The sequence below is a fragment of the Stutzerimonas sp. LR2 genome, assembly GCF_055755175.1.
Map to the genome: position 1 here is coordinate 1 of NZ_JBVTRR010000002.1, position 55,055 is coordinate 55,055.

The 55,055-nt window shown below is 62.9% G+C and carries 54 protein-coding genes and 1 pseudogene (1 of these 55 running past the window's edge); 26 read left to right on the forward strand and 29 right to left on the reverse strand.

Annotated features, from left to right (window positions below; translation table 11 throughout):
• Positions 1-84: 84 nt before the first annotated feature.
• Positions 85-321: pseudogene (locus ACVRRC_RS06280) on the reverse strand (Y-family DNA polymerase); the annotation flags it as partial.
• A complete protein-coding gene (locus tag ACVRRC_RS06285; protein WP_322319433.1) occupies positions 321-752 on the reverse strand; it encodes a translesion error-prone DNA polymerase V autoproteolytic subunit in 432 nt (143 codons plus the stop codon). The pseudogene ACVRRC_RS06280 and the gene ACVRRC_RS06285, both read right to left, overlap by 1 nt.
• Positions 753-841: 89 nt before the next feature.
• Between ACVRRC_RS06285 and ACVRRC_RS06290 the strand changes: the two genes are divergently transcribed.
• On the forward strand, positions 842-1,042 hold the full coding sequence (locus tag ACVRRC_RS06290; RefSeq protein WP_322319434.1) for a hypothetical protein: 201 nt from the start codon (positions 842-844) through the stop codon (positions 1,040-1,042).
• Positions 1,043-1,242: 200 nt separating this feature from the next.
• Here ACVRRC_RS06290 and ACVRRC_RS06295 read toward each other — a convergent pair whose 3' ends face one another.
• The gene (locus ACVRRC_RS06295; protein ID WP_472996765.1) at positions 1,243-1,791 is read right to left on the reverse strand and encodes a hypothetical protein; all 549 of its coding nucleotides are present in this window, start codon (positions 1,789-1,791) and stop codon (positions 1,243-1,245) included.
• A 310-nt stretch (positions 1,792-2,101) separates the two neighbouring features.
• On the opposite strand from ACVRRC_RS06295, the gene ACVRRC_RS06300 reads away from it, so the two are divergent.
• Together ACVRRC_RS06300 and ACVRRC_RS06305 are read left to right on the forward strand one after the other, a co-directional pair.
• On the forward strand, positions 2,102-3,889 hold the full coding sequence (locus tag ACVRRC_RS06300) for an ATP-dependent nuclease (protein ID WP_472996766.1): 1,788 nt from the start codon (positions 2,102-2,104) through the stop codon (positions 3,887-3,889).
• Entirely contained in the window at positions 3,886-5,145 is a 1,260-nt protein-coding gene (locus ACVRRC_RS06305; protein ID WP_472996767.1) for an ATP-binding domain-containing protein, read from the forward strand. The genes ACVRRC_RS06300 and ACVRRC_RS06305 overlap by 4 nt, the downstream gene beginning before the upstream one ends.
• A 106-nt stretch (positions 5,146-5,251) precedes the next feature.
• On the opposite strand, the gene ACVRRC_RS06310 is transcribed toward ACVRRC_RS06305, so the two are convergent.
• Both ACVRRC_RS06310 and ACVRRC_RS06315 read right to left on the reverse strand, forming a co-directional pair.
• Positions 5,252-6,028 carry a hypothetical protein gene (locus ACVRRC_RS06310; protein WP_472996768.1) on the reverse strand — a complete coding sequence of 259 codons (777 nt, stop codon included), beginning with the start codon at positions 6,026-6,028 and terminating at the stop codon, positions 5,252-5,254.
• A gap of 42 nt (positions 6,029-6,070) precedes the next feature.
• A complete protein-coding gene (locus ACVRRC_RS06315) occupies positions 6,071-7,183 on the reverse strand; it encodes a tyrosine-type recombinase/integrase (protein ID WP_472996769.1) in 1,113 nt (370 codons plus the stop codon).
• A gap of 50 nt (positions 7,184-7,233) precedes the next feature.
• Between ACVRRC_RS06315 and ACVRRC_RS06320 the strand changes: the two genes are divergently transcribed.
• The 4 genes from ACVRRC_RS06320 (at position 7,234) to ACVRRC_RS06335 (ending at position 14,787) form a co-directional block, all read left to right on the forward strand.
• A complete protein-coding gene (locus ACVRRC_RS06320) occupies positions 7,234-7,878 on the forward strand; it encodes an MBL fold metallo-hydrolase (protein WP_472996770.1) in 645 nt (214 codons plus the stop codon).
• Positions 7,879-8,016: 138 nt separating this feature from the next.
• Positions 8,017-8,670 (forward strand): YiaD family glycine zipper/OmpA-like lipoprotein, encoded by a 654-nt coding sequence (locus ACVRRC_RS06325; protein WP_011912305.1) that lies wholly within the window; start codon positions 8,017-8,019, stop codon positions 8,668-8,670.
• A gap of 147 nt (positions 8,671-8,817) precedes the next feature.
• The gene (locus ACVRRC_RS06330; protein ID WP_423567201.1) at positions 8,818-12,537 is read left to right on the forward strand and encodes a CHASE domain-containing protein; all 3,720 of its coding nucleotides are present in this window, start codon (positions 8,818-8,820) and stop codon (positions 12,535-12,537) included.
• Between the two features lie 126 nt (positions 12,538-12,663).
• Positions 12,664-14,787: a two-component system response regulator gene (locus ACVRRC_RS06335; RefSeq protein WP_011912307.1), complete on the forward strand. Its 2,124-nt coding sequence runs from the start codon at positions 12,664-12,666 to the stop codon at positions 14,785-14,787.
• Between the two features lie 4 nt (positions 14,788-14,791).
• Here ACVRRC_RS06335 and ACVRRC_RS06340 read toward each other — a convergent pair whose 3' ends face one another.
• The 3 genes from ACVRRC_RS06340 to ACVRRC_RS06350 all read right to left on the reverse strand — a co-directional run bounded on the left by ACVRRC_RS06340 (position 14,792) and on the right by ACVRRC_RS06350 (position 19,281).
• Positions 14,792-15,700, reverse strand: coding sequence for an acyltransferase (locus ACVRRC_RS06340; RefSeq protein ID WP_019405565.1), 909 nt, complete (start codon positions 15,698-15,700; stop codon positions 14,792-14,794).
• A 132-nt stretch (positions 15,701-15,832) separates the two neighbouring features.
• Positions 15,833-17,929 (reverse strand): phosphate acetyltransferase, encoded by a 2,097-nt coding sequence (pta, locus tag ACVRRC_RS06345; protein ID WP_011912309.1) that lies wholly within the window; start codon positions 17,927-17,929, stop codon positions 15,833-15,835.
• 164 nt (positions 17,930-18,093) lie between these two features.
• Positions 18,094-19,281, reverse strand: a complete 1,188-nt coding sequence (locus tag ACVRRC_RS06350; protein WP_011912310.1) for an acetate kinase — start codon at positions 19,279-19,281, stop codon at positions 18,094-18,096.
• A 238-nt stretch (positions 19,282-19,519) separates the two neighbouring features.
• Between ACVRRC_RS06350 and ACVRRC_RS06355 the strand changes: the two genes are divergently transcribed.
• The 4 genes from ACVRRC_RS06355 to ACVRRC_RS06370 all read left to right on the forward strand — a co-directional run bounded on the left by ACVRRC_RS06355 (position 19,520) and on the right by ACVRRC_RS06370 (position 22,512).
• Positions 19,520-20,005, forward strand: coding sequence for an FKBP-type peptidyl-prolyl cis-trans isomerase (locus tag ACVRRC_RS06355; protein ID WP_011912311.1), 486 nt, complete (start codon positions 19,520-19,522; stop codon positions 20,003-20,005).
• A gap of 114 nt (positions 20,006-20,119) precedes the next feature.
• Positions 20,120-20,602 carry a glutathione peroxidase gene (locus tag ACVRRC_RS06360; RefSeq protein WP_011912312.1) on the forward strand — a complete coding sequence of 161 codons (483 nt, stop codon included), beginning with the start codon at positions 20,120-20,122 and terminating at the stop codon, positions 20,600-20,602.
• Positions 20,603-20,741: 139 nt separating this feature from the next.
• A complete protein-coding gene (locus ACVRRC_RS06365) occupies positions 20,742-21,383 on the forward strand; it encodes a TetR/AcrR family transcriptional regulator (RefSeq protein WP_014595996.1) in 642 nt (213 codons plus the stop codon).
• 19 nt (positions 21,384-21,402) lie between these two features.
• On the forward strand, positions 21,403-22,512 hold the full coding sequence (locus ACVRRC_RS06370) for an NADH:flavin oxidoreductase (RefSeq protein WP_045631913.1): 1,110 nt from the start codon (positions 21,403-21,405) through the stop codon (positions 22,510-22,512).
• Between the two features lie 98 nt (positions 22,513-22,610).
• On the opposite strand, the gene cysZ is transcribed toward ACVRRC_RS06370, so the two are convergent.
• From cysZ to ACVRRC_RS06400, 6 genes are all read right to left on the reverse strand, one after another.
• Positions 22,611-23,366, reverse strand: coding sequence for a sulfate transporter CysZ (gene cysZ, locus ACVRRC_RS06375; RefSeq protein ID WP_013982000.1), 756 nt, complete (start codon positions 23,364-23,366; stop codon positions 22,611-22,613).
• Positions 23,367-23,578: 212 nt separating this feature from the next.
• On the reverse strand, positions 23,579-23,917 hold the full coding sequence (locus ACVRRC_RS06380) for a HopJ type III effector protein (RefSeq protein ID WP_472996771.1): 339 nt from the start codon (positions 23,915-23,917) through the stop codon (positions 23,579-23,581).
• Positions 23,917-24,207: a DUF1244 domain-containing protein gene (locus tag ACVRRC_RS06385; protein ID WP_020306433.1), complete on the reverse strand. Its 291-nt coding sequence runs from the start codon at positions 24,205-24,207 to the stop codon at positions 23,917-23,919. The genes ACVRRC_RS06380 and ACVRRC_RS06385 overlap by 1 nt, the downstream gene beginning before the upstream one ends.
• A gap of 76 nt (positions 24,208-24,283) precedes the next feature.
• On the reverse strand, positions 24,284-24,658 hold the full coding sequence (gene folX, locus ACVRRC_RS06390) for a dihydroneopterin triphosphate 2'-epimerase (protein WP_472996772.1): 375 nt from the start codon (positions 24,656-24,658) through the stop codon (positions 24,284-24,286).
• A 17-nt stretch (positions 24,659-24,675) separates the two neighbouring features.
• Complete coding sequence (folM, locus tag ACVRRC_RS06395; RefSeq protein WP_472996773.1) at positions 24,676-25,380, reverse strand: dihydromonapterin reductase; 705 nt, start codon at positions 25,378-25,380, stop codon at positions 24,676-24,678.
• Positions 25,381-25,446: 66 nt separating this feature from the next.
• On the reverse strand, positions 25,447-26,073 hold the full coding sequence (locus tag ACVRRC_RS06400) for a PilZ domain-containing protein (protein WP_011912320.1): 627 nt from the start codon (positions 26,071-26,073) through the stop codon (positions 25,447-25,449).
• 216 nt (positions 26,074-26,289) lie between these two features.
• Here ACVRRC_RS06400 and ACVRRC_RS06405 point away from each other — a divergent pair, with 216 nt between their 5' ends.
• Positions 26,290-26,742 (forward strand): flavodoxin, encoded by a 453-nt coding sequence (locus ACVRRC_RS06405; protein WP_011912321.1) that lies wholly within the window; start codon positions 26,290-26,292, stop codon positions 26,740-26,742.
• 106 nt (positions 26,743-26,848) lie between these two features.
• Positions 26,849-27,625 (forward strand): class II aldolase/adducin family protein, encoded by a 777-nt coding sequence (locus ACVRRC_RS06410; protein ID WP_472996774.1) that lies wholly within the window; start codon positions 26,849-26,851, stop codon positions 27,623-27,625.
• A 12-nt stretch (positions 27,626-27,637) separates the two neighbouring features.
• Here the strand turns inward: ACVRRC_RS06410 and ACVRRC_RS06415 are convergent, their stop codons facing one another.
• The 3 genes from ACVRRC_RS06415 to olsB are packed head-to-tail and all read right to left on the reverse strand — an operon-like array spanning position 27,638 to position 29,763.
• On the reverse strand, positions 27,638-28,207 hold the full coding sequence (locus tag ACVRRC_RS06415) for an acyl carrier protein phosphodiesterase (protein ID WP_011912323.1): 570 nt from the start codon (positions 28,205-28,207) through the stop codon (positions 27,638-27,640).
• Between the two features lie 38 nt (positions 28,208-28,245).
• Positions 28,246-29,019, reverse strand: a complete 774-nt coding sequence (locus ACVRRC_RS06420; RefSeq protein ID WP_019405558.1) for a lysophospholipid acyltransferase family protein — start codon at positions 29,017-29,019, stop codon at positions 28,246-28,248.
• Positions 29,020-29,763 carry an L-ornithine N(alpha)-acyltransferase gene (gene olsB, locus ACVRRC_RS06425; protein WP_013982005.1) on the reverse strand — a complete coding sequence of 248 codons (744 nt, stop codon included), beginning with the start codon at positions 29,761-29,763 and terminating at the stop codon, positions 29,020-29,022.
• Between the two features lie 165 nt (positions 29,764-29,928).
• Between olsB and ACVRRC_RS06430 the strand changes: the two genes are divergently transcribed.
• The 4 genes from ACVRRC_RS06430 (at position 29,929) to ACVRRC_RS06445 (ending at position 33,180) form a co-directional block, all read left to right on the forward strand.
• Positions 29,929-30,816 (forward strand): acyl-CoA dehydrogenase middle domain-containing protein, encoded by an 888-nt coding sequence (locus ACVRRC_RS06430; RefSeq protein WP_061374088.1) that lies wholly within the window; start codon positions 29,929-29,931, stop codon positions 30,814-30,816.
• Positions 30,817-31,079: 263 nt separating this feature from the next.
• Positions 31,080-32,237 (forward strand): phospholipase D-like domain-containing protein, encoded by a 1,158-nt coding sequence (locus tag ACVRRC_RS06435; RefSeq protein WP_061374089.1) that lies wholly within the window; start codon positions 31,080-31,082, stop codon positions 32,235-32,237.
• Between the two features lie 55 nt (positions 32,238-32,292).
• On the forward strand, positions 32,293-32,874 hold the full coding sequence (locus ACVRRC_RS06440; RefSeq protein ID WP_014596005.1) for a DJ-1/PfpI family protein: 582 nt from the start codon (positions 32,293-32,295) through the stop codon (positions 32,872-32,874).
• Between the two features lie 84 nt (positions 32,875-32,958).
• Positions 32,959-33,180, forward strand: a complete 222-nt coding sequence (locus tag ACVRRC_RS06445) for a VF530 family protein (protein ID WP_013982009.1) — start codon at positions 32,959-32,961, stop codon at positions 33,178-33,180.
• A 62-nt stretch (positions 33,181-33,242) separates the two neighbouring features.
• Here the strand turns inward: ACVRRC_RS06445 and ACVRRC_RS06450 are convergent, their stop codons facing one another.
• A complete protein-coding gene (locus ACVRRC_RS06450; protein WP_017244367.1) occupies positions 33,243-34,766 on the reverse strand; it encodes a fumarate hydratase in 1,524 nt (507 codons plus the stop codon).
• Positions 34,767-34,961: 195 nt separating this feature from the next.
• Between ACVRRC_RS06450 and ACVRRC_RS06455 the strand changes: the two genes are divergently transcribed.
• Positions 34,962-36,092, forward strand: coding sequence for a GGDEF domain-containing protein (locus tag ACVRRC_RS06455; protein ID WP_013982011.1), 1,131 nt, complete (start codon positions 34,962-34,964; stop codon positions 36,090-36,092).
• Positions 36,085-37,032 (forward strand): iron-sulfur-binding ferredoxin reductase, encoded by a 948-nt coding sequence (locus tag ACVRRC_RS06460; RefSeq protein WP_472996775.1) that lies wholly within the window; start codon positions 36,085-36,087, stop codon positions 37,030-37,032. The genes ACVRRC_RS06455 and ACVRRC_RS06460 overlap by 8 nt, the downstream gene beginning before the upstream one ends.
• Positions 37,033-37,083: 51 nt before the next feature.
• On the opposite strand, the gene pyk is transcribed toward ACVRRC_RS06460, so the two are convergent.
• On the reverse strand, positions 37,084-38,532 hold the full coding sequence (pyk, locus tag ACVRRC_RS06465; protein ID WP_013982013.1) for a pyruvate kinase: 1,449 nt from the start codon (positions 38,530-38,532) through the stop codon (positions 37,084-37,086).
• A 150-nt stretch (positions 38,533-38,682) separates the two neighbouring features.
• Between pyk and ACVRRC_RS06470 the strand changes: the two genes are divergently transcribed.
• From ACVRRC_RS06470 to ACVRRC_RS06480, 3 genes are read left to right on the forward strand one after another with little or no spacing between them, the layout of a single operon-like run.
• Positions 38,683-39,060, forward strand: a complete 378-nt coding sequence (locus ACVRRC_RS06470) for a tetratricopeptide repeat protein (RefSeq protein WP_011912334.1) — start codon at positions 38,683-38,685, stop codon at positions 39,058-39,060.
• Between the two features lie 26 nt (positions 39,061-39,086).
• Positions 39,087-39,509 carry a DUF4124 domain-containing protein gene (locus ACVRRC_RS06475; RefSeq protein WP_011912335.1) on the forward strand — a complete coding sequence of 141 codons (423 nt, stop codon included), beginning with the start codon at positions 39,087-39,089 and terminating at the stop codon, positions 39,507-39,509.
• A 46-nt stretch (positions 39,510-39,555) separates the two neighbouring features.
• Entirely contained in the window at positions 39,556-39,984 is a 429-nt protein-coding gene (locus ACVRRC_RS06480; protein ID WP_017244364.1) for a PilZ domain-containing protein, read from the forward strand.
• 27 nt (positions 39,985-40,011) lie between these two features.
• On the opposite strand, the gene ACVRRC_RS06485 is transcribed toward ACVRRC_RS06480, so the two are convergent.
• Genes ACVRRC_RS06485 through ACVRRC_RS06510 form a run of 6 tightly spaced genes read right to left on the reverse strand, consistent with a single transcriptional unit; the run spans position 40,012 to position 46,743 of the window.
• The gene (locus tag ACVRRC_RS06485) at positions 40,012-41,343 is read right to left on the reverse strand and encodes a DUF58 domain-containing protein (protein ID WP_125842008.1); all 1,332 of its coding nucleotides are present in this window, start codon (positions 41,341-41,343) and stop codon (positions 40,012-40,014) included.
• Entirely contained in the window at positions 41,340-42,353 is a 1,014-nt protein-coding gene (locus ACVRRC_RS06490; protein WP_017244362.1) for an AAA family ATPase, read from the reverse strand. The genes ACVRRC_RS06485 and ACVRRC_RS06490 overlap by 4 nt, the downstream gene beginning before the upstream one ends.
• The gene (locus tag ACVRRC_RS06495) at positions 42,350-43,522 is read right to left on the reverse strand and encodes a DUF4350 domain-containing protein (RefSeq protein ID WP_192476090.1); all 1,173 of its coding nucleotides are present in this window, start codon (positions 43,520-43,522) and stop codon (positions 42,350-42,352) included. The genes ACVRRC_RS06490 and ACVRRC_RS06495 overlap by 4 nt, the downstream gene beginning before the upstream one ends.
• Entirely contained in the window at positions 43,519-45,072 is a 1,554-nt protein-coding gene (locus tag ACVRRC_RS06500) for a DUF4129 domain-containing protein (RefSeq protein ID WP_049325027.1), read from the reverse strand. Before ACVRRC_RS06500 ends, ACVRRC_RS06495 begins: the two co-directional genes overlap by 4 nt.
• Positions 45,059-46,039 carry a stage II sporulation protein M gene (locus ACVRRC_RS06505; RefSeq protein ID WP_472996776.1) on the reverse strand — a complete coding sequence of 327 codons (981 nt, stop codon included), beginning with the start codon at positions 46,037-46,039 and terminating at the stop codon, positions 45,059-45,061. The genes ACVRRC_RS06500 and ACVRRC_RS06505 overlap by 14 nt, the downstream gene beginning before the upstream one ends.
• On the reverse strand, positions 46,036-46,743 hold the full coding sequence (locus ACVRRC_RS06510) for an RDD family protein (RefSeq protein WP_013982020.1): 708 nt from the start codon (positions 46,741-46,743) through the stop codon (positions 46,036-46,038). The genes ACVRRC_RS06505 and ACVRRC_RS06510 overlap by 4 nt, the downstream gene beginning before the upstream one ends.
• A 229-nt stretch (positions 46,744-46,972) precedes the next feature.
• On the opposite strand from ACVRRC_RS06510, the gene sbcB reads away from it, so the two are divergent.
• On the forward strand, positions 46,973-48,406 hold the full coding sequence (gene sbcB, locus ACVRRC_RS06515; RefSeq protein ID WP_472996777.1) for an exodeoxyribonuclease I: 1,434 nt from the start codon (positions 46,973-46,975) through the stop codon (positions 48,404-48,406).
• 132 nt (positions 48,407-48,538) lie between these two features.
• Here sbcB and mvaT read toward each other — a convergent pair whose 3' ends face one another.
• Positions 48,539-48,919, reverse strand: coding sequence for a histone-like nucleoid-structuring protein MvaT (gene mvaT / locus ACVRRC_RS06520; protein ID WP_014596018.1), 381 nt, complete (start codon positions 48,917-48,919; stop codon positions 48,539-48,541).
• A 347-nt stretch (positions 48,920-49,266) separates the two neighbouring features.
• Between mvaT and purU the strand changes: the two genes are divergently transcribed.
• The 3 genes from purU to ACVRRC_RS06535 are packed head-to-tail and all read left to right on the forward strand — an operon-like array spanning position 49,267 to position 51,837.
• Positions 49,267-50,118 carry a formyltetrahydrofolate deformylase gene (gene purU / locus ACVRRC_RS06525; protein WP_014596019.1) on the forward strand — a complete coding sequence of 284 codons (852 nt, stop codon included), beginning with the start codon at positions 49,267-49,269 and terminating at the stop codon, positions 50,116-50,118.
• A gap of 15 nt (positions 50,119-50,133) precedes the next feature.
• A complete protein-coding gene (locus ACVRRC_RS06530) occupies positions 50,134-50,340 on the forward strand; it encodes a hypothetical protein (RefSeq protein WP_017244357.1) in 207 nt (68 codons plus the stop codon).
• A gap of 21 nt (positions 50,341-50,361) precedes the next feature.
• Positions 50,362-51,837 carry a helicase HerA-like domain-containing protein gene (locus ACVRRC_RS06535; RefSeq protein ID WP_472996778.1) on the forward strand — a complete coding sequence of 492 codons (1,476 nt, stop codon included), beginning with the start codon at positions 50,362-50,364 and terminating at the stop codon, positions 51,835-51,837.
• Between the two features lie 60 nt (positions 51,838-51,897).
• Here ACVRRC_RS06535 and ACVRRC_RS06540 read toward each other — a convergent pair whose 3' ends face one another.
• The 3 genes from ACVRRC_RS06540 to yaaA all read right to left on the reverse strand — a co-directional run.
• Entirely contained in the window at positions 51,898-52,119 is a 222-nt protein-coding gene (locus ACVRRC_RS06540) for a hypothetical protein (protein WP_014596020.1), read from the reverse strand.
• Between the two features lie 286 nt (positions 52,120-52,405).
• Complete coding sequence (locus ACVRRC_RS06545; RefSeq protein WP_013982027.1) at positions 52,406-53,851, reverse strand: mannose-1-phosphate guanylyltransferase/mannose-6-phosphate isomerase; 1,446 nt, start codon at positions 53,849-53,851, stop codon at positions 52,406-52,408.
• 738 nt (positions 53,852-54,589) lie between these two features.
• A protein-coding gene (gene yaaA, locus ACVRRC_RS06550; RefSeq protein ID WP_017244355.1) for a peroxide stress protein YaaA crosses the window boundary here: on the reverse strand, positions 54,590-55,055 show its 3' portion. The gene runs 314 nt beyond the window's last position; 466 of the gene's 780 nt are visible here — the last part of the coding sequence; its start codon lies off the right edge, out of view — the gene reads right to left on this strand; its stop codon occupies positions 54,590-54,592.

Consider the following 55,055-nt stretch of genomic DNA (forward strand, 5'->3'; position numbering starts at 1 on the left):
TGCTTGTGCAATGGGGTGGTGGTCATGGGCGCCCCCTGAGCGTCAACGGATTCAGCCTAGCTCAAAAGCATTCCACCTAACTTAATAGAGCGCGTAATTGCTGCTACAAGCAATCAGCCCCTCCCGGGCCACCAGATCGCGCAACTCGTGGAATGGCTGGCCCATTTTGATGCCCAGCGCCTTCGCCTCGTTGCTTCGGCTCACGGCACAGCCATCGTTGTTGCTCAACACCACCACCGGCCTGCTCCGCAGCTCAGGGCGAAACAGGCGCTCGCAGCTCACATAGAAGTTGTTGCAGTCGACCAGGGCGAACATGGTCATCACCGCCGACGCAGCGCGTGCAGGTTGTCCGTCACAACGCCCCAAACTTCAAGCTCTTCCCCGTCCTGCAGGCTGATCGGCGGGTAATGGGGATTAGCCGCCATAAGCACCGGCCGGTCGGCAGCGTCATAGGTCAGAATCTTGGCTGTGAACTCACCATCAACCAAGGCGATTACAACTTCCCCTTGGTTGGCCACCGCAGCGCGATCAACCACCAGGACATCACCATCGTAGATCCCGATACCGTTCAGACTGTCGCCGCCGGCGCGCACCAGGTACACGGACGGAGCCCGTACATTCACGAGCTCATCGAGCGACAGGTATGTCTCGGCATAGTCCTCTGCAGGACTTGGAAAACCCGCACTGACGCGGGCCTCGACCATACGGACAAGGGTTTTGGAAGGGCGAAGGCGGCCAAGGATCAGGGTCATACGGCTTTAAGTTACTGTATAAATATACAGATATTAACCCGCCAGCAGCCTGTGGCAATGTCTGCTCATCCGAATCACCAAGGCACAACATGACCAAAGACGAGTTGCGCGCGGAGCTGGAGCGCCAAAAGCAGCGTTTCGAGACCGTGTACGGGGGCGAAGTCGTGACATATGCGGCTCAGCCAGAGCCAGAACGGAAGCCCTGGAAGAAGCGGCCGAGCCTCCTCGATGAGGCGTTCGCCGAGGAAATTCGCAAGGAACAGAAGCGTCAGACAGATCTACCCAGTTAACGCCACTTCATCCCAGTTAATGCCAAATCACCTTGCATCACGACCACTGTTGCGCAATACTGCGCGCATCGGAGTGACTGACCAGATGAGACCGAGCACTCCCCAGCGGCGAAAGCCGTAGTCGCGCAAGGCGGCTCGCAAGTGGTGTCTGGATCGCAATATTCGAAGAAGGCGCCTATGGCGCCTTTTTTCGTTTCTGGCTACCGCCTGGTAGAAACCGGCTCGCCTGCATACACCTTCGAGCACAGCAGACCGAATGCCATCCGGCCCGACAGCTGAGGGACAGGCATGCTTGGATCTTGTGGGTAGGCACTCTCGACTACCAGGTGCAGATCCTGCAGATGGCGATCCTCTTTCCGTGCTCGGCGCAGCTCGAAAAACACGTAGTAAGGCCCCTTTGGCGTTTCAATCTGGGTGACATGCGCCCAATTGCGCTGCGCCGCCGTCTGGTGAACCTTCGTTGCTGGATGAGTGAAACCAGAGATCACCCCGGGCAACGTGTGCGATAGGGTATAGCGCAGCTCACAGAATGAGCGAGGCCTACCGCCATGATCCATGATGATCGGATAAGCAGGATCATGAGCGGCAGCGTCATAGGTCGAGGTGAAGGCATGATTGGTGAATCGGACGTGAATGCGTAGATCCTTCTTCGCACGCTCACTTGGCAAGACCAGCTGGAAAGGATTGAGGTGATTCAGACAGTAGGTCCGATCTTGGATCACCAGCGGTTCAAAGTAAGGCTTGAGCAAGCGGCTTCCCTGCAAAGAGGAGGTTCACGAATCGTCATTCTACCCGTGTAACTGGCATCATAAAGCCACCAGTGATGGCTGAATCGAAATTGGACATGCGATTGACCGACTTTCCAACCACTGAAAAGGCTGCAGCAGCTCCACAGGTGCAACGCGACTTGCAGGAGCCATTGCCAGGTCGGAGCTCAATCAGCCCAGCTCGAATGCCAGCAGATAGCTATCCTTGCTCGACCAGTTATCAGTCCCTCCAATGTCCGATAGGCGTTTAGGTATCTGATAGCAGCACATCAATCAAGCCAAAGGAGTTGGGATGAGAGTTGTAGTCCTTGAGATTTCGAATTTCCGAGGTATTCGCCAAGGCACTATTCATTTCAAGCAGCACCCCGTACTGATAGGGGCTAACAACACCGGTAAAACTACCGTTATTGAAGCGCTCACGTTGTTATTTGGTCGAGAAAGAATGGTGCGTGAGCTAACAGAGCATGACTTTTTCGGCTCGGACCCCCAGCCTGCGGATCGAATCAAACTCATCGCGACTATCACCGGGTTCGCCTCTCAGGATCCAAGTGATCACTTGGACTGGTTTCGAGACGGACGGGGAGTTCCCAAATGGTTTGATGAAGCAACCTGCACCATTAGTCCTGTGCGAACCGATCAGGCGTCCATGTTGTGTTGCCAAATTGGTATTCAAGCTTATTTTGATCGAGATTCGCTGAGCGTTGAAATGGTCAGGTACTTTCATGACCACGACAACCCCATGGATCCATTTGCTGATGACGCGCCCGTGGGCGTCCCGTCTGCATTAATCAAGGAAGTTGGCTTTTTTCTTGTGAGAGCCAGCAGGACTTGGGACAAGGTCTTCTCTTGGAGCAGTGAATTGTTCCGTCGAACTTTGCATGCCGCGGCAGCACAGCCCGCATCCGCAATTCTTGCAGAGCGGGATCGGCTTAGACGGCCAGCAGCGCCCATTGAAAATGATCAGCAAATCTCTGCGCTAATTAGGAGCGTAAATACTGAACTCGCGAAATGCATTCCTAATGCGCCAACTGTCCAACTAAGGGTTACCAGCACCGATAGTCGGTCTCTCTTGGATTCCGTTGCGGCGCATTTTTCCGTGGGGGCCGGTTTAGGCGTTCCTGCAGGTAGGCAAGGAAGCGGCTTAATTTCGCTTCAGGGGTTGTTGCTACTACTTGAACTCGGAAGAGGTCGTGCTGCTGCCGGCGAAGGTTTTTTAATGGCGTTGGAGGAGCCTGAACTGCACCTGCCTCCAGCGGGGCAGCAACAGCTGGTTCAGCGTGTTCAAGCACTATCCACCCAGACTTTTATTACTACGCATTCGCCTCTTATTGCTGCGATTTCCGATCCCACATCGGTGATGATCCTTCGTAACGTTGACGGGCAGCTGTCGGCATTACCATTTCTACCAGAGAAGCTATCGCCCGAGGCACCTAACTGGAAACGCAAATACTTCCAACAAAGTCGAGTGGATATTCTTTCAGCCCTCATGCATCCGTGCGTTCTTGTGCCTGAGGGGCGAGCGGACTTCCAGTTGCTAAAAACTATCCTTCGCTCATTGATGCTGAGGGAGGAGTGGGCGGTGGATGTAGAGGCAGTATTTGGACTCGAAGTTGGAGTCGTGCCAACAGAAGATGCCAAAGTAGTTGAGACCTATCAGCTTCTTTCTGCTTGCCATCCACATGTCTGCTGCCTTGTGGATGGCGATGCAGATGGGCACCGTTACACAAGGGGACTGCGAGGGACACAGACTCCCCCGCCAGTGATCATCAGGTGGGCAGATGGTGAAATGATCGAGGACGTGATCGGATGGGTTCTCGAAGCTGATGAGGAGCAAGTGGTACATGCGCTCGCCGATGTGCCTGTCGAGCCACCGACATCTGCAGCAGACATTGTTGCGCACCTGAAGCTCAAGAAAATGGACGTAATCTGCTACGAAGCGATAGCAGACGCGATTGTGAATTCTACGGAGTGTCGCCGCAGAGCCACTGACCTGTTTGGAGCGTTGGCGTTAGCTTGCTCTGCAAGGCCGAACGAGCAGTTCGCTCAAGTGGATGATGGTGTCTGGATCTTCCATCGATGACTGTCAGTTCATTTTCGGGGCCCGCAGGATGTGGGAAGACCTTCCAGCTAATGGCTTCGCTCACCGCTCAACTGAGAAATCAGCCGCTGCTGAGCGGCCAGAAAGTGCTTGCTTTGACATTTATGCATGGTTCAAGGCGGCGACTTGAGGATCGGATGGCAGGAGTCGTCGGTCTGGATCGTCGTTATGAGTGCAGCACCCTCGACAGCTTCGCATGGCGTGTCGTGAGTCGCTGGAGATCTCTCGTTAACTATCTGGGCAGGGACTTTCCTGAGGTGGGCGCATATGAGCAAATTTGCAACTTGGCGTCCGAATTGCTCGCGCGTGAGGAGGTTGCCCGTTGGGTCGCCGCTGCCTTCCCTGTAGTCGTGGTTGATGAGGCACAAGACTTAACCCTTAATCGACTTTCCATTATTCAATCACTTGCTGCGCATTTGGAGCTACTAATTGCGTCAGATGAGTTTCAATGCTTAGCGGATGAGCTTCGTCCAAATCCAGCATGTGCTTGGCTAGCAGCGATTGGGAATGAAGTCGTTTTGAATCAACCCATGCGGACAAACGATCAAGATTTACTCGCTGCTGCTAGGGCGGTAAGAGCCGGGGAGGCGCCTATTAGCACTGGGCGATTCAAGGTGGTGGCGACTGCTAACGCTGGGTTGGCAGGTACTTGGGTATCGAATGCGATCAGTTGGAATAGAGTCGGGAATAGGGTTGCGATTATTACACCGACAATGGGCGATTTCGCTCGTGCAGTGTGTAACTGGGTAGGGACTCGAACCACGAGCAGAGGGAACGGCCCCCACCACATAATTTTGGAACAATCAGAGTCGGCACAAGCGGATGCTTTAATAGAAGAAATGGCATTGCCGGTTCAAGCTGATTTCGCTGAAGCCTTAGCCCTGATGGATGGTAAGCCACGAGGAATTGCCCAAGACGTTGTTCGTTGGATCAAACGGCAACGAAGAACTCAAGGGCAGACCGTATTCTCACGACAGGATCTGGAAAAAACGATCCGCCAGGCACTCTCAAATAAACGCCGTCTTGCTGCCGGTGATGGTTCAGGGATTCGAGCCATGACGGTGCACGGTGCGAAGAACCGAGAGTTTGATTTGGTGCTTGTACTTTGGCCAGCAGCGGTCGGAGGCGACGAAACTCAGCAGAGGCGTCTTCTCTACAATGCGATAACCCGAGCGAAGGGCCAATGCATTGTCTTGGTTCAAAGGGCGAGAGCTATGACCGAGCCTCCATTTAATTAGGGCTTCACCGCCAGGCCCGAGCGGTGAAGATCTTGGTGTGCATTCTAAGCCAAGGAATAAGATATATGGATATCATGCTCAAGTAATGATGGAAGGTAGGCTTAGGCTAGCGGTATTGGGATTGATCTCTGGCTGAGTCTAAATCGTCGAGAAATTTATTGGTTGGCCGGTAAGAATTGCTATATTCGCTGTGAATGTTGTGGTTTGTTAGTCGGATGTACTTGGCTAGCTCGCCCTCGTCGCGGAAGGCTATGGCAATAATGAAGAGGGTGAGTCCACCCCAAATCCATTTTAGTGGCCACTCATAATACCAGCGTGTAGCCTCAATTTTGAGGACAATTATCTCTGCTAATGTCGGGTTGTCAGGCGTGGAGAATAGATATCCAAGTAGCGACAGCGCTATTATTGTTTGGCAGATGTAACGTAGGAAGGACGCTTCTTTGCGTTCCGCCATGAAGTTCTCGTAGTCTCTGTAGGCTGCGGAATTTGAGTTTTTAATAGCCCATGTTCTGAGTTCGTTGGCGCGTACGTAGTGGCTCTTGTCTAGCTCTTCTTGAGGTCTTCTCCAGTCGCCCAATGTGTAAGATTTTCTTGTTAGCTTGTAGATTGTAATGTCGATTAAAATTCCAAAAATGAGCTTACCGACTAAGCCTATGCCGGGGATTAGTAGGCCGAATGTTATGGTGAACAATCCAATTATCGTAGCGGCCTCCGAAAGATCGATATTGTTTTTGGCCCAGGAAAGGCTTATTGAGCCTACGTTCAGGTCGTGGGCAAGTATCATGTAAGCATCTATGAAAGTTAGTGAAGCAATAAATATGAGTGCCCAGCGAGCCTCCATAGCTTTTTCTATCCCATGGAGTTTTAAGTTATTTAGGTCCATAGGCTTGACTCCTTTCTTTCAGTGTTGAGTTTGAGTTGATAATCAGGTCAGTTTTTTTGCCAGATCTTCAGCGCGCGGGTGGTAGTACCGCATGAGCATCCTGGTGTCTTGGTGGCCGGTGATCTTTGTCAACTCATGCAGGGGGAAAATCTCAGCCAGGCGTGATGTGGCCTCATGACGAAGGTCGTGGAATCTCAGGTCGGCTAGAAATGGATCCCTGGCAATGCGCTCCGCAATCTTGTCTTGCTCTAGCCCCTCGGATTTGAGATGCAGGATCATCCCTTCCTCATAAGCGCTACGAGCATCCCCTAGAGCATCCAGAAACGCCTTGGTGATGGTGTCCGGCTGGCTCCTGAAAACCCGACCATCATTTAGCTTTGGCTGGCTCTCAACGATGCCGGCGGCCCGGGTGGAAAGGGGGACGCCACGTGATGATCCATTCTTCGTCATCGGGAGGAGGGCGGTCCGCTTTGTCAAATCAACATTGGCGCGGAGCAGGCCAGAGATCTCGCTGCGGCGCATGCCTGTCTCAACGGCGAATCGAACGATCTGAGGAAGCTCTACCGAGCGTGAGTGCCGGCAGATCATTTCCAGCTCGTCTAGGTGCTCGCAAACAAGTTCATCGTTCTGAAGTGTCCATACATCTGCGCTCAGGATTCGCCTGTCTCGGGCGTCATCGACGCTCGGTTGACGGATCAGCTCGACGGGGTTGCTCAGCGACTCCATGCGCCACTCTTTTCGGGCGATAGTGAAGACGTGAGAGATAAGTGCTAGCTCACGGCGAACCGTAGCTGGAGCGAGACCTTCGGCTAGCCGTTCATCGCGGTAGTTAGCCAAATCGGCACCACGAATGCTTGCGAGCGAGCGAAGCGCGAGAGGGTGGCGCTGCATGGCTTGGATGCGCGATAGCTCGGAAGCACTGCTTCGTTTTTTGCTAGTCACCTCTGTGGCATACGTTTCTAAGGCCTTTGAGAATGACGTGGACTCAGCCTCATTTCGACTGACGAAGACGCCTGCATCCATCTCGCGCTCGATCATCGTTGCCCAGGTCTTGGCTTCTGCCTGGGTGTTGAATGTCCGCGCCTGAGGAGGCCATCCTTTGCGTCGAACCTGGACCTGCCACTGTGATGGGCCGCGCTTCCGAATCGTCGCCATTAGAATTCTCAGTGTGACAAAATTGTGCCAAATATCATAAAGGAATACCCATGGAAGCCGCAAAGACCGCGTTAATCCGCGTAACATTCCCTGTCGGGCCTTTGCAGTGCAACTGCACCATCATCGGCGACCCGCTGAGCAAGAAAGCCATTGTGGTCGACCCGGGTGGCGACCCAGAACTCATCATGGCGCGGCTGGAGGCCCATGGTCTGAAGGTGGTCAGCATCATCCACACCCATGCGCATCTGGATCACTTCCTCGCGTCCGGCAAGATGAAGGAGCGGACCGGCGCCACGCTGCATCTGCACAAGGCCGACCAGTTCCTCTGGGACAACCTGGAAATGCAGTGCCGCATGTTCGGCGTGCCCTATACGCCAGTGCCGGCGCCCGACCGGTGGCTGGCCGATGACGAGGAGCTGGCCTGCGGTTGCGGCGTGGCGTTGCATACACCCGGGCATACGCCGGGCTCGATGAGCTTCTGGTTCGCCGACGCCAAGCTGCTGATCGCTGGCGATACGCTGTTTCGCCGCGGAATCGGGCGCACCGATCTGTGGGGCGGCGACTACGCCAGCATCGAGCGGTCCATCCGGCAGCGGCTCTATGCCCTCGACGAAGACGCCACGGTGGTGACCGGCCACGGCCCGGATACCCGCCTGGGTGATGAGATGCGGGAAAACCCCTTCGTGCGTGCCTGATGTGCCGAGCCGTTGGACGGGTTCTGCCGCACGGTTCCTATTCTCGCGCATGGTCGATGGTAATCTAGCGCCGCATTCAGGGCTGCGCTCGGCGAGCGAAGGGACGGTCCTGGCAACTGACGAGAGAAGGAAGTGATTATGAAAATGCTGAACATGACCGCCCTGGCTGCAAGTGTCGCTCTGCTGGTCGGCTGCACCACCAACCCCTACACCGGCGAACAGCAGGCCGGCAAGGCGGGCGTCTATGGCGGTATCGGCGCTGTCAGCGGCGCGGTCATCGGTGCCGCGACCTCGAGCAAGAAGGACCGTACCAAGGGCGCGCTGATCGGCGCCGCGGTCGGTGGTGCGGCGGGCGGTGGCTATGGCTATTACGTCGATACCCAGGAAGCCAAGCTGCGCCAGACGCTGCAGGGCACCGGTGTTCAGGTTCAGCGCAATGGCGACAACCTGACTCTGATCATGCCGGGCAACATCACTTTCGCCAGCAACTCGGCGGACATCTCCAGCAGCTTCTACCCGACGCTGAACTCGCTGGTGCAGGTCTTCAAGGAGTTCAACAAGAACGGCGTCGACATCGTCGGCCATACCGACAGCACCGGTTCGCTGCAGCTGAACCAGGACCTGTCCAACCGCCGCGCGCAGAGCGTCGCGTCCTACCTGATCGCCAACGGCGTTGCTCCGGCGCGTATCTCTTCTTACGGTGCCGGCCCGAGCCAGCCGATCGCCAGCAACGATACGGCCGCCGGCCGCGCACAGAATCGTCGCGTCGAGATCAACCTTCGTCCGCTGTAACCGTGTCATAGGTTGCAGGGCTGCAATGGCCCTGCAACTGCCGAAATTCAGACGCCATTAATCCGCTATACCCTTCCGCCATGGAACCTCTCTGCGCTATTCGAATCTGACCTTCGATAGCACGCCGGTTGGCACAGAGGAGGTCGAATGGATGATCGTCCCGCTCTCCATTCCCGTAGGTCCTGGCTGCCAGTTCTGGTCGCACTGGCCCTGATGGCGGGCCTGGGAGGATGGATTGGCTGGCAATGGCACGTCCAGGAGCAGCGCAGCAAGGTCGAGCAGGAGCAGCGCTTCACGTTTGCCGTCGATGACATCGAGCACACCCTCCGCGAGCGGATGCGTGCCTACGAGATGGTGCTACGTGGGCTGGCTGGCGTTGTGGCTGGCAGCGACGAGGTCAAGGCCGACGACTGGGCGCGTGCCGCGGACCAGTTGCAGCTGCAGGACTTCTATCCCGGTATCCAGGCGGTTGCGCTGGCCCGCCATGCGACGCCGCAGACCCTGTCTGACCTGATCGCGCAGATTCGCGCCTCCGGCCGCGAGCGTTTCCGCATGTACCCGTCGGGTGAGCGCGACGAGTACGTGGTGACCGACTACATCCACCCGACCGACTGGCGCAATCGACGCGTGCTCGGTTTCGACCTGTTCAGCGAAGCGACCCGTCGCGAGGCCATCATCAGCTCCCGCGACAGTGGCAACCCGGTGCTGACTGGCCCGCTGCGGCTCAAGCAGGAAACCGACCAGAACGTGCAGTCTGGCGTGCTGCTGTTCTTCCCGCTCTATGCGCAGGCTGCCCCGGTGACCACCGAAGACGAGCGTCAGCGCGCGTTCATCGGCACCCTGCATGGCGCTTTTCGCCTGACCGACCTGATGGAAGGCATCCTGGGTTCGCGCAGCCGGATGCTGCAATTGCAGCTGTTCGATGCAGCCAGCCCCGATTCGCCGCTGCTGACGGGGCGTGCCCAGGTCAGCGCCGATGCCAAGTTCCAGCGCATCCGCAACATCTACATGTATGGCCGCAGCTGGCAGCTGCAGGTGGCGAGCACGCCGGAATACGAGGCGGTGCTGCGTGATAACAACCGGGCGTTCAACCTCGCCGCGGCGTTGACCGCCGCGGTGCTGTTCTCCCTGCTGGTGGGCGGCTATCTGTACCTGCGCGAGCGGGCGCTGCGCAGCAGTCAGGCGCTCAGCCTGCAACTGCAGGAGCGCGAAGCGCGGTTCCGCCAGCTGATCGAGCAGCTGCCGGTGGCGACGCTACTGTGCAACGCGGGCGGGCGCATCGAACTGGCCAACCAGAGCGCCGGGCAGCTGCTGGGCGGGCCGGCCGATCTGCTTGCCGGCGAACGGGTCAGCCGCTATGTGCCAGGTGTGCTCGGGGAGCAGATCCTCCGGCAACTGCGCGACACCACTCAGCTTGAGCTGCAGGCGCAGCGCGAAGACGGCACGCCGATTCCGGTGGCCGTCAGCCTGACCAGCTTCCGCCACGACGATGCGCTGTATTACGTCATCAACCTGCTCGATCTGCAGGCCCGCAAGCGGGACGACGAGCGCTTCCGCAACGTCGTGGAAGCCTCGCCCAATGCCTTCGTCCTGGTCGACACGCAGGGCAGCATCGTGATGGTCAATCGGCAGACCGAGCTGCTGTTCGGTTACACGCGCCAGGAATTGCTCGGCCAGCCGGTCGAGCTGCTGTTGCCGGAGGCACTGCGCGACGCGCACCGAGGCTTGCGACAGGGCTATACGGAACATCCCGAGCCGCGACGGATGGGCAGCAACCGCGAGCTGTTCGGTCTTCACCGTGACGGCAGCGCGCTGCCGGTGGAGATCGGTCTGTCGCCCTTGCGCAGCGGCGACGAACAGCTGGTACAGGCGGTGATCATCGATATCAGCCATCGCAAGGCTGCCGAGCGGCGGTTGCGCGAACAGGCCGATCAGCTCGCGGTGGCCAACCGCTACAAGTCGGAATTCCTCGCCAACATGTCCCACGAGCTGCGTACGCCGCTCAACAGCATCCTGATCCTCAGCGATCAGCTGCGACAGAACGGCGCCGGCAACCTCAACGACAAACAGGTCCGGCATGCCGACATCATCCATCGGGCCGGGCACGAGCTGCTGCAGCTGATCAACGACGTGCTGGATCTGGCCAAGATCGAATCCGGCCACATGCAGCTCAAGCTGGAACCGCTGAGCCTGCGCGATCTGCTCAGAGACCTGGAAGCTTCGCTTGGCAGCATGGCCGCGCAGAAGGGGCTGAGCCTGACCATGGAGGTCGATCCTGCGGTACCGCTGACACTGAACTCCGATCGCGCTCGCCTGCAACAGATCCTGAACAACCTGCTGACCAATGCGCTGAAGTTCACCGAGAAGGGCCAGGTCCAGCTGACGGCCAGTCTTCTGCCCGCCGATCAGGACGGGCGGCAGATGCTGCAGCTGCAGGTCCGCGACAGCGGCATCGGGATCGCCAAGGATCAGCAGGAGCGCATTTTCCAGGCCTTCCAGCAGATCGATGGCTCGATCAGTCGGCATTACGGCGGCACCGGGCTGGGGCTGGCGATCACGCGGCAACTGGTGGAAGTGCTGGGCGGCCAGGTAATGGTCAACAGCGAGCTGGGACAAGGGGCGACCTTCACCGTGCTGTTGCCGGTCGTCTCGGACGCACCCGCGGCGACCCAGGCCCAGCTGCCTCGCCAGCCGCAACGGCGCGGGCGCGGACCGGGGTTGCTGATCGTCGAGGACGATGCCGATTTCGCCTCGGTGGTGGCCGAGGTCGGGCAGAACCATGGCTTTACCAGCCTGATCTGCAGCACCGGCGAGCAGGGTCTGGAGGCGCTGCGCCGTGAGCATTTCGCCGCCGTGATTCTCGACATCCTGCTGCCGGACATCAGCGGCTGGCAGGTGCACCGTGAGCTGCGTGCCGACGAGCGGCACCAGGGCATGCCGGTAATCATCATCTCCTGCGTGCCGCAGCCGCATGACTGGCACGATGACGGTTCGCGCTATCTGGTCAAACCCGTGGCACAGGCCGAGCTGGAGCGCATCTTCATCGAGCTGGCCCGCCATGAGCACAACCCGCTGCGTCTGCTGCTGGTGGAAACCGATCCGCGCCGCCGCATGCTGATCCGCGACTATTTCGAACGGCTAGGGTACAGCGTGACCCTGGCTGCGACGGCCGAGGCGGCCAGGCTGGCCTATGCCGAACAGACGTTCCCCGTGGTGGTGGTCGACCATGAGCTGAGTGATGACAGCGGCCTCGACCTGCTCGATGCCCTCGAACGCTTGCGCTCGCTGCGTGGCGTCACCGTGCTGCTGAACAGCCGGCAGCCGCTGTCGGACGAGGAAATGCAACGCTTGCGCCGCTATTCGGCGATGACGCTGTCCAAGGAGGAAGATGTGGAACGCATGGGAGCATTGATACGACCGGAGCCGGCGGCGGCGTCGCCGAGCCCGGCCGCCTCGCTACAGGTGGCGTCCGCCGGGCAGCGTGTGCTGCTGGTGGACGAGGATGTGCGGCTGATCTATTCGCTGACGGCCCAGCTCGACGAGCTGGGTTTGCCGGTGGTGCCGGCAACCAGCGCCGACGAGGCGGTCGAACGTTTCGAAGAGGATGCCTTCGATCTGGTACTGCTGGACATGAGCCAACCCGGAGCGGAAGGTCCGGAGTTGGCACGAACACTCAAACAGGACCATGACTGCCAGGCGCCGATCGTAGCCCTGGTAACCGTGGCCGATGCCGAGACGCGCGAGCGCTGCATCGCCGCGGGGGCCGACGACCTGTTGCTCAAACCGGTCGAAACCCCGGCACTGGCGGCGTTGCTGCGTCAATGGTTGGGGCTGGCAGTGGGTGCGGCTGATGCTGGAGAGGAGTGAGCGAGGAGTGCGCGCTGAACATGGCTGTAGTGGAAACGAAGCCCGATCGATATCGCCCGACGCGGTCGATGGCTGGCGAACATGCTTGTTGCCAACCGTTCGGCAAGGTTGGCTCGGAGGTTGGCGATGAGTCAGACGCAGCTTAAGGCCAAGCCACGCAGCCGCACGCTGTTGGTGGTGGACGATCGCGAAGCCAATCTGGTGGCGATGGAGGCTCTGCTCGGCGACGGTGACTGGCAGGTGCATACCGTCAACTCCGGCGAGGCGGCGCTCAAGGCGCTGCTCGAACTGGACGTGGAGCTGGTGCTGCTGGACGTGCAGATGCCCGGCATGGATGGCTTCGAGGTTGCGCGGCTGATGCGCGGCAGCCCGCACACGCGCTACACGCCGATCATCTTCGTCTCGGCCATCGCGCATACCCGCGACTCGGTGCTGCGCGGTTACGCCACCGGGGCGGTGGATTTCATCCTCAAGCCGTTCGACCCTCAGGTGCTCAAGCACAAGATCAACACGCTGCTGGCCCACGAGCACAATCGCCGCGACCTGCAGCTGCTCACCCAGCAACTCGACAGCGCCCGCGCGTTCAATGCCTCGGTGCTGAGCAACGCGGCCGAAGGCATCCTGGTGGTCGCCGAGGATGGCTACATCAGCTTCGCCAATCCGGCGATCGCCGGCATGTTGCACACCCGCGTAGAGGACCTGCAGGGTACGCCGCTGCTGTCGCATCTGGCGGCGCCGGAAATGCCCGACAGCTGGCACGAATCGGACTTCTATCGCTACTGGCGCAGTGGTTCGACCTATCGCCTGCACGAGGCGCAGCTGCACACTGCCAACGGCACGCCCTTGCCGGTGGCGCTGTCCAGCTCGCCGCTGCCACGCCAGCAGCGTTCAATGGTGGTCATTGCGCTGGACATGTCGGTGGTGCGCAATCTCCATACGCAGCTGGAAACCCAGGCGGTAACCGATTCGCTCACCGGACTGCTCAATCGCCGCGGCTTCCATCAGGCGCTCGAGTCGTCGCTGGCACGGGTAGACCGCAACGGCAAGCGGATGGCCATCCTCTATATCGACCTGGACGGCTTCAAGCGCATCAACGACTCCCTCGGCCACGACGCGGGCGATGAAATCCTCTGCAAGGTGGCGCGTCTGCTGGAAACCTGCATGCGCCCCTACGACATCATCGCGCGCATGGGCGGGGACGAATTCACCGCGCTGCTCGATTCGCTCGATCATCCGGAAGACGCGGCACGGGTGGCGGAAAAGCTCATCGAACTGATCTCTGTGCGACACAAGATCGACGGCACCGAGGTGACCCTTGGTGCGAGCATCGGCATTGCCCATTTTCCGGATTGCGGCGTCAGCGTCGACCAACTGCTGCGCTCGGCGGACATGGCCATGTACGAGGCCAAGCGTGCCGGTCGCCGCCAGTACCGCTTCTTCTCCAGCGACATGAACGAGCGTGCCCACGCGCGGCTGATGATGGAGGAGAACCTGCGCAGCGCCACCGAACGCAATGACTTCGAACTGCTCTTCCAGCCGCAGGTGATGCTGGCCAGCGGCAAGCTCCGGGGCTTCGAAGGGCTGCTGCGCTGGCCGCAGGGCGATGCCGGCGAGAACCAGCCGGGCAATTTCATTCCGCTGCTGGAGGAAACCCGGCTGATCGAGCGGGTGGGGGAATGGGTGCTGCGCGAGGGCATGGACCAGTACTGCCGGTGGCTGCCCGCATTCGGCAGCGACCTGATCCTCAGTCTAAACGTCAGCCCGGTTCAGTTCAGCCGCGCGGGACTGTTCGACGTGCTGCGACGGCTGCTCGACGAGTACCAGCTGAACCCTGCGCAGCTGGAACTGGAAGTCACCGAAGGCACCCTGATGCAGGATCTGGAACAGAGCTGCGAGAAGCTCCGCCAGCTGCGCAAGCTCGGCGTGCGGGTGGCGATCGACGACTTCGGCACCGGTTATTCGTCGCTGGCGTATCTGCGCCACTTCGAACTGGATACGCTGAAGATCGATCGGCTGTTCATCGCCAACATGCTGGACTCGCCGCGCGATGCGGCGGTCGTCAGCACCATTATCGACCTGGGGCGCAACCTCGGCCTGGAAGTGGTGGCCGAAGGGGTGGAAACCCTGGCTCAGCGTGACTGGCTGCTGCACAACGGCTGCGACGTCATGCAGGGCTTCCTGGTGTCACCGGCGGTGACCGCCGAGCAGGCCCGGGCGTTTCCGGCCAGCGTGTCCTGGGGCGCGCTCTGAACGGTCAGCGCCGCGTCGGGTAGTCCTGATGCAGCTGGGCCAGTTGTGCGTCCTTCTCGGTCCACAGCTGGTTGACCCACTGCTGGAAGGCCAGGCGGTAGGACTCGTCCTGATCGTAGTTCCGGCGCAGGAACTCGGCAGGGATCGGCTGCGCCTCGACCCGTACCACGACCCGAGGGATATTGCCGGCCAACAGGTCCCAGAAGCTCGGGCGACCGTCCGGGTAGTGGATGGTGATGTTGATCAGCGCGGATAGCTGCTCGCCCATGGCGTCGATGACGAAAGCGATGCCGCCGGCCCTCGGCTTGAGCAGATGTCGATAGGGCGAGGCCTGCTCGGCGTGCTTGTCTTCGGTGAAGCGGGTGCCTTCCAGGAAATTGAACACCGACACCGGGTTGGTCCGATAACGCTCGCAGGCCCGGCGCGTGGTGGCCAGATCCTCGCCGCGCTTTTCCGGGTGCTTGGCCAGGTATTCCTTGCTGAATCGCTTCATGAAGGGAAACTCCAGCGCCCACCAGCACAGGCCGATCACCGGCACCCAGATCAGCTCCTGCTTGAGGAAGAACTTGAGGAACGGCATGCGCCGGTTGAGCTGGTATTGCAGCACGAGAATGTCCGCCCAGCTCTGGTGGTTGCTGGTCACCAGGTAGGAGTGATGCATGTCGACCTGATCCAGGCCCTGCACGTCCCAGCGGATCGGGCGAACCAGATCCATCCAGAAGCTGTTCATCGCGATCCAGGACTCGGCGATCCAGTGCATGCCGAAGCGCAGGCTGCGTTGTACCGCTGGAACGGGAAGCGCCAGCTTGAGCAGCGACAGGGCGAACAGCGGCCAGCACCAGAACAGGGTATTGAGCGCCAGCAGCAGGGCGGCGAGGCTGCCGCGCAGTGGGGCGGGGAGGAAGCTCAGCATGAAATTCTCATCGATACGGCTGATTCGAGGCGCCAAGAGTAGCGATTATGCGCTGAACTGCAACTATCGAGAGTGGTGGCAATGGCTGCCGCCGACGCGCAGGCGCGGCGGCAGCCATCGTCAGAAGGCCGATCAGCCCTTCTGGTTAGCGGCCTGCAGGGCCGTGAGGGCGATGGTGAAGACGATGTCGTCCACCAGGGCGCCGCGCGACAGGTCGTTCACCGGCTTGGCGAGGCCTTGCAGCATCGGACCGACGCTGAGGCAGTTGGCGTTGCGCTGAACGGCCTTGTAGGTGGTGTTACCGGTGTTCAGGTCGGGGAAGATGAACACCGTGGCCTGGCCGGCCACCTTGCTGTTTGGCGCCTTCTGCCGGCCGACGCTGAGCACGGAAGCGGCGTCGTACTGCAGGGGGCCGTCGATCGGCAGGTCCGGTGCACGCTCCTGAGCGATGCGGGTGGCTTCGGCGACCTTCTCGACTTCCGCACCGCTGCCGGAGCTGCCGGTGGAGTAGCTGATCATCGCCACGCGGGGATTGACGCCCAGCGCCACGGCGGACTCGGCGCTCTGCAGAGCGATCTCGGCCAGTTCGGTGGCGCTCGGGTTCGGGTTCACCGCGCAGTCGCCATAGACCAGCACCTGATCCGGCAGCAGCATGAAGAACACCGAAGACACCAGGCTGTAGCCCGGCGCGGTCTTGATCAGCTGCAGGGCCGGGCGAATGGTGTTGGCGGTGGTGTGCACGGCACCGGAAACCAGGCCGTCCACTTCGTCCAGCGCCAGCATCATGGTGCCGAGGACCACGGTGTCCTTCAGCTGCTCGCGGGCATCGTCGGGCGTCAGGCCCTTGGCCTTGCGCATCTCGCACATCGGCTCGACGTAGCGGTTGGCGATGCTGTCCGGATCGAGGATTTCCAGGCTGGCCGGCAGGGTGATGCCCTGCTCGCGGGCGACCTGCTGGACTTCCTCCGGCTTGGCCAGCAGCACGCAGCGGGCAATGCCGCGCTCCTGGCAGATGGCGGCGGCGCGGATGGTGCGCGGCTCGTTGCCTTCCGGCAGAACGATGCGCTTGTTGGCGTCCTGCGCGCGCTTGACCAGCTGATAGCGGAACGCCGCCGGTGACATGCGCAGCTCGCCACGCGGCACGCTGCAGCGGGTGTGGAGAAATTCGGGGTGCAGGTGCTTGGCGATGAAGTCGGTCACGCGGGTGGCGCGTTCGATGTCGTCCGCCGGGGTTTCCTTGTTCAGGCCGAACAGGTTGTTGGCCGTGTCGTAGGAGTTGGTCTCGACGGTCATCACCGGCAGGCCGCCGTCCAGCGCGGCCTTGCACAGCTCGAGGATGCGCGGGTCCGGCGCGAAGTCGCTGCACAGCAGCAGTCCGGCGAGCTTCTCGCCATTGAGCGAGGCCAGGCTGGCGGCGAGGATGATGTCGTCGCGGTCGCCCGGGGTCACCACCAGCACGCCGGAGCGCAGCAGTTGCACGGTGTTGGGCACGGCGCGGGCGCAGAGCACGATCTTGTTCACGCGGCGCTGGTCGGCCTCGCCGGCGTTGAGCACCTGGGCGCCGAGCAGTTCGGCGATGTCACGGGTGCGCAGGGCGTTGAGTTCCTCGGAGAACGGGATGGCGCCGAGCAGCTGGAAGTCGGCGCTGCCCAGCAGCGGCAGGTGCTGCTTGAGGCTGTCGACGAAAGCCGGCAGGCCTTCCTCGGTCTTGACCTTGTTGAGGATCACGCCGAGCACCTTGGGATCCTTGGCGCCGCCGTACAGCTGGGCCTGAATCTCGATGCGTTCGGCCAGACGCTTGAGGCTGTCGCTGCCCTGGGCCGCGATGAGGATGACCTCGGCGTCCAGGCTCTTGGCGAGCTGGGTGTTGATGCGTTGGGTGTAGTTGGACTCGCGGGTCGGCACCATGCCTTCGACGATGACCACGTCCTTGCCCACAGCGACTTGCTGGAAGCGGCTGACCACGTCCTCGAGCAACAGGTCGATCTCGCCATCGGCGAGCTGGCGCTCCACCTGTTCCAGCGGCAGCGGTTCGGGAGAGGTCAGGTTCAGCGTGCGCTCGACGAGGATGCAGGAGCGCTCGCGGCCCTGGTCGACCGGGAAGGGCTGGGCGATCGGCTTGAAGAAACCGACCTTCAGCCCGGCGCTTTCCAGCGCGCGGATCAGGCCGAGGCTGATGGAATTGAGGCCGCCGCCGAAACCGGTAGGGGCAAGGAAGAGTGTGTGCATGGCATCTCCTAGTGGACAGGGTGCTCGGGTAACGGGTGCCGGGCGGCGGCTAGGCTAGGCGACTCGCCCGAGGGCGGAAACTGCCGGATTGCCGCGGCGCTCAAGAGCGGAAACCCGACGGCATGGCCTGTCGGGTTTCGCTATCGCTGCTTGCCTGTTTGCGCTCAGGCGTCCAGCAGGGCCAGCGTGTCGAGGGCAATCTGGCGCTCCTCGTTGGTCGGCACGACCATGACGCGCGGGCTGCCCTGAGCCTGGATTTCGCCGGCGACACCACGAGTGCAGCGGGCGTTGGCTTCGGCATCGAGCTTGAAGCCGAACAGCTTGAGGTGCTCCAGGGTGCGCTCGCGTACGGCCGAGGAGTTCTCGCCGATGCCGCCGGTGAAGACCAGACCGTCCAGCTGCGGCAGGGCGCAGGACATGGCGGCCAGCGACTTGGCCAGGCGATAGCAGAACACCTCGAAGGCCAGCACGGCGCCCGGATGCCCGGCCTGACGCGCTTCGGCCAGGGTGCGCATGTCGTTGGACAGACCGGACAGCCCCTTCAGGCCGCTCTCCTTGTTGAGCATGTTGTCGATCTTGGCGAGGTCCCAGCCCAGGGTCTTGTGCAGGAAGTTGTGCAGGCTCGGGTCGACATCGCCGCTGCGGGTGCCCATCACCAGGCCTTCGAGCGGGGTCAGGCCCATGCTGGTGTCGCGGCTTTCACCATTGACCACGGCACAGGTGGAGCAACCGTTGCCCAGGTGAGCGACCAGCCAGCTGCTGTTGTCGACCGGTACACCGGCCAGCTCGGCGGCGCGCTTGCTGACATAGCGATGGCTGGTGCCGTGGAAACCGTAGCGGCGCACGCCATGGTCCTTGTAGAGCACGTCCGGCACGGCGTAGCGGTAGGCGTGCTCGGGCATGGTCTGGTGGAAGGCGGTGTCGAAGACGCCGACCTGCGGTAGTTCCGGGAAGAGGTTGATGGCGGCGTGGATGCCGCTCAGGTTGGCCGGGTTGTGCAGCGGCGCCAGCTGGATGTTGGCTTCGATTCCGGCCAGGGTTTCGTCGTTGAGCAGCGTCGAGGCGAAGAACTTCTCGCCACCGTGCACCACGCGGTGGCCGATGCCGTCCAGATGGCCACCGGCGGCATCTTCGACGCGCGGCAGGATCTGGGCCAGAGCAGCCTGATGATCGGCGTTGGGCACCTTGACGCTTTCCTTGCCAGCGGCGCTCTCGAAGTGGATGACGGCCTCCGGGCTGCCGATGCACTCGGCCAGGCCTTGTAGCGGGAAGGTCGCTTGCGCTTCGTTGACCAGGGCGAACTTGATCGACGAGCTGCCACAGTTAATCACCAGGATGTTACGAGCCGACATCGGTGCTCCTTGGATCTCTAATGTTATTGAAATGGGTGCCAAAGATACTTTTCGCGGATTCTTGCACATCGTCCATGAAAGCGATGCCATCCAAAGGTTGTAGTCCCACGTTCAATGGGACTACATCCTGGCCGCTGGCGACCAACGGCGCGGGCCCGTTCATCCATGCCCGGTTCGCAATCGGCGCGGTGGATGGTTAAACTTCGATATCCATTCTCTCAAGCAAAGGTTCTGCCCCATGCTGATTGCCGCTAACAAGGCTGTCTCCATCGACTACACACTCACCAACGACGCCGGTGAGGTGATCGACAGCTCGGCCGGCGGCGCGCCGCTGGTCTATCTGCACGGCGCCGGCAACATCATCCCCGGCCTGGAAAAGGCCCTCGAGGGCAAGCAGGGCGGTGACCAGATCCAGGTTTCCATCGAGCCGCAGGACGCTTACGGCGAGTACAGCCCGGAGCTGGTCGCTACGCTGAATCGCGCCATGTTCGAAGGCGTCGACGAACTCGAAGTCGGCATGCAGTTCCACGCCTCCGGTCCGGACGGCGGCATGCAGATCGTCACCATCCGTGACGTCGAAGGCGACGACGTGATCGTCGACGGCAACCACCCGCTGGCCGGCCAGCGCCTGAACTTCGACGTCAAGGTCGTCAGCGTGCGTGACGCCAGCGACGAAGAAGTGGCCCACGGCCATATCCATGGCGAGGGTGGTCACCACCACTGATCCGGCCGCCATAACGGCGACCGCACACACGGCGGCAGGAACGGCTGCCGTGCCGATCGAAAAAGAGAGCGCTCCGGTCGTGTGCCGGGGCGTTTTTTTGTCAGGAGAGATGTCATGAGCGCATTCCATCAATTGGTGTTGCCAGGCCTGGGCGGCGAGGAATTGCCGCTGGCGCAGTTCGGCGATCGGATCACGCTGGTGGTCAATGTCGCCTCCCAGTGCGGACTGACGCCGCAGTACGCCGGCCTCGAGCGGTTGCAGCAGCAGTACGCCGCTCGAGGCTTCAGCGTGCTGGGTGTGCCGTGCAATCAGTTCGCGGCGCAGGAGCCCGGCAGCGACGATGAGATCCGCTCGTTCTGCACGCTGAATTACGGCGTCAGCTTCCCCCTGAGTGGCAAGCTCGAAGTCAATGGACCGCAGCGTCATCCGCTGTATCGGCTGCTGGCGGGTGAGGGCGCCGATTTCCCCGGGGACATCAGCTGGAACTTCGAGAAGTTTCTCGTCGGCAAGGACGGTCGCGTCCTGGCGCGCTTCTCGCCGCGCACCGCGCCGGACGATCCTGCCTTGATCCAGGCGATCGAAAGCGCTCTGGCCTGATCCCGCCTCTCGCGACCGCAGCCGCGGTCGCGCTTCTTTTTCCCGCCTTGCGTGTTGTGCCATCGCTGCCATGGTTGCGGCTGGATAAGCGCCATGGATGATGCTGTGCCGGCGAGACGACCGGTCATATTCTCGGTGCATGAGCAATCCAGCACGCAACGACAAGCGCGACCTGATCCTGTCCAAAGGCGCCCAGGTGATGACCCGCCGCGGCTATCACGGGACCGGGGTGCAGGAAATCGTCCAGGCCGCAGGGATCCCCAAGGGCTCGTTCTATCACTACTTCGCCAGCAAGGAAGATTTCGCCCTGCAGGCGCTGGAGTACATCTATGCGCCGCGGCTGGAGCGCTATCGGCTGGCGTTGAGCAATGCCTCCTTGCCACCCGTGCAACGCATCCTGGATTACTACGCCGATCTCGTAGCGCACTTCGCCCGTCAGGAACGGCCGGAGTATCACTGCTTCATCGGTAGCCTGAGCTTCGAGATGGCGGAACTCTGTCCGCCGATCGCAACCCGGCTCAGCGAGATTCTGACGCGCTCCGTCGAGCTGCTCGCGCACTGCCTGGAGCAGGGGCGCAGCGCTGGTGCGCTTGCACCGGACAGCGACTGTCGGGCCGTTGCCGAGTTCATCAGCAACGCCTGGGAAGGCGCGCTGCTGCGCATGAAAGTGAGCGGCAGCGTCGCCCCGCTACAGGTTTTCCTCCAGCAGCTCGAGCGCCTGTTGGCGCCGGCTGCGCCTCGTTTGCCGAGCCACGAGCGCTCGGTTGCCTTGCCCAGATGAATAAAAAGGAGTCGCATCGATGACCGCTAGCGTACAAGCCCTGTTTGAGCCCTTCGAATTGGGCGCCCTTCGTTTGCCGACCCGTGTGGTCATGGCGCCGATGACCCGGTCGTTCTCGCCCAACGGCGTACCCACCGCCGATGTGGTGGAGTACTACCGTCGGCGTGCTGCTTCCGGGGTCGGGTTGATCATCACCGAGGGCACCACGGTCAATCACGCGGCATCCAACGGCTACCCGCATGTTCCGCGCTTCTATGGCGAGGATGCGTTGGCCGGCTGGAAGGCTGTCGTCGAGGCGGTGCATGGCGCTGGCGGCAAGATCGTCCCGCAGCTCTGGCACGTGGGCAACGTGCGTCGCAAGGGCACTGAGCCGGAGCCGGACGTGCCAGGTTACGGGCCGATGGAAAAGCAAAAGGACGGGCAGGTCGTCGTTCATGGCATGACCAAGCAGGACATTCAGGACGTGATCGAAGCCTTCGCCCAGGCTGCCCGCGACGCGCAGGCGATCGGCATGGACGGCGTGGAGATTCACGGTGCCCATGGCTATCTGATCGACCAGTTCTTCTGGGAAGGCAGCAACCAGCGCACCGACGAGTACGGCGGCAGCCTGGCCAACCGCTCGCGCTTCGCCATCGAGCTGGTGCAGGCCGTACGTGCGGCGGTCGGGCCTGACTTTCCGATCATCTTCCGCTTCTCGCAGTGGAAGCAGCAGGACTACACCGCACGGCTGGTGCAGTCGCCCGAAGCGCTCGGCGAGTTCCTTGCACCGCTGGCCGACGCCGGGGTGGACATCTTCCACTGTTCGACGCGTCGTTTCTGGGAACCGGAGTTCGAGGGCTCGGAACTCAACCTGGCCGGCTGGACCCGCCAGCTGACCGGCAAGCCGACCATCACCGTGGGCAGCGTCGGCCTGGACGGCGAATTCCTGCAGTTCATGGTCAAGACCGACAAGGTGGCGCAGCCGGCCAACATCGAAGGCCTGCTGGAGCGGCTGAACAAGGCCGAGTTCGATCTGGTGGCGGTGGGGCGTGCGCTGATCTGCGATCCGGAATGGGCGGTAAAGGTGCGCGAGGGGCGGATGGAGGAGATTCTGCCGTTCAGCCGCGAGGCGTTGAAGACGCTGGCGTGAATAAGCAGGCAGTCAGAGCCATCTGACTGCCGCTGCCCCCGCCGCGGCGGCGCTCCGGGCCGCCGCGCTATTTAGCCGCCGAACGAGACGCCAAGCGCCTATGCTGGCCGATCGAGCTGCCGATTCGGCCCGCCTTCCCGGACCCAGAACAACGTGGCTCCTGCGACCGCTGCCGGCATGATCAGCAGATTCAGCACCGGTACCAGCAACGCCGCATAGGTCACCGCGCCGAAGCTCAGGCTCTGCCAGCGACGCTGGCGCAGCCAGACCATCATGTCGGCCCAGCTCAGCTTGTTGTTGTCCGCCGGGTAATCGATGTACTGCACCGCCATCATCCATACGCCGAACAGCAGCCATAACGGTGCGGCTGCGAGGTTCAGCACCGGGATGAACGAGAGCACCAGCAGGGCGAGTGCACGCGGTGCGAAGTAGGCCAGCTTGCGCAATTCACGGCCGATGGTGCGGGGCAGCATGGCAAGCAGCTCGGCCCAACTGAAGGGCGGTGCGGCGTCTTCTCCGCGTACCACCACCTCGACCTTCTCTGAGAGAAAGCCGTTGAAGGGCGCGGCGATGATGTTGGCCAGCATGGTGAAGGTAAAGAACACCATCAGCACCACCAGCGCAACGAATAACGGCCAGAGCAGGTATTCGAGAAAGGCCAGCCAGCTCGGCAGGCTCGGCATGAAGGTGTCGACCCAACCGCTGAACTGGCCCACTGCCAGCCAGATCAGGCCGAAGAACAGCAGCACGTTCACGGTCAGGGGCAGGATCACGAACAGGCGCAGCCCCGGGCTGAGCACCAGGCGCAGACCTTCGCGCAGGTACTGCGGGCCGGAAAGAGCGGATACGGGCATGGCATCTCCTGTGAGGCATTGTCGTGACGGGAAGAGGGATAGCCCACGACTATGGGCGGGATGCGAAAGCTGAATTATCCGCCGCGCTGCGGCATGGGTAAGGTAGCGCCCATCGCTTTTCGGGTCATCCGCTCCTTAAGCCTTCCCCAAGTGCTTGGATGACCCTTTTTCTTTGGTCGAGCCGGGCGGGCCGGCTCTTGCCGCAACGCGGCTTACTTGCGGTGGAGTGGCTGACTGTCGAAGCGCACGCCCGGCAGTCCGGTCTCCATCAGCGCGCGGATGTTGCGATGGTCGCTGCCGTTCGGGTTGGCCAGCACCGCCTGGTAGTGTTCGCCGAACGCGAGCAGAGCCTCTTCCGTGCTGAAACCCTCCAGCAGGGCCAGGCCGAGCGTCTTGCAGGAGCCCTCGTTCTCGCCGGCGGCATTCTCCAGCGTGCCATTGACGAAACGGCACGGCTGGTAATCGTAGTTGCTGGCGATGAAGGCGAGGGTGTCACTGAACGCGTGGTTGCAGTTGCGCAGGCTCGCGCGGAAGTCCTTCAGGTCTGTCATTATTTCTGTGCCTTGTCGAAAGCGGCCTGTTGCTCGGCGGTCGCTTCCTTCTGATAGCGTTTTTTCCATTCACTGTACGGCATGCCGTACACCTCTTCGCGCGCCTGGTCGATGGTCAGTTCGACCTCCAGGTCGTCGGCGGCGGCCTTGTACCATTTCGACAGGCAGTTGCGGCAGAAACCGGCCAGATTCATCAGGTCGATATTCTGCGCATCAGGGCGGGTGCGCAGGTGCTGGACCAGGCGACGGAAGGCGGCGGCTTCCAGTTCAGTGCGTTCTTGGTCGTTCATCTCTCGGGTCTCGGCGTTGGCTGAGGTCGGCCGGATCATAACCTCGCCTCGTTGAGCGAACCAGCCTTGTTCCGCGTCAATCCCGATGGGCTGCCAGGGTGATCGATACCGACTCGGCGAAGCGCAGCGCATGAGGCTTGTCGACCTCCACTTCGGCATAGCGCACCTGCGGATAGTGCATCACCAGATCGAGGATTTCCTGGGTCAGCCGTTCGAGCAGGGCGAAACGGTTGTCCTCGACATGCTGGATGATCGCCTTGGTGATGGTGCGGTAGTTCAGCGCCTGTTCGATGTCGTTCTCGCGCACCGCTTCGGCGGCCGGGTAGAGCATGGTCAGGTTGATCAGCACGTCCTGGCGATTGAGGATTTCCTCTTCCTTGATGCCGATGTAGGTGCGCAGCCGCAGGTCCTTGACGCGGATGCGCGCCATCGCGGGTTCCAGTCTGGGCATGTCGTCTCCTTGTCGTGTCAGATCAGATGGCGACCGCCGTTGACGGTCAGTGTGGTGCCGGTGACGTAGGGATTGTCGAGCAGATAGCGCAGGCTCTGGTAGATCACTTCGGCGCCGGGCTCGATACCCAGCGCCGACTTGGCCAATGCCTTGCGGCGATAGTCCTCGTCGTCGTCCGGGTTGAACTGGATCAGCGCCGGCGCAATGCCGTTGACCTTGATCTGCGGGGCCAGGCTGGCGGCGAAGGAAAGCGTCAGGCTGTCCAGGCCGGCCTTGCTCGCGGCGTAGGCGATGTGCTTCTTGCTGCCCTTGCGGGTGACATCGTCGCCGATGTGCACGATATCCGCCGGGCCGCCGTAGTGCAGCAAATCGGCACAGCGCAGGTTGATCAGGTAGGGTGCGAGCATGTGGATCTGAAACAGCTGGCGGAAGGCGTCGGCTTCCTGCCCGGGCGTATCGGCGCGCCATTGCGAGGCGTTGTGCACGATCGCCCGCAGGCTGCCGGTCAGTTGCCGGATGGCAGTGATGAAGGCATGAATGCCGGCTTCATCGCTGAAGTCCGCCTGCACCACCTGCGCTCCGCGGGCACGCAGCCGCGCTACGCTGTCGCGCTCACGACGGTAGCTGATGATGACCGGGTAACCGTCATCCAGCAGGCGTTCGGCGCAATGCAGCCCGATCCGCTGGCTGGCTCCGGTGATGAGAATCGGGGCCTGATGCATGAGTATCCACTGCCGGAAGTGGGCGGACGTCCCGCAGGCGCGGGCCGTCGCTAATGGCGTGGCAGCTTACACCAGATCAGCCGGCAGCTCAGGTTGCAAATCGGGGTGCAGCCGCTGGTGCTGGCGATAGAGGAAGGAGCGGATGCGCTCGGCGTCCTTTTCCCGGGCGAACTCGACTTCATAGGCGGCCCGGCCGCCGTTCAGTTCGCGTACCCGGTGGGCGTCGATTTCCAGCGGCGTATCGTCAGGCAAGGCCAGGCGCAGATGGAAATGCTTGGGGGGCTTGCGATGCTTGCCGGCTTCTACCAGCAGGCCGTGGGGCGAGAGTTCATGCACGCTCAGCGGACTCTCGCCGCCGTCGCTCTCCAGCAACGGCAGCGGTTCGTCCAGATGCAACCGCCAGGCGCGGGTCGTCGGGCCACGCTCGTAGATGACCGGTGGCGCCAGTTGCAGATCAAGGCTGTGCAGCTCGTCTTCGCGCAGCTGCAGAGGGAAGGACATGCGGAAGTCCTCGAACTCGGCCTGCAGCGACAGGTTGGCGCGGGCGGCCAGTTGCATCAGCAGCTCGTTGGAACGCGCGCCACCATCGATCCGGAAACCCGTGGAGCGCTCGTTGCCGCTGCCGCCGTTGCGCTGCATCAGCTGGCGGATGAAGGTCAGCTCGTCTTTGCTGAGTATGGTCTCTTCCGCCATTGCGGATACCCTCGGAAGGCGCCGGCCTTCCCTCGATCTGGCGTCGCGGTCGTGGCCGCTTTCGCCTGCGACCGGTATGGCCGCATTCATTGTGGCAATCGGGCCTTTGATCGCCTGTACGAAGTTTAGTTCCGTATCGCTGGTGCTTCCTGGTTGTGCGTCGCAGTGTGGAGATTGCGGCATAATGCGCGGCTTTGAATTGCCTCGGAGCGCAGCATGAAAGTCGCCATTCTTTCCGGAAGCGTCTACGGCACGGCCGAAGACGTAGCCCGCCATGCCGAACGCCAGTTGAAGGCCGCCGGCTTCGACGCCTGGCACGATCCCCGCGCCCAGCTGCAGCAGATTCTCGACTTTGCGCCCGACGCGCTGCTGGTCGTGACCTCCACCACCGGCATGGGCGAGCTGCCGGATAGCTTCATTCCCCTGTACACCGCCATTCGTGATCGGTTTCCGGCCTGGAGCGGCCTGCCTGGTGCCGTCATCGCGTTGGGCGACGCCAGCTACGGCGACACCTTCTGTGGCGGTGGTGAATTGATCCGCGAGCTGTACGCCGAACTGGGCGTGCGTGAAGTGGTGGAGATGCTGCGTCTCGATGCCAGTGAGACGGTCACCCCGGAAAGCGATGCCGAGCCCTGGCTGGAGGCATTCGCTGCAGCCCTGCGCGGCTGATCCTGGCTCGCCGGGCCAACGGCCTGGCTGCAACGGCAACTGCCGCCCTGTCGGCGGCTGGCTAGAATCGATGGCACCTTCACGACAATAACAAGAGGTGCCCTCGATGACTGCGCTGCACACCCTGCCTTCGCTTCAGCCCCAGGTCAGCCCCGCCGAATGGCAGGCGCGGGTGGACCTCGCCGCCTGCTACCGACTGGTGGCGCTACACGGCTGGGATGACCTCATCTTCACCCATATCTCGGCGAAGATTCCCGAAACCGAGCATTTCCTGATCAATCCGTACGGGTTGATGTTCCATGAAATCACCGCCTCGAGCCTGGTCAAGGTCGACCTGGCCGGCAACAAGGTGATGGACACCCCCTACGAGATCAATCCCGCCGGCTACACCATCCACAGCGCGGTGCATGAGGTTCGCCACGACGTCGCCTGCGTCATGCATACCCATACCGCCGCTGGGGTCGCCGTGTCGGCGCAGCGTCAGGGTTTGCTGCCCATCAGCCAGCAGTCGCTGTTCGTTCTGGCCAGCCTGTCGACGCACGGTTATGAGGGAGTCGCACTGAACCACGAGGAAAAGGCGCGACTGCAAGCCGACCTGGGCGAGACCGGCTTCATGCTGTTGCACAACCACGGCCTGATGACCTGCGGCGGCAGCATCGCCGACACCTTTCTGATGATGTTCATCTTCCAGCGCGCCTGCGAAATCCAGGTCATGGCACAGGCCGGTGGCAGCGAACTGATCGCCATTCCGGAACAGATCCTGGCCGGCGCCAAGGCCATGGCCGCCGGGGTGACCCAAACCCGCTCGGGCATGGGCGGCGCGCTGGCCTGGCCGGCCCTGCTGCGCAAGCTGGATGTGCAAAGCCCCGGTTACGACGCCTGAGGCACAAGCGCCTCAGGCCGTTCTGGCGAATTGCTGAAGCGCTGGATAGAAGTCGCGGAAATCCTGGAGCAGCGGTTCGTACAGCTGCTCCAGCTCGGCCAGTCCGCCGGCCAGGCCATCCGGTCGGCTCAGGCGCCGGCTCATGTTGGCCAGCACCCGTTCCAGTACCTCGAATTCGCGATAACTGCCCAGCCAGTCGTGCGCGGCCATGTGCGGCGCGATCACCGCAAGCTTGCCTGGCAGCTCGGGTTCGGCAGCCAGTACGCGGTAGACGCGCTGGGTAAAGCGCTCGAGGGGCTCGCTCGAATAGTCCGCCCAGTTGGCCGCCAGGCAGTGATCGAAGAACAGGTCTATCAGGATGCCGGCATAGCGGCGTCGTTCGCTGGGGAAGCGGCTTTTGGCCTGCAGGACCAGCGGATGACTGTCGGTGAAGGCGTCGATCTGGCGATGCAGGCGGATGCCGGCTTCGATCTCGGCCGGCCAGCGACCCTGTAGCGGCCCCTTGACGAAGTCGCCGTAGAGGCTGCCGAGCAGGTCCCCCGGCTGCGGGCCGCCGAGGTGAAGGTGTGCGAGATAGTTCATGGGCGAAGCTTAGCGCAGCTTCCGTGTCCTGGGGCGCCTCAGGCTGCCTCGCGCAGCTGCCCGCGCGACTCGGGCCGCAGCGCGTCGGCGATCGCGTGCTGCGCGGCGGTGGCGATGGCCTTGCGGTCGAGCGTGCGCGTATCGATCGGCGGCAGCAGGCGGATTTCCACGTCGCAGCTATCGCTCTTCAGCAGGCGATGTAGATGGTCGGGCAACTCATCGTCGCCGATGAAGGGTGCGATGGTGTCCCGTTCGCCGTTGCGTCGATAACGGATGGCGACCGGCTGCACCGCTCGCCCTGCATCGATGGCGCAGGCGAAGAGCCGAGAATGGAAGGTGCGCACCTCCTCTCCATCGGTCGAGGTGCCTTCGGGGAAGATCAGCAGATGGCGCCCCTGGAGCAGGTGCGTGGTCAGTTGCCGATTGACCAACGCCGCGTCGCCGCTTCCACGGCGAATGAACAGCGTGCCGGCCGCCTGGGCGAGCCAACCCAGCGCGGGCCAGGCGCGGACCTCGGCTTTGGCCAGGAAGGACAGCGGCGCGAGCATCCCCAGCAGTGGGATATCGCACCAGGAGACATGATTGGCCACCCACAGCATCGGCTGCGCCGGCAGCTCGCCCGTGACGCGCACGCGAAAGGGCAGGGCGGCCGCTAGTCGGGCGAGAAACCACCGGGTCAGCCGCTGCTTGCGCAGGGCCGAGACGGGCACCGCGCCGCGTTCGGCAAGCCCCAGCGCGGCCGCCACGATCAGGCCGCTCAGAACCACCCCGGCAACCCGCAGCAGACGCCAGTACAGGCGCATGCGCGGCATCTACACCGCTGCCTTGAAATGTCGTGCGTAGCGCGGACAGAGCTCTTCGCGCTTGAGCAGGATGAATACGTCGGCCACCTGGAATTCCGGATCCCAGCAGGGCTCGCCGCAGATCTTCGCGCCCAGGCGCATGTAGGCCTTGAGCAGCGGCGGCAGCTGGGCGGTGACGTTCTCCGGCAGCTCCTGTGCGGGTAGCGGCGTACGCGGCTCGGCGTGCAGCAGCTCGGTGCTGAGGTGGCTGTCGCGCAGCCGCTGCATGATGGCGTGGGCCTGGATACCGCCGTCGCGCATGGGGATGCTGGCGCAGCCCATCAGGTAGCGGTAACCGCCCCGATTGAGTTCCTCGGCCAGTTCGCTCCAGAGCACGGCGATGGTTGCGCCGTTGCGATAGGCCGGCGCCACGCAGGTGCGGCCGATCTCCAGTACCGGCTCGTCCAGCTGCGCCAGGCCATGCAGGGCGAACTCGCCTTCGCTGTAGAAGCGGCCCAGCTGGCGCGCGGTAAGGTGGTCCAGCAGGCGGGTGGTGGCGACCAGTTCGCCGCTGGCCAGGTCACGCACGCCGATATGCCGGCAGTGGCTATCGAAATCGTCCATGTCCAGGCCCAGTTCGGCGCCCTGCAGCCGAGCCTCGAACTCGCTGCTGAATACGCGATAGCGCAGGGCCTGGGCTTCGCGCAGGGCATCTTCACCTTGCAGGCGTTCGGCTTGAAGTTGACGTGTACTGCGGTCGACGATGGCATTCATGCTCTGTCTCCTTGTCCGCCGTGGCAGTGGCGGGTTGGCGATGCATCGCGAGCGTCTGGTTGTTATCGTTGGGCTCGCCTGGTCTGGCTGGATCAGGCTAGGGGCCGGGCATGTCGCCGCTGTGACGAACGGATGATGGTTGGATGACGGCGTGAAACCTTGGAGATGAGCATGTCTTGGGCAGGATTGATCGGGCCGCTGCAGCCCATCGCGGCTAGCGCCGGGCTAAGCGGCTGGTATGAAGATCTGTGCGCAGCGGCTGGCCGCTCGGGCACGCTGGGCCTGGCGGTACACGGTGGGCGCCTGGCGGCGACGCCCGGCTTGGCCTTTCTTGCCGGCTACCAGGCAGCGCTGCGGGCGCTGTGGCCCGAGGCGCCGGCAGGGCTGGGGGCGCTTTGCACCACCGAACGACGGAGGCTGCGCCCCGCCGACATGACCACGCGCTGGGACGGCGCGCAGCTCAATGGCAGCAAGGACTTCGTGACCACAGGCGATGCGGTGCAGTGGCTGCTGGTCTCGGCCCGCGAGGAGGGCGCCGACGAGTCGCCGCGCCTCGGCCTGTTCGCCGTCGAGCCGACCGCTGCTGGCGTAGCGCTGACCCCGGGCCCGAGTCTGCCGATCGTTCCCGACATCCCTCATGCCCGCCTCCAGCTGGCTGGCGCGCCGGCGAAGCGCCTGGCCGGCGATGGCTGGAGTGACTACGTCAAACCTTTCCGTACCCATGAGGATCTGCACGTGTTGGCCGCGCTGACCGCCTGGCTCTATGGTGTGGCGCTGCGCGAGCAGTGGCCGCGCGACCTGCAGCTTCGCCTGCTGGCAATCCTGGGCGGCGCGGCGGAAGTGGCCCGACTGCCAGCCGACGAGCCCGCCACGCACCTCCTGTTGGCCGCACAGCTCGAGCAGTTCGCTGCGCTGCAAGGGGGACTCGACTCGGTCATGGCTCGCGGCGATGCGGCGGCGCTCTGGCAGCGCGATCGAGGCGTGCTGGCGCTGGCGCGAGATGCACAGGCGCGCCGCCTGGAGCAGGCCTGCCGCGCGCTCGGGCTGGGCTAAAAGCCTGCTGGCGGGAACTCTGTCTGCCCGTGGCGAGCCTATAGGGATCACCCGTTTGCGCCGGCGCCTGCCACGCCAGCCATTGCCTTGCCGAGGCGCGCGGGTAAGCTACCGCGCTGCGTCCGTCTTGCTCAGATCGATGCAGCCTTCTGCGCTTGCTTCGGGATGTCGACCGGAAAAAGGGATTTCATGTCGTATCGTTGTTGCTCTGCCATGTCGCTTCGCCGGGCTGCCGGCGCGTTCAACCCGGGTGATGCCTGGTGATGCTGGCCGGTGCCGTATTTCCCTGGCGCAGCGACAACCGCTTCCGTCTGCTGATCGACGGGCCGCAGTTCTTTCCCGCCATGATCGAAGCGATCGAGGGCGCAGAGCGGCGCATCGATCTCGAGCTGTATCTGGTGGAGGACGGCTATTGCCTGGAACGCATGCTCGAGCCGCTGGTGCGTGCGGCGGAGCGGGGCGTGCGCGTGCGCTGCCTGTTCGACGGTTTCGGGTGCCTGAAGATGAGCCAGGCCAATCGCGACCGCATGACTGCCGCCGGGATCGAGCTGCGGCTGTACAACCCGCTGTCGCTGCGCCTCAAGCTGCGCAACCTCCATCGCGACCATCGCAAGCTGCTGCTGGTGGACGGCGGCGTCGGCTTCGTCGGTGGCACCGGTATCACCGACGAATTCTGGAACCCGCGCAAACCTGCCGTGCACTGGCACGAGGTGATGGTCGAGATGTTCGGCCCACTGCTCCAGGACTGGCAGGAGCTGTTCGACAGCCAGTGGGTGCACTGCCTGAGGCGGCGGATCTGGCAACTGCCCCTGCCGAGCCGTGCACCGCGCATTCCTCAGGTGCCCGAGGGGCCGGGCCTGGGTCGCGTCGCCTATGCCGCAGCGCGTCAGCATCGCGACATTTTGCTCAGCCTGTTGCGCAACCTGCGCCGGGCACAGACGCGTATCTGGCTGGCGACACCCTATTTCCTGCCCACCGGCAAGGTGCGTCGCGCGCTGATCCGGGCGGCACGCCGTGGCGTCGACGTGCGCCTTCTGCTCACCAGTCGCAACACCGATCACCCGCCGGTGCGCTATGCCGGTCAGCGCTTCTACCCACGCCTGCTGCGTGCCGGCGTGCGGATTTATGAATATCAGCCACACTTCTCGCACCTGAAAATGGTGCTGGTCGATGACTGGGTCAGCGTCGGCTCATGCAACTTCGACTATTGGAACCTGCGCTGGAACCTGGAGGCCAACCTCGAAGCGATCGACGCTTCGCTCAGCGCCCAGGTCCAGCGGAGTTTCGAGCGCGACTTTCAGGACAGCAGCGAGATCGACCTGGCCAGCTGGTACGCCAGGCCGCTGCATCTGCGGCTCTATCAGCGCCTGTGGGGCGCGATGGACCGTCTGCTGGTGAACATTTTCAACCGCAACGGCTGACGGTCGTTGTGTACCGGAGCAAAGGCTCCAGACCCGCGCGAAAGAGGACGATGCAATGGCAGCAAAGAACATTTTGATGCTGGTGGGTGACTACGCCGAGGATTACGAAACCATGGTGCCGTTCCAGGCCCTGCAGATGGTTGGCCATCGCGTGCATGCGGTGTGCCCTGATAAGAAGGCCGGCGACACCGTGCGCACCGCGATCCATGATTTCGAGGGCGACCAGACCTACAGCGAGAAGCCGGGCCACAATTTTGCGCTGAACTTCGATTTCACCGCGGTGCGTGCCGAGGACTATGACGCGCTGGTGATTCCTGGCGGCCGCGCGCCGGAGTATCTGCGCCTGAACGAGCAGGTGCTGGCGCTGGTACGGGCCTTCGACGAAGCCGGCAAGCCGATCGCTGCCGTCTGTCACGGCGCACAGCTGCTGGCCGCCGCTGGCGTGCTGAAGGGCCGCGCCTGCAGCGCCTATCCAGCCTGCGCACCGGAGGTGAAGCTGGCCGGCGGCGACTATGTCGACATCCCGGTGGACCAGGCGCACACCGAAGGCAATCTGGTCAGCGCCCCGGCTTGGCCGGCGCATCCCGCCTGGCTGGCGGGCTTTCTCAAGCTGCTCGGCACCGAGATAAAGCTGTAGGATGCCCTGCGTGCCGTCTCGCATTTGCCGGGCGGCACGCATGACGACCCCGCGGCTCGTGCCGCTTCAGCAAGAGCGCCATTCGTGTCTGCCACTCCCAACGATCCCCTTCATGGCATCACCCTTGAAGCCATGCTCACCGAGCTGCATGCCCACTATGGCTGGGACGGCTTGGCCCAGCGCGTCGATATCCGTTGCTTCAAGAGCGAACCGAGCATCAAGTCGAGCCTGAAATTCCTGCGCAAGACGCCATGGGCGCGGCAGAAAGTCGAAGCGCTGTTCGTCCAGTTGCGCCGCCGCGGCTGATCAGGCGGTGTGAAAGCGAAAAGCCCGGCACTAGGCCGGGCTTTTCGTTTCCGCGCAGATGCTTACTGCACCTCGACCGCCAGGCTGTCGGCGATCTTCTTCTGCCAGATCGCCGGACCGGTGATGTGCACGGACTCGCCGTTGGTGTCGACCGCGACGGTGACCGGCATGTCCTTCACTTCGAACTCGTAGATCGCTTCCATACCCAGTTCGGCGAACGCCAGCACCTTGGACTTCTTGATCGCCTGGGCCACCAGATAGGCGGCTCCGCCGACGGCCATCAGGTACACGGCCTTATTGTCCTTGATCGCCTCGATGGCGATCGGGCCACGCTCGGACTTGCCGATCATGCCCAACAGGCCTGTGCTTTCCAGGATCTGCCGGGTGAACTTGTCCATCCGGGTCGCCGTGGTCGGGCCAGCCGGGCCGACCACTTCGTCACCGACCGGATCGACCGGGCCGACGTAGTAGATGAAGCGTCCCTTGAGGTCCACCGGCAGCTCTTCGCCCTTGTTCAGCATGTCGACCATGCGCTTGTGCGCGGCGTCGCGGCCGGTGAGCATCTTGCCGTTGAGCAGGATGGTCTCGCCCGGCTTCCAGCTCTGCACTTCCTCCGGCGTGATGCTGTCCAGATCGACGCGGCGGGCGCTCGGGCCGGCTTCCCAGACGATTTCCGGGTAGGCGTCCAGTGGCGGCGCTTCCAGGCTGGCCGGGCCGGAGCCATCGAGCACGAAGTGGGCGTGACGGGTGGCGGCGCAGTTCGGGATCATGCACACCGGCAGCGAGGCGGCGTGGGTCGGGTAATCCATGATCTTCACGTCGAGTACGGTGGTCAGGCCACCCAGGCCCTGGGCTCCGATACCCAGCTGGTTGACCTTCTCGAACAGCTCCAGGCGCAGCTCCTCGATGCGGTTCTGCGGGCCGCGGGCCTTGAGCTCATGGATGTCGATCGGCTCCATCAGCACTTCCTTGGCCATCACCGCGGCCTTTTCCGCGGTGCCGCCGATGCCGATGCCGAGCATGCCCGGCGGGCACCAGCCGGCGCCCATGGTCGGAACGGTCTTGAGCACCCAGTCGACGATGGAGTCGGACGGGTTGAGCATGGCCATCTTCGACTTGTTTTCCGAACCACCGCCTTTGGCGGCCACATCCACCTCGACTTTGTCACCGGGGACGATGGAGTAATGGATGACAGCCGGGGTATTGTCCTTGGTGTTCTTGCGGGAACCTGCCGGGTCGGCCAGGATCGAAGCACGCAGCACGTTTTCGGGCAGGTTGTAGGCGCGGCGCACGCCCTCGTTGATCATGTCGTCCAGGCTCATGGTGGCGCCATCCCAGCGCACGTCCATGCCGACGCGGACGAAGACGGTGACGATGCCGGTGTCCTGGCAGATCGGGCGGTGACCAGTGGCGCACATGCGCGAGTTGATCAGAATCTGCGCCATGGAGTCGCGGGCGGCCGGGGATTCTTCACGCAGGTAGGCTTCGTGCATCGCCTGGATGAAATCCACGGGATGGTAGTAAGAAATGAACTGCAAAGCGTCGGCGACGCTTTGAATCAGGTCGTCTTGCTTGATCACGGTCATGCAGCGCGTCCTCATGGCGGGGCGGTAAGAGGCGCGTCGGGAGTGGCAGTCGACGCGCCGCGAAAAAATGCGCGGCAGTATAACGCGTCAGACTGCGCGGTACACGGACGGACCAGGAGCGATGGGAATGCCGGCTAGGTTTTTGTTTTCGGTAAGCGTAGAGTGCGGCAAATTGCCACAGTGGGATGGATCCCTATGAGTGCGATGCGTTACGAGACCGATGAGCGATCGCTGCAGCAGTTGGTCACTCGGCGATTCGCAATGGCGTCCGTCACCTATGGCTTGGCCCTGCTGCTGACCTGGGTGGCCGTGGCGAGTGGTTTCTACGAGGCGCCGATCGCCAGCGCGGTGGTGCATTCGGCGCTGATCGTGGTGAGTCAGCTGATGTTCTTCTGGCTGTTCCACCGAGGCATCAATCTGCGCTTCAAGGATCCCAGCCTGACCGAGCCACAGGTGCTGGTGGGACTGATCTGGCTGACCTATTTCCTCTTCAACCTGGGGAGCGCACGGGGCTCACTGCTCGTGCTCTATCTGCTGGTGTTGATGTTCGCGGTCTTTCTGCCGCCCAAGATCTTCATCCGCTACGCCTCCCTGGCATTTCTCAGCTTCGTCGGCCTGGCCGCGCTGGACTATTACCTCGAGCGCCCGATGGACACCACGGCGCTCGCGCTACAGGCCAGCGTGCTGCTGGTGACGCTGATCTGGATGTGCCTGTTCGCCGGTCACGTATATCGCCTGCGCCAGCGCATGCGCCAACGTCGCTATGCGCTGCAGGCGCACCAGGACACCCTGCGCGGCATGATGCGGCAGCTGGAGGACCTGGCCTCCACCGATGAGCTGACTGGGCTGTACAACCGTCGACGTTTCCTGCGCATCGCCGAGGGCGACCTGAGTCGTCTGCGCAAGGGGCATCAATCGGGCCTCGCGCTGATCGACCTCGATCACTTCAAGCGGATCAACGATATCCACGGCCATGCCACTGGCGACCGCGTGCTGCAGACCTTCGCCAAGGTGGCGCGCTCCTGCCTGCGTGACGACGACGTCTTGGCCCGCTACGGCGGCGAAGAGTTCGTCCTGCTGCTGCCGGAAACCGACGCCGAGCAGTTCCGTGCCTGCTGTGAGCGTTTGCGCGAAGCCTTCGCCAGTGCCGAGCCGGAGGATGCCGAGATCGCGGCCGGCCATCTCAGCCTGTCCATCGGCCTGACCCTGTTGAACGCCGGGGATGAGCTGGATGCCGCCCTGCAGCGGGCGGACGAGGCGCTCTATCGAGCCAAGCGGGCCGGGCGCAATCGCTGCGAGGCGGCATGGGATACCTGCGATGCCTGAACTCCGCTGCGCCGGACGTCGTTGGACCGTACCAACCGACAGCAATCTGCTCGACGCGCTGACGCTGGCTGGCGTGACGGTGCCCTCCAGCTGTCGCGCCGGAAGCTGCCATGCCTGCCTGGTGCGATGCGTGGCAGGGGAGCCGCGCGACCTGCAGCCGGAGCTGCTGCGACCCGAGCAGCGCGAGGCCGGCTGGCGGCTCGCCTGCCAGTGCCGGGTCGACGGCGATCTGAGCGTGGAGGTGTTCGATCCTCGTCGCGACGGGCTGGCCACGCGGGTGCAAAGCCTGGAGCGGTTGGGCGCCGATGTGCTGCGGCTGCGTCTGTTGCCGGAGCGGCCGCTGCGCTATCGGGCTGGTCAGCATCTCTTGCTCTGGACGGCGGCAGGGGTGGCCCGGCCATATTCTCTGGCCAGCCTTCCCAACGAGGATCCCTGGCTGGAGTTTCATATCGACAGCAGCCGACCCGGCGCCTTCTGCGACTTCGCGCGTGAATTGCGTCCCGGCGACCTGCTGCGGCTGGGCGAACTGCATGGAGGCGCGTTGCACTACGAGCCGGAATGGTGCGAGCGACCCTTGTTGTTACTGGCGGCCGGAACCGGACTGGCACCCCTCTGGAGTCTGTTGCGCGAGAGCTTGCGCCAGGGCCATCGCGGGCCGATCCGGTTGTTGCATGTCTGCCGTCAGGGGCATTACCTGAAGGAGCCTCTGCAGGCCTTGGTGCGGGCGCATGACAACCTGCAACTGGAATGGATCAGCCATGAAGAGCGGGACCGCATGCTGAGTACGCTGCGGCCCACATCGCGCCGTGACGTCGCGCTGGTCTGCGGCGGTCCATCGTTCGTCGACGTCTGTGCCCGGCGTCTGTATCTCGCTGGTCTGCCGCGCGGGCAGATATTCGGCGATGCCTTTATCAGAGCCAACCAAGCCGGCGTCTCCTAAAAGCACAAAGGCCGGCAAGATGCCGGCCTTTGTGCTGATGCGCTGGCGCGATTACTGATCGCCGACGCGCAGGATCTTCATGGTGTTGGTGCCGCCGGTGCTGTCGTGGTAGCTGTCACCCTTGGTCAGGATCACCCAGTCGCCCGGCTGCACGATGTTGCGCTTGAGCAACTCTTCCACCGCGATCTGGCTGACCTTGTCCGCCGGCAGAGCGGCCGGATCGAACGGAATGGTCTGCACGCCGCGGAACAGCGCAACCCGTGCCTGGGTTTCGCGGTGCGGCGAGAAGGCGAAGATCGGCACCGAGGAGCGGATGCGCGACATGATCAGCGGCGTGTAGCCACTTTCGGTCAGGGCGATGATCGCCTTGACGCCGGGGAAGTGGTTGGCGGTGTACATCGCCGCCAGGGCCGCGCTTTCGTCACAGCGCTCGAATTGCTGGCCGAGGCGGTGACCGGACTTGGTGCTGGTCGGGTGCTTTTCCGCACCGCAGCAGACGCGCGCCATGGCCTTGATCGCTTCGATCGGGTATTCGCCAGCGGCGCTTTCCGCCGACAGCATCACCGCGTCGGTGTAGTCGAGTACCGCGTTGGCTACATCGGACACTTCGGCACGGGTCGGCATCGGGCTGTGAATCATCGACTCCATCATCTGGGTCGCGGTGATCACTACCTTGTTGTGGCGGCGGGCGTGCAGAATGATCTTCTTCTGGATGCCCACGAGTTCGGCATCGCCGATTTCCACGCCGAGGTCGCCGCGGGCGACCATCACGCCGTCGCTGGCGCGAATCAGGCCATCGAGCGCCTCGTCATCGGCGACCGCTTCGGCCCGCTCGATCTTGGCGATCAGCCAGGCGCTGGAGCCGGCTTCGTCGCGCAGGCGGCGGGCCAAGTCCATGTCAGCCGCATCGCGCGGGAAGGAAACGGCCAAGTAATCCAGCTGCAGGTCGGCGGCCAGTTTGATGTCGGCCTTGTCCTTGGCAGTCAGCGCCGGTGCGGTCAGACCGCCGCCGCGACGGTTGATGCCCTTGTTGTCGGACAGCGGGCCGCCGATCAGCACGGTGCAGTGCAGTTCATCGGCCGTGGCGTTGTCCACGCGCATTACCACGCGCCCATCGTCCAGCAGCAGCTCGTCGCCAACACCGCAATCCTTGACCAAATCCGGGTAATCGATACCGACCACTTCCTGGGTGCCGGCGTCGCGCGGGTGGGTGACGGAGAAGCGGAACTGGTCGCCTTCCTTCAGCTCGATGCGCTTGTCGGTGAACTTGGCGATGCGGATCTTCGGGCCCTGCAGGTCGCCCAGCAGTGCGACGAAGCGGCCATGGCGAGCGGCGATCTCACGGACCAGCTCGGCCCGGGCACGGTGCTCGTCGGGGCTGCCGTGGGAGAAGTTCAGGCGGGCGACATCCAGCCCGGCGATGATCATCTTCTCCAGCACATCCGGCGAACTGCTGGCCGGGCCCAGGGTGGCGACGATCTTGGTGCGACGCTGAATCATTCAAATGGCTCCTTCTTCTGGCTGGCAGCGAGGCTACTATGCTCGACCGTTGTAGTCATCGCCCGGCGGCCACTACTCTTTCGGCGCATCTGACGGGCTGTCTGCAGGTTTTTCCGGCGCGGTCGATACAGGAGCATTACGGAGGAACCCATGCGTACCCTGATCATCGTTTTTCTGACCCTGTTCACCGTGGGCTGTAGTGCCCGCCACGCGTCCGATCGCCATCTGGACGAGGCATACCGGCATTACGAGGCTGATAACTGCGAGCGGGTGATGCAGTCGCTGTCGCAGGCGGAGCGTCGCAGCAAACCGCGTAGCCAGGCGCAGCCGGAGATTTCGTTGCTGCGCGGCCAGTGCCTTGAGCGTCAGGGGCTGTTCGTCGACGCGGCGGAAACCTACCGCTTCATCATCGAGCGATTCCCTGCCAGCGAATACGCCTACCGCGCCCGTGCCCGACTGGAGACTCTGCGTCAGCTGGGGCACTATCACAGCGAGGCGCAGCCGGTGGCACAGCCGGCCAGGCGTTGAACACCACACCGTTCATGTGAGGGAACATGCGAGCGCTGCTTCTGACCCTGATACTGATGCCGGCGCTGGCATCCGCGCAGATCTACCGGTGGACCGATGCCGACGGGCGCGTTCATTTCGGTCAGCGTCCGCCCGCTGGCGCCGAGCAGATCGAGGTGCGTCCGCAGGTCGTCGAGCGCGACGACCAGACCCGCGAGCGCGAGGCGCGCAGCGAGCGTTTCTTCGATGCGCGCCGCCAGGAGCAGCAGGCGGCGCGCGAGCAGGCCAGCCAGACACGGGCTGCTCGAGAGCAGGAATGCCAGAGCCTGCGCAGCCAGTTGTCGCAATTGCAGCTCGGCGGACGCTTCTTCCGTAACGATGCAGCCGGAGAGCGCGTCTACTACAGTGACAGTGAACTAGAGGCGGCTCGACAGCGCCTGGCGGCGCGCATCAGCCAGGTCTGCAACTGAACCGAAGGGACTCGATCGCAGGGCTAAGGTAGAAGGCTTGGACGACATGAACATGGCGAACCAGCGTCGTATTCAGCGGCATCAGCTGCCGTACTACCTCAACGTATTTAACCGTTTCACGGAAAAGCCGCTGGGCTTCATCGGCAATCTGTCCGAGGGCGGACTGATGCTGATCAGCCCCTATCCGATGATGCTCGGGGTGCGCTTCGAGATGCGCCTGAAAATCCCCGGCCAGACCGGCCAGCTGCGCCATGTGGATTTCAGCGCCTTCAGCCTGTGGTCAAGCGAAGACGTGACGCCGGGCAGCTACGACACCGGCTTCTCGCTGATCGATCCGCCAGGCGAGATCCGCGAGATGATCGCCGCGTTGCATCACTACTTCAGCTTCCAGCCGATGCTGCATGTGCCGCTGGCGCATCAGACCTGCCCGCCATCGGACCGCTTTACCGACAAGGACTGCTGTCACGGCGTCTAGACCTGTGATGGAGTGCCTTGGCCAGCCTTACAGCGACCCGGTTTTCTTCCACGCCAGATAACGGCCGACCAGCGCCGGCCCGAGGTCGCTGGGCTGGACGTCGAGCACCGGCAGGCCGCTGGCGCTCAGACGACGGTGCAGTTGCTGGCGGGCGTTGAGGTATTCCTGTGCGCCGCAGTAGTCGAGCGCGTCATCCAGACTCTGCACCGGCCGCTGGCGCAGCTGATCCAGCACTTCCTCACGCAGACTCACCAGCAGGACGCGATGCCGACGGGCCAGGCGCTGCAGGGCCGAGTGCAGCTCGACGTCATCCTCGTCACGCAGATTGCTCAGCACGATGACCAGCGCTCGGCGTGACTGGCGTGCCAGCAATTGCTCGACGGCCGCGCTGTAGTCGGCCGGCTGCTGGGTCGGTTGCAGGTCATAGAGGCTATTGAGCAGCAGGCGCAGTTGTTGCTGGCCCTTCGCTGGCGGCACATGGCGCTGCGCGTGGCTGGCGAAGGTGCAGGCACCGACCGCATCGCCTTGCCGCAACGCGGCATAGGCGAGCAGCAGGCTGGCGTTGAGCGCATGGTCGAAATGCGACAGGTCGCCATCCTGGCTGCGCATCCGACGGCCGCAGTCGAGCATCAGCATGATCTGCTGGTCGCGCTCGTCCTGGTACTCGCGGGCGATCGGTGTACGGGCGCGTGCGGTGGCCTTCCAGTCGATCTGGCGCAGGGTGTCGCCTTCGCGAAACTCGCGTAGCTGGTGAAACTCCAGACCGAGCCCGCGACGTGGTTGCTGGCGCACGCCAAGGCGGTTCAGCCACAGGTCGATGGCTTTGAGTCCGGCGCCATGCAGTTGAGCGAAGTCGGGGTAGACGCGCGTCTCGCTGAACAACGTCAGCGGTCGCCGACTGCGCCACAGGCCCAGCGGACTGAGCAGGCGGACATCGCAACGCTGGAACATTACCTGTCCGCGCTGGTTCGGCTGCACGCGGTAGTCGAGACGGCAATGTTCGCCGGATTGCAGACGCACCCGCTGTGGCAGCTGCTCGACGGTCATGCCGGGCGGGACGTGATCGAACAGCTCCAGCTCGAGCGGAGCGGGCTGTCGATTGCTCACCGTAAGCTGCACCGGGCTCCAGTGGCCCAGCGGCAGGCTGCCCGACAGGCTACGTTGCACCTCGGGTGTCGGCAGGCGCCGCAACCTGTAGACATCGAACAGTGCCGTGGCCAGCAATGCCAGCAGCAGCCCCCACCAGACCGGCTGCAGGCTGGTTGCGAGTTCCAGCTGCAGCGCGGCCATTACGCCGATGACCAGGGCCAGCAGCGCCAGGGCGGCCAGCGCAACGAGCAGGCGACGGGATGGACTCATGCGCGCGGCGCCGGGACCTGATCGAGTAGCTGGTGCAGGACCTGATCCACCGAAAGCCCCTCGATATCCAGTTCCGCCGAAAGCCGTACGCGATGGCGAAGCACGGCCCGCGCGCAATCCTTGATGTCATCCGGGGTGACGAACTCGCCGCCGCGCAGCAGCGCCCTGGCACGTCCGCCGCGTACCAGGGCGATCGAGGCACGGGGGCCAGCACCCAGCGCCAGGCCTGGCCAGCTGCGCGTGCTGCGCACCAGGCGCACGGCATAGTCCAGCACCTGCTCATCCAGCGGCAGCTCGCTGGCGATCTTCTGCAGCGCCTGCACGTCGCGTGCCTGCACCAGCTGGCGCAGTGCGCTGACGTCGAGCATGTCGGCGCGTGCCGAACGGCTGACCTGACGGACCAGCTCCAGCTCTTCATCCGCTTGCGGGTAATCCATGCGCAACATGAGCATGAAGCGGTCCAGTTCGGCTTCTGGCAGCGGGTAGGTACCTTCCTGCTCGATGGGGTTCTGCGTCGCCATGACCATGAACGGTTGCGGCACTGCCAATGCCCGGCCTTCGAGGGTCACCTGCCGCTCCTGCATCACTTCGAGCAGTGCCGCCTGAGTCTTGGCTGGTGCGCGGTTGATCTCGTCGGCCAGCAGCAGATTGGTGAATACCGGCCCCTTGCGCAGCTTGAACTGCTCGCTCTGCATGTCGTAGACCGCATGGCCGGTGACGTCGCTGGGCATCAGGTCCGGCGTGAACTGGATGCGCGAGAACTCGCCACCGAAGCAGCGCGCCAAGGCACGCACCAGAAGCGTCTTGCCCAGTCCGGGAACACCTTCGATCAGCACGTGGCCACCGGCGATCAGCGCGGTCAGAACGCCGTCGATGACCTCGTCCTGGCCGATCACCGCCTTGTGCAGTTCATCGCGCAGCGCCTGGGCCAGCTGGGCGGCACGTGCGCGCTGGCTGATGGGGCTGGTGGTCGGGGCGGGGCTGCTCGAATCGGGGATCTGTTCGCTCATAACGCATTCCTGAGGCTTTGCAGGTCGGCGACCTGGCGGGTGAATTCGATGGCCGACAGGCGCTGCGCCGGCACTGGGCGCATGGCCTGCTCGACACGGCCTGGTGGCAGGTTGGTGAGGCGGGCGAGCAGGGGCAGTTGCGCACCGGCCGAGAGCTGTTCGAAGCCGGGGTGATGGCGGCTGGCGCGGCAGCGGATGTCCTGCTGCAGCTGCTGCAGCAGCCGAGCCTGATTGCCGTGACGCATGAGGAACTCCGCCGAGCCGTGCAGGTGCTCTTGCAGCTGCCGGCGCGCCGGGCTGGCGGCAGGCAATATCGGCCCGAAACGCTGACCGGCGTGCCAGAGCCCGAGCACCAGAAGCAGTCCCAGGGCGACCAGCAGTTGCGGGAAATACCGGCGCAGCTGCGTGAACAGCCCGTCGTGCTCGCTGCGGTGCACAAGCGTCACTGCGCTGTCCTGGGTCAGATACCACAGCAGCCAGGCGTGGTCGTAATCGTCGATCTTGCGGTTCTGCCAGATCCAGCTATCGGTCAGGGCAGTGATCAGCCCGTCGCCGTGCTGCAGCTGCAGCATATGCGTGGCACCGGCGCTGTTGGCCCAGGCGTGGGCCCGATTATCGGCGTCGTACAGATGAAAGTCGGTGTCGAAGGCGATGAACGCTGGTGCGCGCTCGTTCTCCAGATAGAGCTTGGTCAGCTGCGGATGCTCTTCGGCGGTTGAGGACTGCGGCGTCTGGCTGCTTTCGTCCAGTTCCTCCGTTGCGTATTGCTGCAGATTGAGCCGGTCGAGCAGCAGGTCGCCACTTTTGCCTGCTTTCTCGTCCCACAGCCGCTCCGCCACCACCACCAGATGGCCGCCGGCGGCCGCCCAATCGAGCAGGCGTTCGGTCTGCCGTGGCGTCAGGTTGCGCCGGTCACCCAGCAGGAGCAGGGTCCGGCCCTCGCTTGGCAGCGTCTCGACGCTGCCGATGCCTTCGTGATGTTCCACCGTGAGGCCGAGGCCGCGCAGGAACAGCTCCGCGGCGAGATAAGGGTTGCTGCGTGCTTCCGGGGCCGGCCCATGTTCGACCACATCCTCGTAAGGTTGCAGCTGGCTGGCCAGCCAGATGATCAACAGGCCGAGCAGCAGCACCGCCACGGCGGCCAGCGCACGCGTATGCAGGCGACTCATGCCTGCACCTGCTGGCCGAACAGTCCGCGCCAATCGGCACACAGCGCATCGCGGGCCTCCGTTTCGGCGGGTCGGTGCCCGTACGCCTGCGCCTGCCAATGTCGGGTGAGGCGCTCGGCGAAGCCGGCCAGGGACTCGTGCTGCAGCTGACGCACCTGCTGCAGCACTTCACCTTCGGTGTGTGCTGCGTTCAAGGGTAGCTGGAAGTCGTGCAGCAGGCGGCTGAGCAGGCCGCGATAGAGCAGTGCCAGTGCCGCACGTGGGTCAGTCTGCCAGAGCCGTTCGGCTTCGCCGGCAATGTCGGCTGGCAGCTTCTCGGGCGCGACATCGAGGCCGAACAGCTGGGTGGGCGCTACGGCGGTACGTCGCTTGGGCATGCGCAGGCGCCCGGCGAAAACCTGCAGCCACTCGCGGTAGCGCCACAACACAATCGCCACCACCGAGGCCAGCAGCGTCCACAGCAGCACTTCCAGGATCTGTGCCAGGCGCTCCAGCCCTTGCCACAGCGAACCGCCCTGCAGTAGGCGTTCGAGCAGGCGTGCCAGGGTGCTCGGTCGCTCGGACGCTTGGCCATCGCCCAAGCGCCAGCGCGTCACGGTTTCGCGATGCTGGAACGGCGGCTGGTCTAGCAGCGCATCGATTCGTTTCCGTGCTGCGTCACTGGTCAGTGGCTGGTTGAGCAGTCGTTCGCTCTCCGGTCCCGGCTGGGTGGTGTCGGCTTGCGCAGCGGGTGCCGCCCAGGCGCTATTGTCCGCCGGCCAGAACAACAGGCTGACGGCGAGCAGAACCGCTGGCATGGTACTGAGCAGGCGCTGACGCAGGCGGCGGAAGGCGAGTTCGATGTCCCAGGCTTCAAGGTGGGTGCGTCGGTTGAGATAGAGGCTGAAGCCGCAGGCGACGTAGATCGGTTCCCAGACGACCAGCACCAGCGCGTAGAGCAGGTTCGACAGATGCTCGAGCCAGAGCCACTCGCCGCTCAGCCCGAGCAGGTCCTCCCAGTTCCAACGCTGAACCAGCTGTGCCGGCAGGAAGAAATACAGCAGGCCCAGCAGGCCGAGCCAGAGCGCGCCTTCCAGATGCACGCCAACCACGGTCAGCCAGCTGGCCGCGCGACCGTTGCGCAGGCTCAATGTCACCAGGCGCTGCTTGCGCGCCCGGCCGTCGAGGCCTTCGAGCTGCTGCACAGGCAAGTCGAAGCTGCGCGTCGTGCTCAGCCGGCGCCAGGTCAGGCTGGCCAGCCATTGCTGGCGCAACAGGCCAGGAAAGGCCTTGAGGCTCTCGCGCAGGGAGGGCGTCTCGCCAAACAGGGCTTTGGACAGGATGTGCAGCGGTAGCCGCTCGAACAACGGCTTGAGCCACCAGAACAGCAGCAGCGCGACGCTCGGGTGCTGCCACAGCAGCAGACTGAACAAGCCGAAAACCGGCAGCGTGACGGCTGCCCAGCTGAGCATCAGCAGTCTGGTGTGGCGCCGGGCCAGATGGATGCCGAGATCCAGCGCCTCCCATGAACTGCGCGGGCGTATCGAGACGCTGGCTTCAGTCAGCTGCATAACGACCCCGCCCGGCGAACATGAAGTAGGCGCCCACCAGCAGCCACAGCGCTGCGCCGACGATGTATTTGATCGTCGGTGTCGTCAGCGTCATGGAGGACCAATAGGCTTCGACGAATGCGGCGATCAGCAGGAAGGCGGTTGCGCCGCAGACCAGCTGGATGCCGTGTTTGGCTGCCAGGCGCAGTGCTTGCGCGCGAGTTCGGCAGCCCGGCGCCAACAGTGCTGCACCGAGCTGCAGCCCGGCCGCGCCGGCGAAGGTGATGGCCGTCAGCTCGAACGCACCATGGCCGATGACGAACGACCAGAATGGCTGGTGGTAGCCGATGCCCGTCAGGTGGCCGGCTACTGCGCCGATGGTCAGGCCGTTGAAGAGCAAGAAGAACAAGGTCCCCAGGCCGAACAGCAGCCCGCTGGCGAACGTCTGGAAGGCGATGCCGATGTTGTTCATCACGTAGTACCCGAACATCAGCCAGTCGTCACCGGCTCCGCGCTCGGCAAAACGGCCCAGGCGACTGGCATCGGGGTCGTACATCTGCTCCATCTGCGCGACCTGGTCGGCCGGCAGCACGCTGTAGACCAGGTCCGGAAAGGCGTATACCAGCGCAGCCATGCCGAGCAGGCTGCCGTAGAACAGCAGGCTGGCCGCCAGCACGTAGCGCCATTGGAGGCGCACGGCGCGGGCGAACCCGCCAGTGATGAAGCCGAGCGTGCGGCCGAGCAACGGGCTGCGGTGGCGATAGAACTGCTGATGGCCACGCAGGACCAGCCGTTGCAGCTGCTCGACCAACTGGCTGCTGTAGCCGCGGGATTCGGCAATGGCGAGCTGCTGGCAGAGCTGGCGGTAGGCGGCAGGGAAGGCATCGGCCTGTTGCGCGCTGGCCTTGCCACGCTCGAGCGCGTCCAGCTGCGCTGCGAATTCGAGCCAGCGCGCCTGATGCAGGCGTTCGAATGCGGCCTGCTTCATGCTGCACCCATCAGCGAACGGGCGATGCCGTGAATTTTCGCCTCGGCCTCCTGGTCCGAGGTCGCCAGCGGTTCGGCCAGGATCGAAGCCAGCTCGAGGCGGCGCTCGGCGGAAAGGCTGGCCTGGCGTTCGGCAAAGGCGATCAGCGCGCGCTGCTCGTCGAGGGTCAGTTTGAACGGAGCCGTGACGGCTTCCGCATCCGGCAGTGCTGGGCGCACAGCGGGTTTTTCCTGATAGACCACCAACGTGCCTGCTGCCAGGTCGCCGAGTCGCTTGAAGGCAGGGTTTGCGAGGCAACTCAATGCGCCCAGGAAATAGCCGAACGGCAGCAGGTCGACGAAACGCAGCAGATTGCGCGTCAGCGAGGACGTCCAGCCCACCGGCGTGCCGTCGTCATGCACGACGCGCAGCCCCAGCCAGTATTTTCCCGGCGTGCGGCCCTGATTCAGAACTTCGAAGAGCACCATGTACCACCACTGGACGAGAAACAGCAGCAGTGCGCCCAGCCCCATGCCGAACTTGCCCAGCAGTCCGAGCGTAAAGAAGAGGATCAGTAGCAGGGCGCCGCGAATACCCAGGTCGATGGTGAAGGCGAGCGCGCGCGGAACGAGACCGGCCGGGCGCAACACCAGGTCGATGCCCTCTGGGGTTTCCACGCGATGGCTGGTGTCGAGCAGGGCTTGGCGGTCGATGTTCGATGGCAAGGGCAAGGTCGTCTAGGGTCAGGCAGAAGCTGATGCTATGCGGCAAGCACGGCTGCGGCAATGCGCGCGATGGTCAGATGACCCGCCGGGCGCCGAAAGTGGGACGGATTATGGCGAAATGCCTGCTTCCTTGCAGGATGCCGTTCGCAGAGCGGGGCACCTTCCTGACTCACCGCGATGGCCATGTCGCAGCTGTTAGACTGCTGTGCTGATCGAGAAGGACTCTCCCGTGACTCCAAGCATCTTTTGGTACGACTTCGAAACCACAGGCATATCGCCCAGCCGCGACCGCCCCTTGCAGGTTGCCGGTATCCGCACCAACGAGGCGCTCGAGGAAATCGGCGAGCCGCTGAACATCTACTGTCGTCCCGGCGACGACATCCTTCCCCATCCCGCCGCGTGCCTGGTCACGGGGATCACGCCTGCAGTTCTGCAGCAGAAGGGGATGTGCGAGGCCCAGTTCGTTCATCATCTGCATCGGGAATTGTCGACTCCCGGAACCTGCGGCGCCGGCTACAACAGCCTGCGTTTCGACGACGAAGTGACCCGCTACAGCCTGTACCGCAATTTCTACGATCCGTATGCACGCGAATGGCAGGGCGGCAACAGCCGTTGGGATCTGATCGATCTGGTGCGTACCGCCTATGCGCTGCGCCCGGAAGGAATTGGCTGGCCGGAAGACGACGGGCGGGTGACGCTCAAGCTCGAGCGTTTGAGTGCCGCCAATGGGCTGGAACATCTGAACGCCCACGACGCGCTGTCCGATGTGCGCGCCACCATTGGCCTCGCCAGGCTCATTCGTGAGCGGCAGCCGCGTCTGTACGAATATCTCTTCAATCTGCGTCGCAAACATGCGGTGCTCGAGCAGGTCACCCTGCTGGAGCCGCTGGTGCACGTGTCCGGACGCTTCTCGGCTGCCCGGCATTTCCTCTCCGTGGTGCTGCCGCTGGCCTGGCATCCGCGCAACCGCAATGCGCTGATCGTTTGCGATCTGCAAGCCGAGGTGCGGCCGTTATGGCTGGAAAGCGCGGAAACGCTGCGACAGCGGCTCTACACGCGTCGCGACGAGCTGGCCGAGGGCGAGTTACCGGTCCCGCTGAAGCTCGTGCACATCAACAAGTGCCCGGTCCTGGCGCCGCTCAAGGTCTTGCGCGAGGCGGATATCCAGCGTCTGGAGCTGGACTTGCTTGCGTGCCACGAACGTGCTGACGCGCTACGCGAACAGCGCCACGTGTGGAGCCCAAAGCTGGACGAGGTGTACCGCGAAGAGGGGTTCATCGGTGTGGACGATCCGGAACAGCAACTCTATGACGGCTTTCTGGGCGAGCGCGATCGGCGGCTGTGCGATCGGATTCGCGAGATGGCGCCGGCAGAGCTCGCTCGGCAACAGTGCCACTTCGATGATGTACGGTTAGAGGAATTGCTGTTCCGTTATCGCGCGCGCAACTTTCCGGAAGCGTTATCGGCTGAAGAGCGGGTGAGGTGGCAACGGTTCTGCCAACAGCGCCTTAGCGGCGAGATAGCCGGCGCGCCCAATACCCTTGCGCAGTTCGAGGCGGATATACAACAGTTCATGCTCACTGCCACCCCGGCGCAGCAGCAGCTATTGCAGCAGTGGCGTGAATACGGGCGCGCCTTGGGTGAGCGTTACGGGTGCAACTAGCGCGTCCGGCCCGGTTAGCTATCGAAAAAGAGCAGCGGCTGTTACGGGTGGGAAGCGCGCAATAAAAAACGCCGCTTGTCGACGTCGATCAATAACGTCGGGAAGCGGCGTTCTTTATAACCCTGGTATTGCTTAGCCCAGAAGAGTGGCCCAGCTTTCCACGGTGTCGGAGCCCCATTGGGCTTTCCATTCTTTCAGCGTCTTGTGGTTGCCACCTTTGGTTTCAATCACTTCACCGCTGTGCGGGTTCTTGTACTGCTTGACGCGACGTGCGCGCTTGCTGGCGGCCGGCGCTTTCGCCGCACGTGGAGTTTTGCTGTTGCGGGAGGCATCCGGATCGAGCAGGGCGATGATGTCGCGCAGCGACTTCTGGTATTCGCCCATGAGTTCGCGCAGCTTGCCTTCGAACTCCAGTTCCTTTTTCAGTTTGTCATCTTCGGAAAGGGACTTCAGTCGCTCCTGAAGTTCCTTGATGGCCTCTTCAGTGGCGCGATACTCGTTGATCAGTGACATGTGACTTCCTTGGATTAGGTTTGAACGCAAGTGTCAGCAATCATAGTCCTGCGTAATGGGCAAGTAAATATAGATGGATAAAAAAGCGGGGCACTTTTTGTAGGGATATTTCATGCGTACCGAAGGGCCAGCGCGGACAGCTTTCGACAAGCTTAAACAAACGTAATTTCTGTTTTATCGGGCAAGTTTTTTCGATTGTTTCCAAGGCGTGTCCAAATAACCGGACAGCTGAATCGTGCCGGCGGGGTTGCGTGGCTTCTCAATCCAACGCCGGCGTTAACGCGATGGCTGTGCTTTTGTCTGCTGGGATAGAATGCCGCGTTTCCTTCGTGTCGGAGTAACCGTTAATGCGCACTTTCAGGCTGGTGATTGCCTGCCCCGATGGCGTTGGCATTGTTGCCAAGGTCAGTAACTTTCTCGCCACCTACAATGGCTGGATCACGGAAGCCAACCACCATTCCGACCACCAGAGCGGCTGGTTCTTCATGCGCCATGAAATCCGCGCTGATTCGCTTCCGTTCGACCTCGACGGGTTCCGTCAGGCCTTTGCCCCGATTGCCCGCGAGTTTTCCATGGAGTGGCGTATCACCGACTCCGAGCGGCGCAAGCGCGTGGTTCTGATGGCGAGCCGTGAATCGCATTGCCTGGCCGACCTGCTGCATCGCTGGCACAGCGGCGAGCTGGATTGCGACATTCCTTGCGTGATTTCCAACCATGACGATCTGCGCAGCATGGTCGAGTGGCACGGGATTCCATACTTCCATGTCCCCGTCGATCCTGCCAACAAGCAGGAGGCCTTCGCTGAAGTGACGCGCCTGGTGCGCGAACAGCGTGCCGACGTGATAGTGCTGGCGCGCTACATGCAGATTCTGCCTGCCGAACTGTGCGACGAATTCGCCCAGCGGGTGATCAACATCCACCACAGCTTCCTGCCGTCTTTCGTCGGCGCCAAGCCGTATCACCAGGCCTCGCTGCGGGGTGTGAAGCTGATCGGGGCGACCTGTCACTATGTCACCGAGGAGCTCGATGCCGGGCCGATCATCGAGCAGGACGTGGTCCGCGTCAGTCATCGCGACAGCATCGAGGACATGGTTCGCCTCGGCAAGGACGTGGAGAAGATGGTGCTTTCCCGCGGCCTGCGCTATCACTTGGAAGATCGCGTGCTGGTACACAGCAACAAGACCCTGGTGTTCAACTGACAGTCCGGAGGCGCCGTGGCAGATCCTTTCGAGCGTGTCGTGGCCAAGGCGCCGCCGGTCATCGGCAGTGGTTGCACCCAGCGCTACGACCCGGAGGCGTTATCGCCCGAGCAGGGCACGGAATTCGCTGGGGCGGTGGAGTTATGGGCACAGCTGCGCCGTGAACAGGCGCCGTGCGATTCAGGCAACACCGAAGATGGCGAAAGCGAACCTGAACAGTAGTTGGCGATTGGGAGCTGACGGATGCACGCATTGATCGATCATCTGCTGCTGGGGGCGGACCCCAACGGCGAACCCAGCGTGCAGTCCCTGCGTCTTGCCAATCGGCATGGCCTGATCGCCGGCGCCACCGGCACCGGAAAGACGGTGACCTTGCAACGGCTGGCCGAGCAGTTCAGTGATGCCGGGGTCGCGGTCTTCGTCGCGGACATCAAGGGTGACCTGTGCGGGCTGGGCGCCGCGGGCTCGCCTCAAGGCAAGATCGCCGAGCGGATCGCCAGCATGCCCTGGCTCGATCATCGTCCGCAGGCGTACCCGGTCACCCTGTGGGACGTACATGGTCGTAGCGGCCATCCCTTGCGTACTACGCTGAGCGAAATGGGGCCGCTGCTGCTCGGCAATCTGCTGCAACTGACCGATAGTCAGCAATCGGCGCTCTTTGCGGCCTTCAAGGTGGCGGATCGCGAAGGGCTGTTGCTGCTCGACCTGAAAGACCTCAAGGCGCTGCTCGCCCACCTCAAGGCTGAACCACAGATGCTGGGCGAGGACAGCGCGCTGTTCACCGCGGCCTCGTCGCAGGCCTTGTTGCGGCGCCTGGCGACGCTGGAGCAGCAGGGTGCTGAAGCCTTGTTCGGCGAACCTGCATTGCAGCTCGAAGATATCCTGCAGCCGGCGCCCGACGGACGCGGTGTCATCCATCTGCTCGATGCAAGCACGCTGGTTCACGAGGCGCCCAAGGTTTACGCGACCTTTCTGCTCTGGTTGCTGGCCGAGCTGTTCGAGCAGCTTCCGGAGCGGGGCGACGCCGATAGACCAGTGCTGGCGCTGTTCTTCGACGAGGCGCACCTGTTGTTCGGTGATACGCCAAAAGCATTGCAGGAACGCCTGGTACAGGTGGTACGGCTGATTCGCTCGAAGGGCGTGGGCGTCTACTTCGTTACGCAGTCTCCGGCCGATCTTCCGGATACGGTGCTGGCTCAGCTGGGGCTGCGCATCCAGCACGGGCTGCGGGCGTTCACGGTCAAGGAGCAAAAGGCGCTGCGCTCGGTGGCGGACGGCTTTCGCGCCAACCCGGAATTCTCGACGCTCGATGTGCTGACCCAGCTTGGAATCGGTGAGGCGCTGGTCGGTGGTCTCGAGGAAAAGGGAACCCCAGCGATGGTGCAGCGCGTCGCGATCGCTCCGCCGCAGTCGCGCATTGGTCCGCTGAGCGAACCCGAACGCGCGGCACTTATCGCGCGCTCCGGTCTTGGCCGTCGCTACGACAAGCCCTTCGATCGGGAGTCGGCCTACGAGATGCTGAGTGCCCGGGCAACGCAGAACGTCGAGCAGGAGCGTGAAACTGCAAACAAGCCTCGTCGCGAGACGAACAAGACTGGCAGTGAATTGAGTGATTTAGCTGGCCGTGTAGTGAAGAGTGCGCTGAGCCAGGCCGCGAACCAGTTGGGGCGGCAGTTGGCCAGAGGTTTGCTGGGCTCTTTATTGGGCGGCAAGCGCTGACGGTTTCGTTCCGGCCGCAATTCACGCACTGCGTATGTTCGTACGCTTGAGATGCTGCGGTTAGGCCGGCGGTGTAATCGCGCCGTCACAATCGGCACGCTTCGCCTGTTCCAGCTTTTGAACTTCCTGTTGAAAAACCTGATCGAGCACGGTGGGCTTCTTTCGCCACGGTTTGCGTTCGGGCTCGCGTTCAGCGGCGTAAGTGGTTATTTCACCACCGTAGATATTGGTAAAACGCTGAGCCTGGCGCTCGAGTTCTGCGCGCAGTTCGTCTTTGGTCACGTAATAAAACCTGTGTTGGATGATTTGAATTGAGACGTGGCAGTCAGCAAATGATTGCATGGCCAGTTTGTAACCACTGTTTGCCGGCTGCATGGCCAGCATATGCCTGCAAGAAATGAGGTCAATTTAAAAGATTTAAACAATTGCGGAGCAAGCGGCAAAAGCGAGGACTGGTTCGAAAAAAAACGTCATGCCGATGAGTTGCGAAGTATGCCTCGCTATCCTTTACCGGGCCAGGAAAAAGAAAACCCGCCGAAGCGGGTTTTCCTCAATGCACCGAGAACAACTATCGCGCCACTTTGGCCTCGTTGCTCTGTTCGGCGCGTCCGTAAACATCGTCGAAGCGCTCGATATCGTCCTCACCCAGATAGCTGCCGGACTGGACTTCGATGATTTCCAGCGGAATCTTGCCCGGGTTGGCGAGGCGATGCACCGAAGTGATCGGAATATAGGTCGACTGATTCTCGGTGAGCAGGAACGTCTTGTCGTTGCAGGTTACCTGAGCGGTGCCGGATACCACGATCCAGTGCTCGGCACGGTGGTGGTGCATCTGCAGCGAGAGGCTGGCGCCCGGATTCACGCAGATGCGCTTGACCTGGAAGCGACCGCCCATGTCCACCGAGTCGTACCAGCCCCAGGGGCGGTACACGGCGCAGTGGTTCTTGGTCTCGCTGCGCTCCTGGGCGTCGAGCTTGCTGACCAGTTTCTTGACGTCCTGCACCTTGTCCTTGTGCGCAACCATCATGGCGTCTTTGGTTTCCACGACCACGATGTCTTCCAGGCCCAGCACCGTGACCAGCTTGCCATTGCCGTGGACCAGGCAATTGCGCGAGTCCTCGGCGATCACGTCGCCTTTGAGCACGTTGCCATTCTGATCCTTCTCGTGCACGTCCCAGATCGACGACCAGGAGCCGACATCGCTCCAGCCGGCGGACATCGGAACCACACAGGCCAACTGAGTCTTTTCCATCACGGCGTAGTCGATGGAGTTGTCCGGGCAGCAGGCGAAGGTGGCCGGATCGATCAGCACTTCGTCGCCGTTCTTCACGCTGCGCTCGAGCGCGACCCAGCAGGTGTCGTAGATGTCCGGGTCGTGCTTCTTCAGTTCATCCAGGAAGACACTGGCGCGGAACAGGAACATGCCGCTGTTCCAGTAATAGTCGCCGGACTCCAGGTAGCTCTGGGCGCGCGCTTCGTCCGGCTTTTCGACGAACTGGGCGACGCGCTTGATGCCATCCGGCAGACCGGTATTGGCGTCCTGGCTGCCACGGATGTAGCCGTAGCCGGTTTCGGGACGGGTCGGCGGCACGCCGAAAAGCACCATTTCACCGTTCTCGGCGGCATTGGTGGCCAGCGCCAGGGAGCGCTGGAAGGCTTTCTGGTCTTCGATCACATGGTCAGCCGGCAGGACCAGCAGCAGCTCGTCGCGGCCTTCCTCGATCAGCTTCATCGCGGCGATGCCGATGGCGGGTGCCGTGTTGCGACCGAAAGGCTCGAGCAGCAGGCCCTGGACGCCCAGCTTGCGAGCCGCCAGCTGCTCCTTGACGATGAAGCGATGGTCCTTGTTGCACACCAGCAAAGGCTGCTGCATTCCGTCGAAGGCCAGGCGCTCGACAGTCTGCTGGAACAATGTCTGTTCGCCAGTCAGTGCAAGGAACTGCTTGGGGAACGACTTGCGGGAGAGGGGCCACAGTCGGGAGCCGCTACCACCTGAAAGAATAACCGGGATCATATTGCTTCTCCTGAATCGTTTCGAAGGTCGTTCTACTTGTTCGATGGGGCAGCCCATCTGGCTGCACCGCTCGTTTCGTGTTCATTCGCGAGGGAATCGCCGGAACGAAATCCGCTCTGTCCCGAAGCGCTGCTCCGGGATTGGAAATCTGTATTCATTGGTTCGCTGAGTTACCGGACCATCGCGCTCAGGCCGTGGCTATCTGTTGCGCGCTGCCAGTGAATGCGTGCCTGTGGCCGACCAATGACGAGTTGACTGACGCCATCGTCGGGAGTGGTGCGTGGCGTATGTTGCGCGTCCAATAGGGGCGGTGCGTTTGCATGGCCGTAACCCTCTGTTCGTGCCTTGCTCGGCGTTTGTCATGCGAGGTGCCGCGCTGGCACTGCTCGACGCCTCGGCCATTGGCCTGATGCCCGGCAGCATCGCTGCTCGAGGTTGCGCTACCGCCGGGGTCGCGGTGCGACCGGGAACGGAGCGGTTTGCAAGTCTGATTACCCTATGCACGTTCATGTGCGACGTCCCTTTCCACCTGGAATTGTCGGTACGCGCTTATGATTGCCAGCTGTGCTCGATAGTTCCCGCGCCGACTACCGTTGATCGGTGAGTTTTTTCGACGGGTTCTCGGTGTGTGGTCGACGGCGGGGCTGGACTCGACGAGCCTGCGAGAGGGGCTGGCTGGGATGCGGGAGCGGAGTGGGAGATGGATGGCGTGACGTCGCGCCATCCACTGAAGCCGGATTACTGGTCGCTGGCGTCGCGCAGGAAAACCAGGTGATCGGCAGAGGAGTCGTTCGCGCTGTAGCGGTAGCCTTCGTAGTCGAATGCCGACAGCTGATCGGGGGTGCTGATGCGCTCCTTGATGATCCAGCGAGCCATCAGGCCTCGTGCCTTCTTCGCATAGAAGGAGATGATCTTGTATTGGCCGTTCTTCATGTCCTTGAAATCGACATTGATGATGCGCGCATTCAACGCATTGCGTTTGACCGCGCTGAAGTATTCGTTGGACGCCAGGTTGAGCAGCACGTCATCGCCCTGATCGGCGAGCGCTTCGGTCAGCCAGTCGCTGATACGTTCGCCCCAGAAAGCGTATAGATCCTTGCCGCGGGGGTTGGTCAGCTTGGTGCCCATCTCCAGGCGATAGGGCTGCATGAGGTCCAGCGGCCGCAGCAGGCCATAGAGTCCAGAGAGCATGCGCAGGTGCTTC

Bases quoted from the DNA above. Each gene is read 5' to 3' on its own strand.
- ACVRRC_RS06430 (WP_061374088.1), top strand. From the start codon at position 29,929: ATGAGCATGTCTTGGGCAGGATTGATCGGGCCGCTGCAGCCCATCGCG.
- ACVRRC_RS06460 (WP_472996775.1), top strand. From the start codon at position 36,085: ATGCCTGAACTCCGCTGCGCCGGACGTCGTTGGACCGTACCAACCGAC.
- purU (WP_014596019.1), top strand. From the start codon at position 49,267: ATGCGCACTTTCAGGCTGGTGATTGCCTGCCCCGATGGCGTTGGCATT.
- ACVRRC_RS06335 (WP_011912307.1), top strand. From the start codon at position 12,664: ATGAGTCAGACGCAGCTTAAGGCCAAGCCACGCAGCCGCACGCTGTTG.
- ACVRRC_RS06450 (WP_017244367.1), bottom strand. From the start codon at position 34,766: ATGACCGTGATCAAGCAAGACGACCTGATTCAAAGCGTCGCCGACGCT.
- folM (WP_472996773.1), bottom strand. From the start codon at position 25,380: ATGCATCAGGCCCCGATTCTCATCACCGGAGCCAGCCAGCGGATCGGG.
- ACVRRC_RS06365 (WP_014595996.1), top strand. From the start codon at position 20,742: ATGAGCAATCCAGCACGCAACGACAAGCGCGACCTGATCCTGTCCAAA.
- ACVRRC_RS06545 (WP_013982027.1), bottom strand. From the start codon at position 53,851: ATGATCCCGGTTATTCTTTCAGGTGGTAGCGGCTCCCGACTGTGGCCC.
- ACVRRC_RS06320 (WP_472996770.1), top strand. From the start codon at position 7,234: ATGGAAGCCGCAAAGACCGCGTTAATCCGCGTAACATTCCCTGTCGGG.
- ACVRRC_RS06400 (WP_011912320.1), bottom strand. From the start codon at position 26,073: ATGGCGGAAGAGACCATACTCAGCAAAGACGAGCTGACCTTCATCCGC.
- ACVRRC_RS06485 (WP_125842008.1), bottom strand. From the start codon at position 41,343: ATGAGTCCATCCCGTCGCCTGCTCGTTGCGCTGGCCGCCCTGGCGCTG.
- ACVRRC_RS06405 (WP_011912321.1), top strand. From the start codon at position 26,290: ATGAAAGTCGCCATTCTTTCCGGAAGCGTCTACGGCACGGCCGAAGAC.
- ACVRRC_RS06360 (WP_011912312.1), top strand. From the start codon at position 20,120: ATGAGCGCATTCCATCAATTGGTGTTGCCAGGCCTGGGCGGCGAGGAA.
- ACVRRC_RS06475 (WP_011912335.1), top strand. From the start codon at position 39,087: ATGCGAGCGCTGCTTCTGACCCTGATACTGATGCCGGCGCTGGCATCC.
- ACVRRC_RS06370 (WP_045631913.1), top strand. From the start codon at position 21,403: ATGACCGCTAGCGTACAAGCCCTGTTTGAGCCCTTCGAATTGGGCGCC.
- ACVRRC_RS06480 (WP_017244364.1), top strand. From the start codon at position 39,556: ATGAACATGGCGAACCAGCGTCGTATTCAGCGGCATCAGCTGCCGTAC.
- ACVRRC_RS06355 (WP_011912311.1), top strand. From the start codon at position 19,520: ATGCTGATTGCCGCTAACAAGGCTGTCTCCATCGACTACACACTCACC.
- pyk (WP_013982013.1), bottom strand. From the start codon at position 38,532: ATGATTCAGCGTCGCACCAAGATCGTCGCCACCCTGGGCCCGGCCAGC.
- ACVRRC_RS06470 (WP_011912334.1), top strand. From the start codon at position 38,683: ATGCGTACCCTGATCATCGTTTTTCTGACCCTGTTCACCGTGGGCTGT.
- ACVRRC_RS06285 (WP_322319433.1), bottom strand. From the start codon at position 752: ATGACCCTGATCCTTGGCCGCCTTCGCCCTTCCAAAACCCTTGTCCGT.
- mvaT (WP_014596018.1), bottom strand. From the start codon at position 48,919: ATGTCACTGATCAACGAGTATCGCGCCACTGAAGAGGCCATCAAGGAA.
- ACVRRC_RS06505 (WP_472996776.1), bottom strand. From the start codon at position 46,039: ATGAAGCAGGCCGCATTCGAACGCCTGCATCAGGCGCGCTGGCTCGAA.
- pta (WP_011912309.1), bottom strand. From the start codon at position 17,929: ATGCACACACTCTTCCTTGCCCCTACCGGTTTCGGCGGCGGCCTCAAT.
- ACVRRC_RS06435 (WP_061374089.1), top strand. From the start codon at position 31,080: ATGCTGGCCGGTGCCGTATTTCCCTGGCGCAGCGACAACCGCTTCCGT.
- ACVRRC_RS06385 (WP_020306433.1), bottom strand. From the start codon at position 24,207: ATGAACGACCAAGAACGCACTGAACTGGAAGCCGCCGCCTTCCGTCGC.
- ACVRRC_RS06340 (WP_019405565.1), bottom strand. From the start codon at position 15,700: ATGCTGAGCTTCCTCCCCGCCCCACTGCGCGGCAGCCTCGCCGCCCTG.
- ACVRRC_RS06420 (WP_019405558.1), bottom strand. From the start codon at position 29,019: ATGCCGCGCATGCGCCTGTACTGGCGTCTGCTGCGGGTTGCCGGGGTG.
- ACVRRC_RS06380 (WP_472996771.1), bottom strand. From the start codon at position 23,917: ATGACAGACCTGAAGGACTTCCGCGCGAGCCTGCGCAACTGCAACCAC.
- ACVRRC_RS06410 (WP_472996774.1), top strand. From the start codon at position 26,849: ATGACTGCGCTGCACACCCTGCCTTCGCTTCAGCCCCAGGTCAGCCCC.
- ACVRRC_RS06500 (WP_049325027.1), bottom strand. From the start codon at position 45,072: ATGCAGCTGACTGAAGCCAGCGTCTCGATACGCCCGCGCAGTTCATGG.
- ACVRRC_RS06440 (WP_014596005.1), top strand. From the start codon at position 32,293: ATGGCAGCAAAGAACATTTTGATGCTGGTGGGTGACTACGCCGAGGAT.
- folX (WP_472996772.1), bottom strand. From the start codon at position 24,658: ATGCCCAGACTGGAACCCGCGATGGCGCGCATCCGCGTCAAGGACCTG.
- ACVRRC_RS06290 (WP_322319434.1), top strand. From the start codon at position 842: ATGACCAAAGACGAGTTGCGCGCGGAGCTGGAGCGCCAAAAGCAGCGT.
- ACVRRC_RS06315 (WP_472996769.1), bottom strand. From the start codon at position 7,183: ATGGCGACGATTCGGAAGCGCGGCCCATCACAGTGGCAGGTCCAGGTT.
- ACVRRC_RS06300 (WP_472996766.1), top strand. From the start codon at position 2,102: ATGAGAGTTGTAGTCCTTGAGATTTCGAATTTCCGAGGTATTCGCCAA.
- cysZ (WP_013982000.1), bottom strand. From the start codon at position 23,366: ATGCCCGTATCCGCTCTTTCCGGCCCGCAGTACCTGCGCGAAGGTCTG.
- ACVRRC_RS06330 (WP_423567201.1), top strand. From the start codon at position 8,818: ATGGATGATCGTCCCGCTCTCCATTCCCGTAGGTCCTGGCTGCCAGTT.
- ACVRRC_RS06310 (WP_472996768.1), bottom strand. From the start codon at position 6,028: ATGGACCTAAATAACTTAAAACTCCATGGGATAGAAAAAGCTATGGAG.
- ACVRRC_RS06490 (WP_017244362.1), bottom strand. From the start codon at position 42,353: ATGAGCGAACAGATCCCCGATTCGAGCAGCCCCGCCCCGACCACCAGC.
- olsB (WP_013982005.1), bottom strand. From the start codon at position 29,763: ATGAATGCCATCGTCGACCGCAGTACACGTCAACTTCAAGCCGAACGC.
- ACVRRC_RS06495 (WP_192476090.1), bottom strand. From the start codon at position 43,522: ATGAGTCGCCTGCATACGCGTGCGCTGGCCGCCGTGGCGGTGCTGCTG.
- ACVRRC_RS06350 (WP_011912310.1), bottom strand. From the start codon at position 19,281: ATGTCGGCTCGTAACATCCTGGTGATTAACTGTGGCAGCTCGTCGATC.
- ACVRRC_RS06305 (WP_472996767.1), top strand. From the start codon at position 3,886: ATGACTGTCAGTTCATTTTCGGGGCCCGCAGGATGTGGGAAGACCTTC.
- ACVRRC_RS06455 (WP_013982011.1), top strand. From the start codon at position 34,962: ATGAGTGCGATGCGTTACGAGACCGATGAGCGATCGCTGCAGCAGTTG.
- ACVRRC_RS06415 (WP_011912323.1), bottom strand. From the start codon at position 28,207: ATGAACTATCTCGCACACCTTCACCTCGGCGGCCCGCAGCCGGGGGAC.
- ACVRRC_RS06535 (WP_472996778.1), top strand. From the start codon at position 50,362: ATGCACGCATTGATCGATCATCTGCTGCTGGGGGCGGACCCCAACGGC.
- ACVRRC_RS06325 (WP_011912305.1), top strand. From the start codon at position 8,017: ATGAAAATGCTGAACATGACCGCCCTGGCTGCAAGTGTCGCTCTGCTG.